This is a genomic window from Neptunicoccus sediminis (assembly GCF_001719615.1).
Lineage (GTDB): Bacteria > Pseudomonadota > Alphaproteobacteria > Rhodobacterales > Rhodobacteraceae > Amylibacter > Amylibacter sediminis.
Genome location: NZ_MDVX01000021.1, coordinates 1 through 43,197, shown reverse-complemented (window position 1 = coordinate 43,197; position 43,197 = coordinate 1). Strand labels below are relative to the sequence as shown.

The following is a 43,197-nucleotide window of genomic DNA, read 5'->3' as shown; positions in this document are numbered from 1 at the left end:
AAATCCCATGTCTATCACTCCATATCTCCCTGAACAAATTCGTCAGGGCAATGTGTTCACATGGGTCAATTCTCAGTGAAAATTTTGTAGGCTACCGGGTCACTTCTCAACGGAAATCAACAGTGCGAGCCAATGCTGACCTTTTGAAGCGCGATGCCGAGGCGTATTTTGACGATGTTGAGCGGTACTTCCGTTGCCTGGATCAGGAGCGACGGGAGGTTTTTGAGCAGGCCCGCGAGGTCAGTGAAGACCATGCGCGCGTTCTGGAGTTCCTGGATGACATGAGAAATTGATACCCGTCATCGCATAAAGAAAACGGCCTTTCGAAAAGGCTGTATCGAAGGTGGGAAAGTGGACAATTCTGCTGTTCTTTCTGGGTGGAACAAGTCCCCGACCGATCGCCAATTGTGAGGCCTCAAAGTGGCAGTAAGCCAGTGTCGCTTTTGGTTCGGCGCGGTCATCGGTCAAATGAGTACAGAGTAAAGCCGCTAGGACTGATAGTCGTATCGCCAAGCTGCTCCGAATTCAAAAGGGTGGGCGACCGCTAGCAGCGCTCAATCGTAGCACCTGGCAATCATCAGCCGTCGTCGTCTTTTCTGGAAACCCGCCCAAGTCTTGAGAGCATACGTGCCCACTCATCTACATCGGTGGAGAGCCGAGCTGCGGGTTCGGAACGTGGCTTGTGGGTTTTTCTGGCTGATTGCGAAACCGAATTGCCAGACAGGGTTCCAGATGAACGTGGGCGCTTCTTGGCGCGTGCATGTGGTTGCGGCTTCCGAGCCTTTTGAGGTTTGCTACCTGCGGTTCGTTTCTTTTGCCTAACCGGTTTTTCTTGGGAGACGCCGGATAGGGCAATCAGAAAAAAGGCAAGGCGAGGTGTCCAAAGCGAGCCATCAGCAGTCGTACGGCCGGTTTCATTCAAATAGTGAGAAACAAGTTTGGGCCCCACGATTCCCTTTTTGGCGAAATCTTCGAGGGTTGACCTCAATGTGCCTGAAGCCTTAGCAGTTATGCCGCTTCCCGACCCAAAGTGCCTTCTTTCGGATGGCATTAGCTCTGAAACCTCACCAGGAAGTTGGCTAGGATCGATATCCTTTTCCAGCGCTTCGAAGTTTACAAGCCGGTCACCGTTGACAACGGTAGTGTCTTCAAGTGACTGCGGGTGGAGAAATGAGAAAGTCTGCCTACGGCGACTGACGAGGTCACCTTCAACCAAAAGCGGCTGGTCACAGTAGATGAAAAAACGATGTTTCTGGTGATTTTGGCTTGAAAGGTCTTCAATCTGAACGTCCATGCCGAAGTTAGCGAAGTGGACTTCAACAACCACCGCAAGCTTCCAGGAATCTCTTCTCGCTTTCCGGCCTACAGGTAGTATTCTCTGTTCGATTTTTTGTTCGGCACCGAGAATTTCTTTGATTTCGGCAACTGGTCGACTGGAGGGGCGAGTACGCACAGAGCCAGAGGCAGTGCGCTCGTTGTCCGTGCAAGGGTGCTTCGCCCAAGGTTTCCCGAGTTCATCAAAGAATACACGGCCGCCGTGTTCATTGGCATAAAAATAGACGGGCTGACCGCAGACGGGGCAGAATGCATTGGGATTCACGAAGCAGCGAGAGTAGCTTGTTGCGCCGTAGCCTTTCAGCGTTTGCGTCGCTTGACGCTTTTCATAATCGGAATAGACCGGCTGAGGGGACTTTGTTGCTGGCGCGGCGGAGACGCCTCCACCGTTTCGGTTGCCTCCGCCGACGCACCATCCGCATGTGCACCATGGGTAATGATTGTGTCCTGTCAATTTAACACCAATATGGTTTTGGTAATTTCCGTAGACTGAACCAATATTGCGCCGTTAGGTAGCCCTTTTCCCATTTACTAAGAGCCTCAAGCCGCGGAACAAGGCGACGTTACTTTCCAACGAACGTAATGTTTGATTTGGGCGGCTAGACCGGCGCGTGCGCGTGAAGCATGGATCCGTTCTGGCGAGCGCACTTTGTACGGCATTCAGCCGCTAGCCGCGTTTTGCGCCAAGGTTCGGTTCAGTAGCCTGATTTTGGAAGCTTGGCGGCTTGCTTGAGCCGTCTACATAAAGCGCGGCCTGCGTCTCGCCGTTATCCCACTGATACAGCAGACCGATTTCTTCGCCTGTTTGGATGCATGAAATACGACCGATGGCTTCGGCCTTTGAGCGAAAACTCTCAAGTTTGGGCAAAACTAGCCCCTCTCGTTAAACAATTCCTTGGGATCGACCTCGAGAGCATCCGCGATACGCTCCAGAACATCGATTGACGCTGAATTTTTGGCGAGTTCAATCTCGCTGATATAGCTGCGATCTACATCCGCAGCCAACGCTAGCTGTTCTTGGCTCAATCCTCTGGAACTTCTTAGATTCCTGACATTTAACCCTACTCGTTCCCGTAATTTCATGGCCTCTATTCGGCCAGATCACAAGAACCGCTCTACGGAATATATTCCACAAAACGCGCGCGAACATCATAAACCCTATGCTCGCATATGGTGTGAAGCTCCGGGTTGGAGGTAGTGTATCAATAATGCAGTATCGTTATCATGAGGCATTTATTGATATGTGGTCCAGACTTATCAGAAATTGGAGCGCCGGAGCTGTCGTGGCTCTGCTTTCAACCGTGGCACCGCAGGCGGCAAAGGCCTATCAGGTCGATTGCGCCATTCTGCTTTGCCTGGCTGGTGGGTGGCCCGCGTCCGCAGAATGTGCCCATGCCCGGGCCGTTTTTATCCGCCGGATCACGCCCTGGCCGATTGAACCGCCGTTGCAAATCTGGCGTTGCCCGATGGGTGTTTCTGAACGTGCGCCCCTGCAAAGCATGGCCCCTAAAATCTGGGAGGCCAGCAACCAAAATGGTCAGACACTCGGCCAAGTCATTCTGGCTCAGGTGGTTGAAGGCGGTGCCGATATCGACATCAGCGGTCTGGAATTCGATTTCGTGCGCTCGATCCGTGTCTGGGATGTTCGGCACTACAGCCATCGCGAACGTGGTCGCGACGATGATTGTTCTGAGAGTTACAGCATGCGCCTCGGGACCTACGGCACCCAGGGCAAATTCGGCTGGCAACGCACGACACCAGCCGCCGCCCCGCAATGGGTTCTGCCGTCACGGCGCTGTTCATCATCAAATTGGCGAAGAGGAGTCGGTGTCGAATGGGAAGATCACGAGGGCAACCACGGATATGAGTGGGTGGCCTACTAAGGCCTAGTGCCCCTTTTTCCGTTCCCGTTTTGCCGTTTGGTGACTTGTGCTGTTGTTCGACAAAGAGGGAAGGAAGAGCACCCAAGGAAAGGTTCGTCGTTTTGCCCCAGTCGGAGAACCATGGTGCCTTGATTGCATGTTGGGCATTTCGCCCCTTCAGCTATGGGGTCTTTTAGTCGAATGGATTTCACCGATGAAGCACTGCTTCTACCAACCGAAAGTAGTCGCTTGGTATAATCACATTCTGGATGCGCGCTGCACCCTTCGAACGGCCCAAATCGCCCGTTCCTTTGACTTAGTGTGCCAGCCCCGCATTTTGGGCAGACTTTCAACGTAGTCTTTTCGCTTTTGATCTCGGTATGCCCGTCTTTGGCGAGCTCGACGACAAATCTCGAAGGCTTGTCTTGCAATGTGTAGATGCGCGTTTGTCGGCGGGCGCGTGTCAGGGCAACATAGAAAAGGCGGCGCTCCTCAGCCAGCGGGAAGTCATCGGGCTCTGGCATCGCGAGCTGCAATGCAGGGTCGTCAACGATTTGGCTTGGAAAACCCATCAGGCCTTCAGTGACGTTGAGAAGCATCACATAGTCAGCCTCGAGGCCTTTTGCTGCATGGGCAGTAGAGTAGCTGAGCTCAAGTTGATCGCCATAGGCGCGCTTCCAACTGTTCAAGCTGGCGGGCTTATCCTTGTGATAACGGCCCAAGAGCATGATGGTAAGCTTGTTGCCGTCGGGAACGTCAAGCTGGCCATTTTTGGCAGCACCATGCAGCTGCTTAAGATCTTTCTCGATGCGCTCAAGAGCACCACTCATCGTCTCAGCTGCAAATGTATGGAGTCCGGCTCTTTCATAAGTGTTGGTGGTTACAACGGTCTTTCTTATTTGGATGGGATTCTTCTGGATGAAGTCGCTGGACGCTTCGCACAAAACCTGAGGGCATCGGAACGTTTTGCTTAGTGTGAGCTGTGTGGCATTCGGGAATGTTCGCTCGAAACCGGTCATGACAGAAATATCGGCACCAGCGAAGCGGTTGATCCCTTGCCAGTCATCGCCAACAACGCACAAGCTCGAGGAGGTCCCCGCGCTTTCTATGAGGGCTTTGAGTAAACGTAACTTTGCTTGAGAAACATCCTGAAACTCGTCCGCAAGAACCATGTTGAAGGGGCTTTGATATGTCCCTTCTTTCAAGTGCTTGATCGCATCGAGCAACATGTCATCGAAATCGATGCAGTTTTCGACAGCAAGACGCCGTTGCCATTCCTCGGCGATTCTTTCGTAGAGTTTAACGAAGCGCGTAAGTCGGTCGCGGTGGCCACGCTCATGATCAGCAATCTTCTGGCGCAAGCCCCTCGGGCTCAATCCATTGCTTTTGACATGCTGCTGGAAAGCACGGATCGTCGAGGCTAGTTGCTTGGTTGGAATTGGCTCTTGGCCGGTGGATTTGCGGTTTTCGTCGAACTCTAGAACTTCGCCGTGTTTCTCCAGTTCGGCTTTCAGCCGATCCAAGTCGTTACCGTTTCGCAAGCCATGCGAGGTGGTTTCGAATAGCTGGGTTCCTTTTTCGTCGTGTAGCGCCCTTTTCCAGAGGACACCGGAGACATAGTCGCCGGAAAAATGGGCCGGTGCCTTGCCATGCGCGTCTAGCGCAAAATGCTCGTGGTAGAGGTGTAAGCGGGGGTAATAAAAGTCAGGATGGTATTGGGAGTGCGCTTCTGTGGCAGTGTCGTGTTCGTATGTTCGTTCGTACTCATATGGCACGCCGTGGTAGAAGAGAAAATCGCAGATCATGCGCTCTTCTTGGCTCTTCACCAGTTTTCCGTCTGCAGTTGGAATGCTGCCTTTACCTATGACGTCGGTTTGCGGTTGTTTGAGGTTGTCCCACTCATCAATGCCGCGACCGTAGACCGTTCTGAACAGATCCCAGTCAAGCCGGAAGCGGGGATCGCGTTGGCGAAGATCTTCTACAATTTCTGAGATGGCTTGAACGTCTTTACCTGGTTCAACCCAGTCAGCCAACCTTGGCTTTCGCCCGGTGCTCTTTCCGATTACCTCCAGGCCGAAAGCATTGAATGTCTTTACATTAATGCGTTGGACATTGGGAAAATCACCAAGGCGTTCTTTGATACGAGCTTCCAGTTCTTCCTTTACAGATCGGTTGAACGCAAGAATCAAAATCTCCTCAGGTGGGACCAAGCCTTCCTTTAGGGCATACCCGACACGTGCAACGATAGTTGATGTTTTACCGGATCCTGCGGCGGCAACGATTTGAAGCGCGTTGTCCATGCAGATACAGCAATCCATTTGTTCATCGGTGAGCGGGTTCCGCTCGATTGACGAAAAAAAATCGCTCAACCGTTCTTTCTGTTTTTTGCCAAAAGCGGCGTTGGCCGCATCAAACTCCTTTGCAAGTGCCTTCTGAAAATGCGGATACTGCGAAGTGGGTTCAGCTTCTTCGCGCCCGTTCTTAAATGGTGGAAAGCGTCGGACAATGTTCTCGGCTTCACCTTTGGGGATCCATCTGTTCGGTTCAATGGATGTTGACCAAGCGCTGCGCCAATCTGAATACTCTGAACTGGGCCCAATTGCTGGGACTCTCTTTGGAACGACCCTCCTTGAAGGGGGGGGGCGCTCCACTTCTTGGTCGCCAACGCCCCAGCCATTGATTTTGTTGAACCAGCTACCCAACGCCACTGTGATAGCAAGAACATGCGGCATAGCCGCGATCAAACAAATTGGATTGAGGCAAAAGCCGAAGAATAGAAGTTGATTGAGGACCATCACAACTATGAAGGTCCAAGTATAGGTTGAGGCAACGTGTTTCGTGCGCTGCCAAAGTGTTTTGGGCATTATTATCTCGGCAGATTCTATAGGTTAAACGTTCAATTCGCTAACCATTGCCGCCTTTCTGATTGCTCTGATGAATTGCCTCCATCCGAGCGGTAATGTCGCTCGCGATGCTCTCGTACAGCGCCGCTTGGCGCTCCCTCGCCGAGCCCGGTTTAGGCGTTCTGCGTCGTATTCTTTTGGCGAGCCAGAAGAGCAGCCGCGCCGCTGGATCCGACGTCGCATCCGGTTCTGCGGCCGGGTACTTCTCCTCAAGAGCGACGACGATTTCCTGCGACAGGCTGCGCCGGTTCAGTGTGGCATGCGTTTCCAGACGCTTCTTGAGCGCGGCAGGAAGCAAGAGTTTGAATTGGACCAAGGCTTCTTCTTTCATGATTGCATGATGGACAATATTTGTCCTCAATGATATGGACATTTTATGTCCTTTTGTTGAGGTGTAAATATGAAGACAACCCAGTTCAAACTTAACCTTCCAGCGGACGTGAAAGCCTGGCTCGAAGAGGAAGCTGTGCGGAACTTACGCTCACAGGGCGCTCAGGTGGTGTCTTGTTTGCGGGCAGCCATGTCGCGGCAAGAAGCCGTGGGTGAGAGGGCTGAAAAATGAGCCCAAGCCATATTCAGCTGATTCCAACCCCAGAGCTCGCGCTTCTCTTCGGCTACGACGAGCCGAGCGCGTCCTTCTATGACTTCTGCCGTAGGACGGGTATCGCTCCGGTGCCAGGGCGGCGCGGGTGGTATGACCCGAAACTCATTCGCGCGCGATTGGATGCTGTTCAGGGCATCAGCGCGGCAGAACGCGAAGCCACTTCGCAACCGAGCCTCGTTGCACAGCGGAGAGCACGCCGTGCCCAGAAGTAACCTTCCCAAGGGCGTCCACCGTGTCCGACGAAAGGTTGTGTCCGGTGTTCGCTACCATTTCTATGCTTGGCGGGGCGGCCCCAAATTTTGGGAAGGGACGGACCCAAACCCAAAAGAACCCGAATTCTTCCATGCGTTTTCGCAATGCGGTACGCCCGTGAGCTCGGCCGAATATCTGACGACTCACTTGGTCGACGATTTTCTGTCCAGCGCGTCCTTGCCCAAGGCTGAGCGTTCAAAGGCTGATATCCGCAAATGGCTGGAGTTGTTCCGCGAGGAGTTCGGTGCCGATCCTGTCGCGATGTTCGAAGAGCGTGCCTCAAGGGGCGAGGTTAACAATTGGCGCAAGAAGTGGCTTCATTCGCCCAAGCAGCACGATATGGCGGGCACCCATGCGACGCGCGTCCTCAATTGGGCGGTGGAAGAGGGGAAACTGAAAGAGCATCACTGCCACAAGCTCAAGAAGCTCTACCAATCGAACCGCACAGAAATCATCTGGACGAGCGGCGACATAGCCCAGTTCAATAAACATGCACCCAAGTGGGTCCAAAGGATCCTGACCGCCGGATGCGAAACCGGCTTGCGAGCGGCCGATTTGGTTCAGGTCAAAATGGACCAATTCGAAGACACGCCGCACGGCAAGCGCCTTCGTTTTAGGACCAGTAAGCGCGGCCAGATCGCATATATCCCGGCCACATCGGCACTTGAGAAATTGATCGCGGAGACGCCGGAAGGCCAAGAGGTGCTGCTGGTTTCAGAGCTTGGTAGGCCTTTGACGGCCCGTTGGGCGTCGAACCAGATCACCAAGTGGCGGCGCGAAGCTCAGATCCCCCCTTGGATCGACGGCAGGGAGAAGACTCTGTCTGACACACGCGGGACGGCGGCGACAAGATTGCTAAATGCCGATCTGTCTTTGCGCCAGATTGCGGTGCTGATGGGGTGGTCGGTTCGCTACGCGGCGCAAGTTATCGAGCATTATGCGCAGGTTAGCCCGGACGAAAGCGATGCGGTTTTGCGTAAGCTCAATCGAGCAAAATCACTGTCTCAAGACACAAAAATGTAAACGCCCCTGTAAACGCGGGGCCTCAAACACGGCAAGGAGTGATGTAAGTGATTGTTTTTAAATGGAGGCGAGTACCGGAATCGAACCGGTGTACACGGATTTGCAATCCGCTGCGTCACCACTCCGCCAACTCGCCTTTTTGAACGGGGTTGCGGGTGTGTGGTGTGGACACCCGCTTTGGTCTTCGTTCAGGGGCCTTATTGCGGTTTTTTCGGGGGTTGTCCAGTCCGGTTTTGTGAATGGAGCGCAGCTTTATGCCTTGGGATTGAAACCTGACCCTTCGGGCCGTGGCATTGGGTCGGACGGCTCTTTTCGGGGTGGGCGATTCTCATTCTCAGCGACGCGATTCCCGGCGCTGTCGGGACAAATGCGGCAGGAATGTGGGGGTGTCTCTGGATTGTGTCGCAATCAGGGAGAAGGGCGGTGTCCAATTCCTTTTTGTTGACGCTCCGTGAACAAACCTGTGCCAAATCTACAGGCAATACTTGGAAAAATCTGTTATAAATTCCACATGAGGGCTGTTCGTAGGGCCGCCGTTCTCCGGTTTGGCGGGCGGCGGATGTTTTGTTCTGACAGATCACAAAATGCGTCGGATGCGCTGCGGGCTTTGGTTCGGAGCGGTGAGAATAGGGTGAGGGATGGCGAAGTCCATTATGATCCAGGGGGCTGGATCGAACGTTGGTAAGTCCATGATCGTGGCCGGATTGTGCCGCGCTTTTGTGCGACGGGGATTGAAGGTATTGCCTTTCAAACCCCAAAACATGAGCAATAATGCCGCCGTCACGATGGACGGCGGAGAGATCGGCCGTGCGCAGGCGCTTCAGGCGCGAGCCTGCAACGTGAAGCCCCACACAGATATGAATCCGGTTCTTTTGAAACCGGAAACCGAAACCGGCGCACAGGTGGTGGTTCAGGGCAAACGTGTGACGACCCTCAAGGCCAGAGATTACGGAAAGATGAAGGCGCAATTAATGCCACGGGTGCTGGAGAGCTTTCACCGGCTCTGCGCCCATGCGGATATTGTGCTGGTGGAAGGGGCGGGCAGTCCTGCGGAGGTCAATCTGCGCAAGGGAGATATTGCCAATATGGGATTTGCGCGGGCTGCGGATGTGCCGGTGATCCTGACCGGCGACATTGATCGGGGCGGGGTTTTAGCACAGTTGGTGGGCACCCACGTACTGCTGGACGCCGATGACAACGCTTTGATCAAAGGTTTTATCATCAACAAGTTTCGCGGTGATCCGACCCTGTTTGACGAAGGGTTGCAGGTTGCAGTGGATCACACCGGATGGCACGGGCTGGGGGTTTTGCCTTGGTTCAAGGATGCCGGAAAACTGCCGGCCGAAGATGCCGCGGATATTCATAGTGGCGGGGAAGGGGCGTTCAAAATTGCCGTTCCGAAACTGTCGCGCATCGCAAATTTCGACGATCTTGACCCGTTAAAGCTGGAGCCAGGCGTGTCGGTGGTGATCGTCGAGCCGGGGCAGCGTTTGCCGTCGGATGCGGATCTTGTGCTGATTCCGGGAAGCAAATCCACCATCGGTGATCTTGCCTATATGCGCGAACAGGGCTGGGATGCCGACCTGATGAGCCACGTTGAGCGGGGCAAACAGGTGCTTGGCATTTGCGGCGGCTATCAGATGCTGGGACAGACGATCATGGACCCCGAAGGCATCGAAGGGCCGGCGGGGGAAGTGCAAGGCTTGGGGTTGCTGGATGTCTCTACCTTGATGACACCACACAAGCGGCTTGCCTCGGTGGTCGGGAGCGACATTGGCTCCGGCTCGGGCGTTTCGGGCTATGAAATTCACATCGGTGAGACATCGGGGCCGGATTGCGGGCGTCCGTGGCTTGAAATTGACGGGCGCGAAGAGGGGGCGACCTCGGCGGACGGTCTGGTGCGCGGGTGTTATGTGCACGGTCTGTTCATCGCGGATGAGTTCCGGCGCGGTTATCTCGCGACGATGGGGGTAACGCCGGGCAATCTGGTCTATGAGGATGTGGTGGATGAAACGCTGGACGCGTTGGCCGATCACATAGAGGCCCATCTGGATGTCGAGATGATCTGGATGCTGGCGGCGGATGTGGCTGAGCCGGAGTAGACCGGAAGGCGGGCAGGGGGCCAAGGCAAAGCGGCCCCCGTGCCAGAGATCAGGGTTTGCGTTTTATTCAAACTCGCGAGAGGCAAGGGCGCGGTGGATTTCGCGCCGGACCAGTTTGCGCACGTTGCGAGTGATCCGGTCGCCCAGTTCCCCCTGAAGTTCGGAGCGGACCATGTCAGAAACCATTTCCCGCAGCGCCTCTTCGTCAAGGAAACCGTCTTCCCCTTCGGTGTAATCGACAGGCTCGTCGAACAGGGCGCTGTCCGCGTGGGGCCGGCTTGGGGCTGGATCCTGCGGTTCCTTTTCTTCGCTAACGGGATCGGCGCGGTCGATGAAGGGCTCTGCCTTTGAAGGAGCCTCTTTCACCGTTTCCTGTGGCTCGAACGTGTCTTCGGATTGGTCAAAGTCGCGCGGCTGGGCAGCGGATTGCGTCGGGAAATGCGCGTCGTCCTCTGCGCTTCGCGCTGTGTGATCCGCCTCATCCCCGTCAAAACGGTCCAGTTCGTCGTCTTCACCGGCTTCGGCTTCGACAAAATCAAAGCTGACGATGCCTTCCATCACTTCACGGACGGGGGCATCCTGAGGCACGTCTTCGCCGGTTTCTTCCTGTCCGCAAAAGGCTTGCGGGGCCGGGTCCTGGGATTGCGCCTGATGGGGCGGCTCGGCGCGGTTGGCTGAAAGCGGCGGTTCGTTCCGGGTATAGTCCCGTCTTGGCAGGTCGAGCCGTTCCAGCGCACGTTCGGCAGCAGCCTCCTGCTCCGCTGTCGGGGTGCTCTCGGGAACGGATTGCGGAAAGGTTTGGGGGCGACGCGGCGCGGCGCCGACCAGCTCTGCCATTTGTGCGGCAGGGTCGTCGTAATCGCCGCCGGAGTTTTCCCCGTCTTCCTCTCTGCCCTGTACCTCTACAGCGCGGGCAATTTCCTCTTTAGAGGCTTCCACGGCTTCGGCCATAACAAGGGATTCGATGTCGGCAATGCGTTGTTCGATTTCTGCAGCGACCGGCGTTGGAGACAGCGCCTCGCTAACCCGCAGAGACGGCGTCAGGACCAGCTTGTCGGGACCCTTCGGTGTATCGGGTTGTCGCGTCTCTGCATCGGTTGATTTCTGGGATGCCGCAGGGGTTTTCGTGTCCGGAGCGCTGCGCGCCTCTTCTGATACGAGCCTGCGGATAGACGATAGGACGTCTTCGACATCCATCTTTCTGCCTGTTTCGGACATTTATCCACTCCTTTTGCCTCGGCTCGGAGTTTACTGGCGAACGCGGATTCGGGCAACTGCTGACTAACTGTCAGTTGCCGTTTCTTTTTTTCAGCTTTTCAAACAGTTTGATGCGTCTGTCACCCAGAATGCCAAGTTGCTTGCGATTGGAGGCAGCGGTGTTCACGTCCGGATTGTAGATCGGCACGCCAAGGCCAAGATGTTCCGCAGTGAGCAGCCCCATCTCTGCGAGCACCTGATATTGCGCCACATATTGATCGCGGATCGCGGTCACAAGCTGGGAACGCGCTGAGAGCAGTTCCTGCTCTGCATCAAGGGCGTCCAGCGTGGTCCGCGCGCCAAGCTTGGCCTCTTCACGCACACCGTCAAAAGCGACTTGGGCGGCGCGTACCTGCTCGCGGTTGGACTGGATAGAGGCACTGGCCACTTGCCAGTTTGTATAGGCGTCCCGCAGACCCTGACGGGTCAGGTAGCCGGATTGCTGCACGTTGGACAGCGCCTGCTGCAACAGGGCCACGTCGCGGCGGCGGTTGCTGTTCAAGCGGCCCCCTTGATACAGGGTCCATTGACCGACGATGCGGGCGTTCAGTTCTTCGGTGGTCAGATCACTGTTACCGGCCCGCCCTCCGAAATCATAACTAAGCTGGCCGCTTACGTTCGGATGGCGGTTTTTGGTTGTGGCTTCGGCAGTCAGTTCCGCAGCTTTCGCGTTGAACTGGGCCTGCATGATGCGGGGATGTTTGCGCAGGGCAACCGCTTCGGCCTTTTCGGGGGAACCGGGCAGGACCGGCGCGGGGGGCGGATTGCGCAGGTCGCGGGGCGGCGTGCCGACCACGGCGGTATAGGCGCTTGCAGAGCGGCGCAGGTTGCCACGGTTGGTTTCAAGCTGGGAACGCGCGGCGGCAAGGCGGGCCTCGGCCTGTGCCACATCGGTGCGGGTCACTTCACCCACTTCAAAGCGGTCTTTGGCGGCGCGGACCTGTTCGCCCAGAACGCGGACGTTGTTTTGGGCAAGGCGGACAAACTGCTGGTCGCGGCGCACGTTCATAAAGGCCTGAACCGTATCAAACAGCACGAGTTGCTCTACTTGCAGCAGGGCCTGCCGTCCGGCCAGAATAGCCATGCGGGCTGCCTCAACGCCAAGCCTGTCGGCCCCGCCGTCAAAAAGCTGGATGGTCAGTTGCGTGTTGTTGTTCCACACGGTTGTCGGATTGCGCACAGCGCTCGGGTCATTGAAATCGGACTGGCGCCCGATTGTCAGCGTGTTCGTCAGCGTCGGCAGCAGGTTGGCCCGCGCCGAGATGACGCCTTCATCTGTTGCCCGTAGTGCGGCCTGCTGTGCGAGGATCTGCGGGTTGGTCAAATAGGCCTGCACCAGCGCATCCGCGAGCGTTGTCGCGTGGGCGGGAAGGGATGAAAGAGTAATCGCAAAGGCGATTCCGGTAAGCTTAAGGCGTCCAAACATGGTCTATCCTGTCTCTCTTGCACCTTTTCTAACCGGATGCACTGCACCTAGCCGAAGGTGAATTCCTGCTCTTTGTTGAACCCCGGCAGGATCGGCGCAGTTGCGTCAAATGCGTTGCGCCAGTCAATACCGTGGTCGTGCTTGTACCCGATCTTGCAATGACCGGTGTTACCCGACTGACGGATCGCGATGATCCGGCCACCCGGTTTTAATTGGTCGGTGATTTCCGCAGGGATTTGCTCTGCGGCGCCTTGCAGCATGATGACACAATAGGGGCCGTGTTTGGGGGCGCCCTTGGTCAGTTCAGCCTGCTCCACCATGACGTTATCTACACCGCTGCCAGACAGCAGTTCGGCAGCTTCCTGTGCCATTTGTTCATCCGGTTCAACCGCGACGACAGCTTCTGCCATACGTGCGATGACCGCGCTGGAATAGCCAAAGCCACATCCCAGATCGAGCACCAGTTCTGTGGGCTGGATATTCGCAAGGTCCAGCATCTTGGCAAAGGTGCGCGGGTCCAGCAGCACACGACCGGGGGCAAGGTCAATGTGTTCGCCCATATAGGCGATGCCCCGTTTGGCTGTTGGCACGAATTCCTCACGCTCGACCGTCAGAAGCGCGTCGATGATCGGATATTTGGTCACATCGGACGGGCGGACCTGACAATCCACCATAGTGGTGCGGGCGGCTGAGAAATCAGTCATGGCAAAGCCTTCGTGCTGGAACTGCGTATAGTTGAATCGTGTAGTGCCACAATCGTCAAGGGGCTGCAACGCAGTCCTTGCGAAATTCGGGTTATCCGCCCGCAGCTGTTGCCGCTTCACTATAGCCGGACAGCGGGCGCGACGATCCGGTAGAGATATGCATCGCCTCTCCGGGCTTCTGCCCGAGCACGCGTGGCGCACGCAGCAGGAAGAACTTTCCAATGCCCGCATTGGCGCCCATCGCAGGGGCGTTGCGGTCGGTGGGAAAGCGGGATTTCCAGCCTTCGGGCAGGGTCAACCCGTGGTCTTCGGCCTTGTCACACATCCAGACCAGCGGGATGTTGGCCAGCGGTCGCGCGTGGGGATAGCGGTAGACATGGCCGCCCACATCGCCGTGGGCGCCGCGAAACCAGACCTGCTCCAGATGGCCGGACCAGCCCGGTTCGGTGTCCCACATCACGGGGGCATAGGCACGGCGGTCCTCGTCAAGCGCCAGCGCCTGATACCCTGCCTTGACCGAGCCGCCAATCGTGGTGCTGTGAAATTCGGTAGCCATCGGCGCAAGATAGGTGAGCAGGGGATACTGGATGCCAAGCGCCTTTACCGTATCCCAGACGCCGATCATCTCTATCGGGGTGTCAGGGTGGCAGTGAATGGACTTGAAGGCGGCGCGGGCCTGTGAGGTGGATTGGGATTCATACAGCCGGAAAGCAAAGCGCAGATTGGCTTTGGTCACATTGGTCTGCCGCACCAGCCCGACGCGCCCGATCATCCCCGCAATAGAGCGCACCGCATAGGCCCCACGGGAATAGCCGAACAGGAATATCCGGTCGCCCGGCTGGTATTGCGCGGCAAGCTGGGCGTAACCGTCAAAAATAAGCTGGTTAATCCCCCAGCCCGAGGCAATCGTTACCCAGTTGCGAAAACCGTGTCCCTGAATGCCCGGATGATACCAGATCGTTGCGTTTTGCGGGTCATGGGCTTGCAGCAGCAGTTTGTAGAGCAGGCCTGCGTTGGTTTCTTCCCCGTCCGCGAGACGGCTTTGGGTGCCGTCAATGATCAGGATATGGGACTTTGGCTCTCGCTCGGGGGGCGGCGGTAATTCGGTGCGGCGGGGGAAGCGCAGCTTGGACTTCAGCTGCGTGACCAGTTTGCCCCAAAAGCCCTCTGCGCCGTTGCTCTGCTTCATCCCTTGCCTGCCTCCTTCTGTCTCAAACCGCTTTCACCTCCAAGCTTTCATTTGCTGCCGGATCAATCCGCCTGTTGCAGCCATTCCCACATACGCAGCGGCGTGACGGGCATGTCAACCTGCCGGATACCCCGATCCCACAGTGCATCCTGCACCGCGTTCATCACGGCGGCCATCGCACCAACGGTTCCCGCCTCTCCGCAGCCCTTCATGCCGATCTCATTGGCGGTGGAGGGCACCAGTTCGGTATGAAACGCCATCGTGGGAATGTCACGGGCGCGGGGCATGCCGTAATCCATGAAACTGCCTGTCAGTAACTGTCCGGTTTCATCATAAATCGCATGTTCGGTTATGGCCTGACCAATGCCCTGTACCACGCCGCCGTGAACCTGACCTTCGGCCAGCATCGGATTGATCAGCAGGCCGAAGTCATCAACAATCGTATATTTCACGACCTGAGTGTGTCCGGTATGCGGGTCGATTTCCACCTCGCAGAAGTGGGCACCGTTGGGATAGCTGCGGGCGGGCAAGTCGTATTCAACGGAATGATCCAGCAGTTCGTTCTGTCCGGACTCTCGGGCTTTGCTCACCACATCGGGCAGGGTAATCCGCCGGTCCGTGCCGATAATTGCAAAGGCGCCCTTGTCAAAGATCACATCCTGCGGGTGGACTTCCAGTTCGTCACTGGCCAGCGGTTTCAGCCGTTCAATCATCAAATCAGAGGTTTTATAGATGGAATTGCCCTGCATCGTGACAGAGCGTGACCCACCCGTACCGCCTCCCGCGGGGATCGCGTCGCTGTCGCCCTGAATGATGCGCACTTTGGCCGGATCCCATCCGGTTTTCTCGCACAGCAGTTGCGTATAGGCGGTTTCGTGGCCCTGTCCGTTGCTTTGGGTGCCCACATAAAGGTTCAGCTGCCCGTCTTCGGCAAATTCGATCCGCGTGGTTTCCTGCGGCGCGCCGAGGATGCTTTCGATGTAAAAACACAGCCCTAACCCGCGCAATTTGCCTTTCGCAGCGCTGGCCTGCTGGCGGGCGGCAAAGCCTGCCACATCCGCTTCGGTTTCGGCCCGTGTCAGCACGCGGTCGAAATCGCCCACGTCATATAGCTCTCCGGCGGCTGTTTTATAAGGCATCTGCTCGGCACGGATGAAACTGCGGCGGCGCAGGTCGGAGGGGTCCAGCCCGAAGCGGCGTGCAGCATGGTCAAACAACCGCTCCAGCACGTAAATCGCCTCGGGCCGTCCGGCGCCGCGATAGGCATCAACCGGCGTGGTGTTGGTGTAAATGCCGCGCACCCCGAAATAGGCGTTCTGCACGTCATACACACCGGGAAAGACTTTCAGTGCCAGTTCGGACTGGATGTTCTGCCCGAAACCGGAACTATACGCGCCAAGATTGGACACGGCGTTCACCCGCAACGCCACCAGTTTGTAGTTTTCGTCAAAACCCGCTTCCGCATCGGAATAAAGATCGCGGCAGGCATTGTCCGTTAGCATCGATTCACTGCGATCCGGCGTCCAGCGTACCGGCTGACCAAGGGTTTTCGCCGCAAATGCAGCGAGCAGGTATTCAGGATAGGCGTGAACTTTCATCCCGAATCCGCCCCCCACATCGGGGTTGGTGACGCGGATGTTTGCAGGGGCCATCCTGAAAGATCCCGCCAGATGCCGCTTTACGCCCCAGACCCCTTGGCCCGAGAAACAGACATGCAGGCGCTCGCCTTCCATTTCCGCATAACAGGCGCGAGGCTCCATCGAATTGGCAATCACGCGGTTGGAATGGACCCGCAGTTTCACGCGATGGGTGGCAGAGCGGAATGCAGCTTCGGTGGCCTCTGCATCACCGTGCGCCCAGTCATAGGCAAGGTTTTCCGGCGCTTCGGGATGGATTTCGGGGCCGCCGAATTCGAGTTCGGTAGTGGCGGGCAAATCGTCATAGTCCACAAGGATCATTTCCGCTGCATCGCGGGCCTGTTGCAAGGTATCGGCCACAATCACGGCGACGGCTTCCCCGACAAAGCGCACGCGGTCTGTGGCAAGGGCAGGGCGGTGGGGCACTGCAGCCGTGCGCCCGTCGCGGTTTTTGACCGGAATGGCGTTCATGGCATTCTCCATCACGCCTTCCAGATCGCCCGCCACAAAGACCCCGTGAACGCCGGGGGCGGATTTTGCCTCTGTTGTGTCAATTCCGCTCAGGTTTGCGTGGGCCATCTGCGCGCGCAGCACATACATATGCAATGCGCCCTCAGGGGCGATGTCATCGGTGTAGCGGCCGTGTCCGGTCAGTAGGCGTATGTCTTCGACGCGCGTGGCAGATTGGGAAATTCCGAACTTGGAAAACGGGGTGTTCATAAAGCACTGGCCTTTGCAATAAAGTCGTTACTGTAAGGGTATCCCTTATCGCGGTCAGGTCTAGGGCAAAGGCGCAGAAACGTTGCGGTTTAGTCTGGTTCGCGGTCCACTTGGCTTGCGAGCCGTGCCGTTCACCCTACCGGATGCCGCGCCAGCACTGCGCCCGCCGCCTCCAGTGCGCCGCTGCCGTGGGGAATGCCCAGCGCCTTGAGGCCCGTGTCCATTGTGCCAAGCGCCCCCATCAGCATCACCGGATTGAGATGCCCCATATGGGCGATGCGCAGCACGCTGTTCCATCCGGGTTCTCCCTCTTCGGCAAAGCCAAGCCCGATGCCCAGCGTCAAACCGCCCTGATGTTCGCACCAGTGGCGCAGACGGCCACATTCATCCCCGTCAGAGCGCACGGTCGTCACCGCGTGGGACCGTTTTGCCGGAACTGCAATGTTCAGCCGCAGACTGCCCCAGCGTTCTACCGCCGCCCAGACCGCTTGGGCACAGGTCTGGTGCCGCGCCCAAGCCTGTTTGATACCTTCTTCTTTCACCAGAATGTTCAGGGCTTCGCGCAGGCCGAACAGGTGATGGGTCGGTGCGGTGCCGCCGAACTGCTGGTAGAACCGCGCAGGATTGGCACGGGGATGCCAGTCCCAGTAATTCGTTACAAGATCCGCCTTTGCCTGTGCTGCTGCCGCTTTGTCGTTGAAAAAGACAAACGACATGCCTGCGGGGGTCATCAGCCCCTTTTGACAGCCTGTCACCATGACATCCACGCCCCAAGCGTCCATTTCGTGACGGTCACAGCCAAGCGAGGCAATACAGTCCACAAACAACAGGGCGGGATGTCCGGCGGCGTCCATCGCCTTGCGGATCGCGGCTATGTCGTTTTGCACCGAGGAGGCTGTGTCGGTCTGGACTGTAAACACGCCGCGGATTTCATGGCCACGGTCCGCTTTCAGCCGGTCGCAAAGCTGCTCTGGGTCAACCGCGTCCTGCATTCCGAAATCCAGCGTTTCAACGTCAATGCCCGTGCGCGTTGCCACATCCGCCCAGCCCTGCGCGAACCGCCCCGTCACCAGCACCAAGATTTTATCCCCCCGCGAACAGGTGTTGGACAGGGCCGCCTCCCAAGCGCCGTGGCCGTTGGCGATATAAACGGCGGCGTGATGGCGCGTCTGCGCCACGGTTTTCAGATCAGGGTAAAGGGTTGCCGTCATGTCGATCAAATCGCCCTCATAGATATTGGGAGAGGCGCGGTGCATTGCGTTCAACACACGGTCGGGAATGACAGAAGGGCCGGGGATGGACAATTGTGCGCGACCGAAATTGAGCGACATGAATAAGGCTTTCTTAAGAGGTCTTCAGGCAAATGGGTACTCTTGCCTATTTGAAAGGTCAAAACCAATTTATGCGTCGTTGCGGCAGGGGCGGGGGCGGGCTGTGCAAGCTGGGCATGGACAGCAGGGGTGCAGATGGTACAAGGTCGGCCCGCAGGCCAGTGGCCGCAACATGCAAAGGTCTCTATGAGCGAAGCTGAAACACCGCAGTTGAATGCACGTGCCGCCTATGGCCGCCTCTGGCGGGACTGGTTGGCACCTCACTGGCCCAAAATGGTTCTGGCTACCCTGTTCATGCTGGTGGTTGCGCTGTCCACGGCCGGCTATGCGAAGTTTATGGAGTGGGTTATCTCCGCGCTTGAGCGTAAGGACTCCAGCGTTATCTGGTGGGGTCCGGCGGGGATTATCGGCCTGACCCTTAGCAAAGGGATCGCCCATTATCTGCAACAGGTGGTGCAGAACCGTGTGCTTAGCCGTGTGCAGGCGGATATGCAGAAATACATGTATGACAGGCTGGTTTACATGGATCTGGCCTATCTGCTGGCCGAGGCCCCGGCTGCTTTGGCGGCGCGGTTTTCGGCGGATATTGAACTGGTGCGGCAGGCATCAATCACGGTGTTCGGATCGGTCCGCGATATTTTAACCCTAATCGCTGCGATTGTGGTGATGCTGTCCATCGACTGGGCTATGGCCATCGGGCTGGTTCTGGTGTTTGCACTGGCCTTTGGGCCGATTGGCATTGCGGGTGCCCGCATACGGCGCATTTCCGCAAGCACCCAGAGCGAAATCGCCCATATGACGGAATCCGTGAACGAAGGTCTAACCGGAATTCGCATGGTGCGGACCTATCAGTTGGAAGAATCTCTGAAGAAAACCTCCAACCATGTGTTTGACCGGCTGGTCGGCTTGCGGATTTCACTGGTGAAATGGCAGGCGCTGATCACGCCGATGATCGAAGTGCTGGCCGGTGTCGCCATTGCCGTGCTGCTGTTTCTGGTGGCCTGGCGGATGCAGTCGGGCGCGATTGATCTGGCCGGCTTTATCGGGTTGATCACGGCGCTGGGCGTTGCGACCAATCCGGCCCGCAAACTGGGCGGGGCCTATGCGGTAGGCTTGCAAGGCATGGCCGCGCTGGAGCGGGTTTATGCGCTTTATGACACCAGAAACGACATTGCCGACGGTAGCTTTACCTACCCCGAGGGAAGCAAACCCGAAGGGCATATCGAGTTCCGCAATGTCGGCTTTACCTATCCGGACGGCTATACCGCGCTGCATGACATCAATCTGGATATTGCAGCGGGGAAAACCTATGCCTTTGTCGGGCGTTCGGGTGCGGGGAAATCGACGATTTTCAACCTCTTGCCCCGTTTGTTCGACGCCAGCGAAGGCCATATTCTGATCGACGGTCACGACCTGACAGACCATCAGATCACATCCCTGCGCAACCAGATTTCCGTGGTCAGTCAGGACAGCGTGCTGCTGTCCGGCACGGTTCTGGAGAACATCGGTTTCGGGCGCGAAGGCGCCACACGGGAAGCCTGTATCGAGGCCGCCAAAGCCGCCGCTGCGGACGAATTCATCAGCGCCTTGCCAAAGGGCTATGACACGCGGATTGATCCCTCCAAATCCAGCTTTTCCGGCGGAGAGCGCCAGCGCCTTTCCATTGCGCGGGCCATGTTGCGGGATGCACCGATCCTGCTGCTGGATGAACCGACCTCTGCGCTGGATGCGGAATCCGAAGCGGCGATCCGCAAGGGGCTTGATGCGCTGTCCAAAGGGCGCACCACGCTTGTGATTGCACATCGTCTGGCCACCATCCTTGATGCGGATCAGATCGTTGTGTTGGATCAGGGGCGTATCGTGGATCAGGGCACCCATGACGAATTGCTCAAACGGGGCGGGATTTATGCCGATCTGTTCAATCTGCAATTCGATATGAAAGCCGAAGGGGGGCGGCGCAAGCGACCACGGTCTTTTGCGACCCGCAAGCGCAAGCGGGGGTTGATGGAAATGGTCAGCCGCTTTGTCGGGATGGGGAATTCAAACAGCCCCTTGTAGCAGGTATTGGGGCGCTGCCCCTCTGCGCTGCGCGCATTCACCCCGGGATATTTCGGGCCAGAAGAAGACTCAGCCTTTTTTGTAACGCCGTGCGAGTTCTTCCGGCGAGCGCCCGAGAAAATAGAGCGACAGGGTCACGAGATTGCTGCCGCCCCGTTTCAGCCAGCCCTCCTCGCGGTATTTCACAGCACTCGTGGTTGCGGTGGCCCTGAGCGCGGTAAGCTGGCCCCGTAGCTTTCGGGCGAGCGCGACATCCTCCATCAGCGGGATTTCCGGAAAGCCGCCGGTTTTGGTGTAAAGCGCTGTGGGCAGCAACAAGCCCTGATCACCATAGGGCAGCCCGAAAATTCTCGCGCGGAGGTTGGCCCAAGCCGCGACCAGCGTTCCGGCAACGCCTCCGGTGTCAAAGCGGAGTTTGAAATAGGCGGCATCGGTGCGGGTTTCCACATGGGAGCGCACGACCGTTGTCCAGCCTTCGCCAAGCACTGTGTCGCTGTGCAGGAACATCAGCCACGGGGTTGTGGCGCTGCGTGCTGCGCCTGCCATCTGGGTGCCGCGTCCGGCGGAGAAGTGATGCAACTGCGCACCGGACTCTTCAGCGATGTGGTCGATCCCGTCGGTAGAGCCGCCATCCGCAAAGATCACCTGATGCACCAGCCCTGCGGTCATCCCTTCATAGACGCTCGCCAGTGTCGGGCCGAGGGTTTGGGCGGAGTTCAGGGTCGGGATGATAACGGTGATGGGTGCGGGCATGGGCTGTCGGAATGGTTCTGGTCACGGCGGTGTCTGGAGGCTACATAAACGGTTAACCGCCAAAGGGCGAATAAAATTGAAGGATGTGATGTCATGAGTGAGGAAACACGCCGCGTACTGCGTATTACAGGGACCGACCGGACGCGATTCCTGAATGATCTGGTGACAAATGACCTTAAGGGCCTTGAAAATGGTCTGGTCTATGCCGCCTTGCTGACGCCGCAGGGGAAATACCTGTTCGACTTTTTCCTGGCCGCGGACGGTGATAGCATTCTGCTGGATGTAGATGCGGGGCGCGCTGACGCATTGGTGCAGCGGCTGACCATGTACAAGTTGCGGGCGGATGTGGGGATCGCGGATGCGGGTCTGTTTGTGCATCGCGGCATCGGGGAAAGACCTGATGGTGCGATGGCTGATCCGCGCCATCCGGCGCTGGGCTGGCGGATGTTTGCACAGACGCCGCAGGAGACGGATGCCGTGGATTGGGATGCTGTGCGGGTGGCCCATTGCGTGCCGCAAACAGATGTGGAGCTGATTGCGGATGGATCGTTCATTCTGGAATGCGGCTTTGAGCGGCTGAACGGCGTGGACTTCCGCAAGGGGTGCTATGTGGGGCAGGAAGTGACCGCGCGGATGAAGCACAAGACCGAGCTGCGCAAAGGGCTGGCCACGGTGAATGTCGATGGCGCAGCGCCGGTCGGGACCGAGCTGCGCAGTGATGGCAAGGCGGCTGGCACGCTCTACACCCAAAGCGGCGGGCAGGGCATTGCCTATCTGCGGTTTGATCGGGTGAAGGGCGACATGCAGGCGGGTGACGCGACTGTCACCCTGCCGGAAGCGGGGTAAGCCCCGCTTCGGTGCTTATGTGTTGCGCACCAGTTTTGCGAAACGTTCAAACACCTGATCGTTGGAGGCAATGATAGAGCCATCGGTGATCGGGTTGCCATTGGGCGTGATGGTTTCCACGAATCCGCCGGCCTCTTTGATCAGCAGGATACCGGCGGCCACATCCCATGCATTCAGACGGCGTTCCCAGAAGCCGTCATAGCGGCCCGCTGCGACATACGCGAGATCGAGCGAGGCTGATCCCCAGCGCCGCACACCGGCGCAACCGGGCAGGATACGCGCGAGATCCTTCAGGGTGTCCGGCAGGTCCGGACGGCCCCCGAACGGCAGGCCGGTGGCAAAGATCATCTCGATCATTTCGCGGCGGCCCGATACCCGCAGGCGACGGTCGTTGAGCCATGCACCGGCCCCTTTTTCCGCCGCGAAGAGTTCCTCGCCCGCAGGGTTGAAGATCACCGCCGCGACGATTTCGCCTTTGTGTTCCAGTGCGATAGAGATCGCCCAATGGGGCAGGCCGTGCAGGAAGTTCGTTGTGCCGTCCAACGGATCAACGATCCAGCGGCGGGTCGGATCCTCACCGGCGATTTCCTTGCTCTCCTCGGCCATCCAGCCATAGTTCGGACGGGCCTCTGTCAGCTCTTCCTTGAGGATTTCTTCTGCCTTGAGATCGGCGCGGGACACGAAATCGCCGGGACCTTTGGCGCTGACCTGAAGATGTTCCACCTCACCGAAATCGCGCATCAGGGACCGGCCGGCCCGACGGGCGGCTTTGATCATAATGTTCATATTGGCAGACATTTGCGACATGGGGGTGCATCCTTGGTGGTGGAATTTTGCTGTTTAGGCGCTGACTGCCTTATTGCCAAGGGGATTCGGACGTTTTTCAGGCCACCTGCGGATTATCGGCATCGGCCTGCCTGTCCCGCGTGATCATCACGAAATCCCGCATATAGCCGTTGTCCACCTCGCTGCTGCGGATCGCCGCATAAAGCCTGCGGTTCAACCCGTGCTCTGTAATCGGGCGGGCGACAAAGTCATGACCATATTTTTCCTCTGCAATCACCCAGTCCGGCAGGACGCTTACTCCGCGACCCGAAGCGACCAGCAGCATGATCACCGCTGTCAGTTCCACCTGCCGGATGGAGCGGGGTTCAACCCGCGCCGGAGTCAGCAGTTGGGTAAAGGCGTCAAGGCGGGATTTGTCCACCGGATAGGTGATCAGAACCTCGTTGCGGAAATCCTCGGCCTCGACAAAGGGTTTGGTGGCGAGCGGATGGGACCGCGCACAGACAAAGGTGGGCGCATAGTCAAACAGGGGAATAAACTCCACACCGTCAATGGTTTCGGGATCGGCAGACACCACAAGGTCTACTTCTTCCCGTTGCAGGGCGGGCAGGGCGTCAAAGGCCAGACCGGGGCGGATGTCCACATCCACATTCGGCCAGCTTTGCCGAAAATCTTCCAGCACGGGGAACAGCCACTCAAAACAGGCGTGGCATTCGATGGCGATGTGCATCCGGCCCGATTTTCCGGTAATCAGTTCTGCGAAATCCTGCTCCAGCGCGTCGATCTGGGGCAGGACCTTATCCGCAAGCTGCAACAGCTTGTGCCCTGCTTTGGACAGTTTGAGCGGTTTGGAGCGACGCAGAAACAGTTCCATCCCCACCTGTTCTTCCAGTGCCTTGATCTGGTGGGACAGGGCGGATTGGGTCACGTTCAGCACTTCGGCAGCACGGGCCAGCCCGCCTTGTTGGTGGATGGCGCGGATAGAACGGAGATGGCGAAATTCGAGATACATGGCAGCCTGTATGAATGATCCGCGTTATTATTATTAGAAATATGAATTTGCTTCAAGTTGCAAACTGCTATCTTTAGGGAACAACACAACTGAAAGCACCCGAGATGACCAAAGACTTCGATCTGTCCTTTGAATTTTTCCCGCCCAAATCGCTGGCGGCCAGTTTCCGGCTGTGGTCTGCGGTGGAAACCCTGCAAGTTTTCGATCCGGATTTCGTGTCCATCACCTATGGCGCCGGAGGATCGACGCGGGATCTGACCTGTTCGGCGGCTGGCGTGATTGCGCAAAACTACGGCATGCCGGTGGCGGGTCATCTGACCTGTGTGGATGCCACCCGCGAAGAAACCTTGTCTGTGGCCCGTGGTTATGCAGCCAAAGGCGTGCGCCGCGTGGTTGCGCTGCGTGGTGATGCCTCTGATCCGCAGGCCGGTTTCCAGCCGGTGAAAGACGGGTTCGCCGGTTCTGTAGAACTGGTCAAGGCGCTGGCCGAACTGGGCGGATTTGACATTGCGGTCGGGGCTTATCCGAACCGCCACCCCGATGCCACCAGCGACACATCCGATGTGGATCACCTGAAGGCAAAATTCGATGCAGGTGCAGACCGCGCCATCACCCAGTTCTTCTTCGAGGTTGAAGATTTCCTGCGGTTCCGTGACCGTTGCGCTGCTGCTGGCATCACCCAGCCGATCATTCCGGGGGTTCTGCCCATCGAAAACTGGGCGAAAACCAAGAAATTCGCGGCGCCGTGTGCGATCCCGATCCCTTACTGGATGGAAGAAGGCTTTCGCCATGCCGCCGCCGCAGACACAGAGCGTCTGTTTGCAACGGCGATCTGCACGGAAGCCTGCGATACCCTGCTGCGCGAGGGCGTGGACGGTCTGCATTTTTACACGCTGAACGACCCGACCCTGACAGCAGATGTCTGCCGTGCCATCGGAAGAACGCCACGTCATTTGGAACTGCAAGCCTCTGCCTGAGCGGTTGAACGCTTGAAGCACTGGCAATCAAGGCTCTACGGTTTGATCACAATCAACCGGAGAGCCTTTTGCCATGCGCGACCTGAACTATGCTAAAACCCCTGACGATTTGCCCGGACCGGAGCAAAAGGACTGGACCGGACTGGAGTATCTGCAAAAGACCCTAACCGGCGAGGTCGCGGCCCCGCCCATCGCAGGGCTGATGAATTTCCGTCTGGAAGCTGTGGAATTCGGCCGCGCCGTGTTTCGGGGCATCCCGCAATACGCGGCGTTTAATCCCGGCGGGACCACGCATGGTGGCTGGTACGGGGCAATCCTCGACAGTGCGATGGCCTGTGCGATCATGTCGAAAGCCGGCAAGGGCGCACATTACACCACGCTTGAATACAAGGTGAACATCATCCGCCCCGTGCCTGAAGGCATGGAAGTGGAAGCCGTCAGCGTGGCAAGCCATGTGGGGCGCACCACTGGGGTCGCAGATGCGGAATTGCGCGGGGTGGAGGACGGCAAGATCTATGCCACCGGATCAACAACCTGCATGCGGGTCGGGGTTTAACGCCGCCGGCTTTCAAACCGCATGGGCGCCCAGTTCCTGCAATGTGTCTGACAGGATGTTCTGCAGCGCAGGTTCGATCTTGGGGCTGCACACATAGGGCAATCCTTTGCGGGCCTGCGTCCAGCCGATCACATGCACCTGTTTCGCCGCCGGTTCGCACTCCTGCAACATCGCCCATGTGCGACAATCGATTGCGGCAATATCAGCCTTGCCCTCTGCCACCATCTGCACGGAATGACGGTGGCTGCCGGAATGTTCCCCGTGGCTGTAAAACGCCTTACGCTGCTTGGTGGCGGCGGTCATGTCGGCGGTGATGGACAGATAGCCCGAAAGGGACGCGCGGTCGTTAAAGGCCAGCCGTTTACCGCGCAGGGCGTCAACGGGCAGGACGGCTTTCCGGTCGTCCGGCGGCGATTGGTTGATGCCTTTTCCGGTCGCAATCACTGCGGAACGATACAGCGGCCCCTGACCGCCTGGAACGTCGGAAAAATCCGGCTGGGCAAGAATGTGCAATTCCGGTGCGACACCGCATGAAATCGGACCCCAACAGGTCTGGGACAATAACAAACGGGGATGGGCGAGCAGTTCATCCGCGGCGTGATCGGTTTCAGGGCGGTAGAAATCCACCAAAAGATCAGCGCCCCGTTTGTGCAATCCGGCCAGAACGTTTTGCCACAACCTGTCCGTCTCTGCCTTGTACTCTGGCAGGTCATACATTGGTAGGGCTGCGCGGTATCGGGTCACTCTGAGCCTCCTTGCTCCGGTGCCAGGCGGGATGAACGACAGGTTCTTTGGCTATCAGAGCATAGGTGCGGATTAATTTCCAGTAATTTGGAAAAACGTAATGTTGGTTCATGCGCCGCCAGTGGTCTTTGTCCTGCGCATAGAGGGCAGGCAGTGTGTACCACGGGGCAGCGGGGTTCTTATGGTGAACCAGATGCAAGTTATTGTTCAGGAACAGAAAACTGAAAGGCGATTTCTCAACGATGATGGTGCGGCCTTCCGGTGTTTCATGCCATTGGTGTTCAGCAAAGGTACGCAGGGAAATCAGCGCCGCCCCGCCCCAACAGGCCGTCCCAAGGTAGAGCCACAGTGGAATTTCGAACAGAACGAACAGGCAGAACAGGACCGGGATCAGGCCAAGCCCGTGAAGTAACCATGCTTTTGCCACATCCCGCTCACCGTGGCGCAAGGCCGAGATGTCACCGCAGATCAGGGCAATGCAAGACAATGGCGGGCCGAGCACCAGCCGCCCAAGCAAGGTGTTTGACCAACCAAGCACCCGCTGGACCCACAGGGGCAGCGCCGCGTAATAGCCTTGCGCCCTGTAATAGCTTTCGGGATCGTCGAAAGGGTCGGTCAGCGTCTCATCCGCATGGTGTCGCAAATGCAGGGTGCGATAGCGACGATAGGGCCAGATCAATCCGGGGTTGGCCGTAACCAGCAGCTCGTTCAGATGGCGCTTGCGGGTGGGATGACCATGCAGCGCTTCATGCACCAGCGAGGAATGCAGCGCGTTCAACAGGGCGAGCAGGCACAGGGCCGTGACCGGAAAATGCGGGTAGACCTGCCAGCCGATAAACACCCACAGGCCATAGGTTGAAAAAATCAGGCTCAGGGTTTGCCATTCAATTCGGGCGGTCCGTGAGAAACCTTTGCGCTGCATCTTAAACCTCCTGTTTTCAAACGATTTTACGGCAGAGATTTCGGCGCCAACAACGGGAGAACTGTCACAAAGCAAGAGTTTTGTTGTTTTTAGTAAACAAATCTGTTGAAAGTAATCATGGACCGGCGGGAAACATCAGACATTTTTCGCGCTCGACTGGGCGAGCTTCAGCGCAATAGCGGCTTGCGCCAATCCGCCTTTGCCGCTGAACTGGGGATCGACCGTTCCGCGCTCTCGCAACTGTTGGGCGGGGCAGGGGCGCGGCTGCCCCGTGCAGATACACTCGTGGCACTGGCCCGTACCCATCAGGTCTCGGTGGACTGGCTTTTAGGGCTTTCGGAAGATCGCGGCGTCACCTTGGAAACCCGCGATATGCTGGAAATCGCAGGCGGTGCCGACAGCCTTGACCGCTCGCCTCTGGTGCAATGGCACGAAGAGGCGCGAGGCACAAAAATCCGCTATGTTCCCGCCGGTCTGCCCGATCTTTTGCGCGACGGTCCGATTGCACAATACGAACATCGCACCAAAACCACGCCCGACGACAGCCAGCGCCTGCAAGACGGGTACAGGCGCGACTATGCCCGCCTGCCCGAAACCGATATGGAAGTGGCAATGCCGCTGCAGACCCTGCAGAGCTTTGCTGCGGGTCACGGCATTTGGTCGGGATTGTCACAGGTGCAAAGACAGCGGCAACTTGCCCATATGGAACAATTGCTGCGGGAACTCTATCCGGGTTTCCGGCTTTATCTGTTTGATGGCAGCGCCCGGTTTTCCATGCCCTACACCATCTTCGGCTACCAGCGCGTGGCGATCTATGCCGGCGAAATCTACCTGTTGTTGAATGCCACTTATACGATCACAACGATGGTCGGGCATTTCGACAATCTGGTCCGCGCCGCAGAGGTTCACGCCCATGAAGTCGCGGATTTTGTCGCCGGACTGGCGCGTCAAAACCAAAGCGGCGAACCGTGATCAGCTCGGGACTCGCCGCTTCAATGTTCCATAAATACTCATAAAGACCCCCGCCCGGTCGGTGTCGTGCGTTGCGGGCGGGGGGTTACGGCGTAAACGCCGTTCCAAAACCGCCAATGACCGGATCAAGCATATAGGTCAAAAGGGTCTGCTCTCCGGTGGAGACCAAAACCTGTGCGGGCATTCCGGGAACAATATCCACATTTTCCATCGTCTTCAGCTTCTCGTCCGGCACATTGACGGTGATTTTATAGTAGGACGAACCATCAGTTTCGCTAACAAAGCTGTCCGCAGAAACATTCGTCACCGTGCCTTCCACAACCGGCGTGGTGCGGAAGCTGTAGGCGGTCAGGCGCACGCGGGCCTCCCCCCCTGTGACCACTTCGTCAATATCACTGGGGCGCACCCGCGCTTCGATGAAAAAGCTGCTGTCGGCGGGCACAATATCCAGAAGTTTCTGACCGCTTTCGATCACCTCGCCAATGGTGTTGATGTCCAGGCCCACAACCCGACCCGAAATCGGTGCCCGGATAGACAGCCGTTCGCGCACGTCATCCATTGCTGCGATACGTTGCCGGATGTCATAGACCCGATCCTGTATCGCCTGACGCTCGGCGGTGACGATCCGCATCCGCTCGCGGCGCACATGGATGACCCTTTCGCGGATCTCTGATTTCTGTTGCAGCAGGCTTTGGACCTGCGATTCCGCGGTGCCGAGGTCGCCAAAAATCTGGGACTCTGCCTGCAGCCGGTTCACATAGCGCCCTTTGGTCACGAGACCCTTTTCAAACAGTGCGGTCAGGTCTTTGGTTTCGCTGGAAACCAGTTCCATCTGTTCTTCCAGCGAACGCACGCGGCGCATGGTGCCTTCGATCTGTTCGTCAAGCTGATTGAGCCGGTCCTGAAGAATAGCCTCCTGACCCGCATCGGTGCGTTTGTTGGAGGCAAATATATTCTTTTGCGTGTTAAAAACTTCGATCAGATCAGGGTCTTCCTCCAGCAAACGGCTGAACTCATCACTCAGCTGCAATTCTTCCTGTTGGGAAAACTCTGCGGCGCTGCGGATTTCCTGTGCCAGCGCACTTGCCAGTTGACCGCGCAGGATTCCCAGTTGGGCCTTCACCCGTGTATCCTGCAAAGTGGCGAGCAGGTCGCCTTCTTTAACCACGCCGCCTTCCTGCACAAAGATACCTGAAACAATGCCCCCTTCCAGATGTTGCACGATCTGGCGGTCGCCCAGAACTTTGAATTCACCTGATGCAACAATCGCGGTGCGCAGCGGGGCAATTGCGGCCCATGACCCCAGACCGCCAAACAACCCGAGGCTGAGAAACCCCAGAGTAAGGACCAGTCCGCGCACACGGGTGGGCGGAACGATTGTGACCTTGTTGCTGGGCATACGATCCGCCAGCGCTACCGGCGTCTTTTTAGCTGCTGTTAAGGAAGAACGTGTCATTTGGCGCCTCCGGTTTTGGCAGTCCGTTTGATGATCTTACGGGGTTTAAGCACCGCGACTTTCGGGTCGTCGGTTGTCCGGTTCGACACGGGTGTGACCGTGCTGTCCAAGACGGCTTTGGATGCACCGAAGCGCACCATACGGCCGTCCTGCATGATACCGGCGTGGCTGACGCCGCGCAGGATGCTCATGCGGTGCGTGACCAGAATGACGATGCAGCCGCGCTCCGTTGCGTCTTGGACTGCTTGGGACAGAGCCTCTTCGCCCGCCGGGTCGAGGTTGGCGTTTGGCTCGTCCATCACGATGATACGCCGGTCTCCGAAGAAGGCACGGGCCAGACCGATCCGTTGCCGCTGACCCGCAGAGAGCAACTCTCCGCGCAGTCCCACCTGCGTATTATAGCCAGCCGGAAGCGAGAGGATCAGTTCGTGAATACCGGCCCGTTTTGCCGCTTCGACGATTGCAGAAGGAGAGGCCTCCTCATCCATCATGGCGATGTTTTCCGCCACCGTGCCCTGAAACAATTCCACCCGCTGGGGCAGAAAGCCGATATATTGTCCGATCTGGTCCACAGGCCAGTCCGTCAGCGCCGCGTCATCCACCCGGATGTAACCCCGCGACAGCGGTTGCAATCCCACCAGCGCCCGCGCCAGAGAGGTTTTGCCAGCACCGCTTGGCCCGATAATCCCGAGCGCATCGCCCGGACGCAGCTCAAAAGATACATCCAGCAGCAACGGTGCCTGTTTGTTTGCCACAACCACAGTTGCGTTCTCAACGGACAGACGGGCGTTCGGTTCTGGCAGATCCATTGTTCTCGCGGCCTCTTTCTGAGAGGCGAAAAGCGCGTTCAGGCGACGCATCGCCATACGCGCTTGGGAAAACTGGCGCCAGCCTGCGATGGATTGCTCCACAGGGGCCGCAGCCCGTCCCAAAAGGATTGAACTTGCGATCATCATTCCGGGCGACAATTGCCCCTGAATGACCAGTAAAACCCCGCCGCCCAACAAGGCGATCTGAAGCGCCATGCGGGTCATTTTGGCAAAAGAGGTCAGTAATGCGATGCGATCCGTGGCGATTGCGCCAAAGACCATTGCGACAAATGTTTCTTTCTTCCAGCGCTCGATCAGCGCGGGGGCTTTGCCCATAGAGCGGACCACTTCGGCGTTGCGCAGCATTTCCTCAATGGTGCCCGTTGCCTTTTGTTCCGCGTCACTGGCAGATTCCGTCGGTTCCCGGCTGACCAGTTCGCTGATGATCCCAAGGCCGAACAGAAACAAAAGCCCGATAGTGGCGATAACGCCCAAGATGGGATGGAATAGAAAAATAACGCCGACAAACAGCAGGGACCAAGGCGCGTCCAGCAGCGCGATAAACGCCGAACTGTTCACGAATGCGCGGATTTCCTGAAGGTCGCGGACGGGACGGGCGCCCTGTGTATCATTCGGGTTGGTCCCTGTGACCAGTCCGTGCAGAACACTCGGGCCGTGATTGCCTTCCAGCCGCGTGGCCAGACGGGCCGCAAGGCGCTGGCGGATGGTATCAAACGCCAGAAAAAAGATCAGAGCGATTGCCGCTCCGATCGTTAGCATAATCATTGTGCTGACATTTCCCGAAGACATAACACGGGAGAACAACTGAAGCATGTAAAGCGGTGCTGTCAGAACCAGTAGATTGATAAAAACACTGGCCAGAAAGATCGCTGCAATTAAGCCGCGCTGCCCTGAAAATACCTTTTTTGACCCCATAATTCTGCCTCTATTAAATACAACACTAAATTACAGAAACTTTGACCCAAGAGTGTTCGAAGTCTGCCGAGGGATGGCCCGCTTTGAAACTCCTGGGCCAAAATCGGGGGTGGCAAGATGTCTGCTATCTTGCCACCCCCATCTCGTTGTCGGTTATACGATCACAATATCGACGGCCTCATACAGGTAGTTCCCCTGCGAGTAGCCATTGATACCGACCCCGACGAAGCCATCCGCATCGTTGCCAAGGTGGTCAAACACAGTGAATGGAGTGACAACGCCTGTGGAGACACCCAGCAGATCCACTGTGGAACCGCCAACCGAAACCTTGGTGTTGGTGCCATTGTCCACAACCGATGTTGCCGCTTCCAGCGCATCAAACAGATCGGTGTCTGATGCCGTGCCGGTCAGGTCGGTGATACGGTAGGTCAGAACATCATTATCACCGTCCATGGTAAAGTCGGTCACAGTGTCATGGCCATCGGTAGAGCTGAAGGTTTTGCCGTCCCAGGTCAGGTCTATGACAAAGATGTCCTTGTCAGCCCCGCCGGTGAGCAAATCGTCACCTTCGCCACCAATGATGATGTCCTCATCAAAGCCACCGTCCAGTGCGTCATCACCGGCACCGCCTTCAAGCAGGTCATCATCTGCCCCGCCGTGGAGGTAATCCGATCCCTCGTTGCCTTCCAGATCGTCGTTGCCGTCACCACCAAAGAGTTGGTCGTCACCGTCGTCACCACCCATCCAGTCGTTGCCATTGTCGCCATACATGACATCGTTGTCATCGTTGCCGTTCATATGGTCGTCGCCTTCACCACCGTGCATTTCGTCTTCGCCGGTGCCACCGGACATGGTGTCATGGCCATTGTCACCGAACATGGTGTCAGCGCCGTCGTCACCGTCCATGGTGTCATTGTCGTTGCCACCAGACATCCAGTCGTTACCATCGCCACCAGACATTGTGTCATGACCGTCGTCACCATACATGATGTCGTTACCAAGCTGGCCGGACATCTTGTCGTTGCCAATGCCGCCTGACATCCAGTCGTCGCCTTCGTTACCTTTCATGATGTCGTCGCCGTGACCGCCGAACATTTGGTCGTTCCCGTCATCGCCGCACATGGTGTCGTTGTCCGCGTCACCGTGCATCACATCATCGCCGGTACCGCCGTACATTTTGTCGCGACCGTTACCACCGTAAAGGCTGTCGTGATTGCCTTCGCCGTAGATTTTGTCATGACCGGAACCGCCGTGGATCAGATCGCAACCTTCTTCTCCGTCGTCAATTTCCTTCGGAGTATCGATGCAGTCGTCGCCTTCGCATATCGGGTCTTTTCCGCCAGCGTGGTCACCGTAGATGGTGTCGCCTTTGGAGCCGCCGCGCATATAGTCGTCGCCCGAGCCACCTTTCATCCAGTCACGGGCACCGTCACCCTGCATGGAGTCATCAGCCGCACCACCGGACATGTGATCCGCACCACGGCCACCAAACATAAGGTCTTCGTCAGCGCCACCGAACATAACGTCGGCTTTGGCACCACCATCCATGATGTCTTCGCCGTTACCGCCGTACATGCAGTCACTGCCACCGCGGAAGTCGACTTTTTTGCCACCCCAAGTGTCAGAACCAGTGTCCAGATCGGTAACATTGCCTTGACGGATGTCGCCGTACATTTCGTCGTTGCCGTCATCACCTGTCATGAAATCGTCGCCAAGACCACCTGTCATACGGTCGTCATCGTCGCCGCCGGACATGCCGTCATTGCCTTCGTTGCCGTACATGACATCTTCGCCAGTGCCGCCGAACATGCAATCGTCGCCGCCTTCACCGGCCATGCAATCATCGCCAGCGCCGCCGTACATATCGTCGTTGCCATCATCCAGAGACAGATCGTCGCCGTCATCACCGATCATCACGTCGTTGCCGTCGCCGCCGTAAATCTCGTCGTGGCCTTCGCCGCCTTTGATCTGATCTTCGCCGTTTTCGCCGTAAATCAGGTCATCACCGGTTTCGCCGTCGATGTAATCGTTGTCAGCAAAACCAGGGATCGGCGGATAAGGGCCGCCCCAGACCGTCGCGCCATTGCCACCGACGAGAACGTCATTGTGGCCACCGCCGAGGATCTTGTCGTCGCCGCCGTTACCCAGAATGGTGTCGCAGCCGTCTTCACCGTCAATAACGTTGTTTTTTGAGTTACCGACCGCGCTGTCGTCACCGGAGCCCAAGTCATAATTGTCCGGAGACCCGTTGAGATTCAGGTCTACAAACTCGTCGCCATGTGTGCCGGTGCCTGTGACTTGATTGTTAAATGGCTTGTCCAGATTAATAATGCATTCCGGCTCGCACTCGGGCCATACTCTTGGATCAGTTGACATAATTAAACCTCCTAATGGATAAGGTTAATGCAAGATTAAAATAATTGACGTCCCGCAATAACCGTTTGATTGCGCTGAAAATAACCAGCTCGTAAAACGCTACAAATTCGCGTCCTAGGATCAGTTCAACAGAAATAAAGAAGCCAAACTGCCCCCATTCCGGGACAAAACTAAAAATTATTAACGATAAAACCCTGAATAATTGCCGTCACATTTTGGGCTTCGGACAGGATGGTGTCCGACAGGAAAACGCCCGCCGCCAGACCGACCGCGATCAAAGAGATCCGGCCCAGCATTGACCTCGATTTTTTGGTGGTTGCTTTCGTGTGGTGCTGAAGTTTCTCTTCGACAATCTGGCCGAGCAGGGGGGCAAGTTCGATGCGCAAAGCCCCCTCCATGCTGTTCACCGCGCCGTCGATCCGATCAAAACGGGAGTCCAGATGGGTGCGCTCTGTTTTGGTCCGCGCGTCATTCTTTTCTGTCAGGCTTTCATTCAGTGCACGCAGCAATGTGACCATGCGATTGTACAGTTCGATCACATCTTCACGTTTGGCAATCGGCTTTTCCCCGGAGACCAGAAACCCTTGCAAAATCTTTGCTTCGGTTTCCGAATAGGCCCGCGAGGTCGCGTTAAGGTTCGGTCTTGGTTTCGGTTTGGGCCCCTGGAACGGTGTTTTTTCCGGTTCGACCGCCGTGGCGTTGGTCGTGGCTCTTTGGTTAATATGGTTCATTGCTCTCTCCTCAACCTGCCTGCCACGTCAGACGCTGCGCCATTTCTGCGCGACAATTGACATTCAACTTGCTCAAAACCCGCTTTGAGTAGGTGCTACAGGTTTGTTCAGTTAACTTGGCTTTCACAGCCATTTCCCGATTGGACAGACCCATCTGCATGAGCGAAGCAATACGTGCTTCTGCTTTGGTCAGCCCCATTTCACGGGCGAGCATCATGATCCTTTTGGAATCCGGCGGGGCGGGGAGCATGGCAATCACCATCGTGGCCGCCGGACCGCATTCAAATTTGCGCAAGGACAAAAGAGACAGGCTTTGGGTGGCCTTATTCTCAAGCATCAGTATTTTTTCCAGACCATTGGGCGCGGAACTGTCGGCGCATTCTCTGACGGTTTTGCGAAACTGGGCCGTCTCACCGCTGTTGGCGCAACTGATGCCGTCCCCCTGAGAGCGCAGGATGTCCTGAGATTTCAAAAGTTCGTAACCGGCTGTATTTGCGCGAACCAGCCTGCAGTGCTGATCCAGAACCAGTACCGCCGAGGCAATTTTATCTGTAATGATCCACAACAAAGCATCGTCAACAAATTTTCCTGCGTCCGTTAACAATTCCGAAAGACAATCCTCTCTTAATAGAGGCCAGATGTACTGAAGGTGTTTTTCGGAGTGGGCAGGGCAACTGTCGCCTGATTGGAGGAGCTCTATGTGATCAATGGAACCGTCTGCAAAGCAGGACTCATAGCTGTGCCACTTTGCGTCTGTGCTGCTTTGAACGGTTTTTGAGAGGTAGGATTTAATGGCAGAACTGTGCGAACCCGCTGACCGCGTCGATGAAAACCGGATTTGGCGCCCCGGACATGGAATTTCGCCGGCTAGGTTGAATGGTTCGGCATGATCATCTGTTTCAAAGATGTGTGTGGAAAGAATGATTTTATCTTCACCGTGACGGACATGTGCAATTGCCGCGTCTGAGAACTCTAACATTGTCCGGCTGAACTTGTCGGACCGCTTAACGACCCCTCCCGCATGGGTGGGGTTACAAAAAACATTCATTTCAACCTCCCTCTGGTCATATAAATGTCAAAATTTGATCTATCAATTTGTCGACTATACCACAGGGAATGACGGAATCTTTTGTGCACACGACCTAGACCCTTCGTGTGATTCGCAGCGGGCGGCTTACGACTTACTCTGCTTGTGGTTGTGAAATCCGGCAAACGGATTAATCCGTTCAGATTAGACCCTATCAGACGGCTGAGATAAAAATATCGTCAAAGTTGTGTGAAAGGCATCCCGATTCGTTGCACAAAAAACCTACTAAACGGTTAATAAGCTGCATTTTTCTGACCTTTTCTGAAAAAGCCCTGGCCGGAATCACGAACCCACGAACGGCGACGCGAACCGTTAGAACCTTGAATTTCCAAAAGATTTAGTGCACGCTGGTTTTAATAAATAGACATTACTTTGTTTCGAATTTCATTTTGTAAAACGGTGTATGTGGGATGTCGATTTTTGTTGTTTCCAAAAATCACTTGATCCGCGACATGATAGCCTCAATTCTGGAGTCGCGTAGTCAACAAGTGAAAACAGTCTGTGAAAGTGCAAGCGCGATTGGCGCGACCGGCGATGGAGACATTGTTATCTTGCACGATCCGACCTCCGTGGCGGAGGCCAGAGCGGATATTGAGACGCTGCATCGGGCCACGTCCAATCTTAAGATAATTTTGGTTCCAACCAGCGAACAGTTGGAAGTCTATTTCGCTGAATTTAACAATACGGTCGCCGCGATTATCCCTGACGGCAGCTCTGCCGAAGCTTTCCTGAGCGCCGTCATTATGGTTAGCGAAGGCTTCACCATTTCGGCGTCCATCAGTCGCGACGCCATTCACAAGGTCAAACCGTCAGAGCTGGTAGACACCGGTGTGGCAGAGGGTGAACCGGACAACCGCGTTGTCGCCAGCCTTTCGGACCGTGAAAAGAAAGTCCTGCAACTCCTCGCGCTCGGCGCGTCGAATAAGGCGATTGCGCTCGAACTCGGGATTGCAGAGGCCACGGTGAAATCACATCTTCGATCCTCATTCCTGAAAATCGGCTGCAAGAACCGCGCACTTGCAGCGGTTTGGGCCTCGATCAATCTGTAATCGCGGCCTGAGTAATAATGGCAGGGAAGGGGCATCCCTGCCAAATTCGCAAATCCGTGCTCCGTAACCTTATTTGGTGCCGAACATCCGGTCGCCCGCGTCTCCGAGCCCCGGAACAATGTAGCCTTTTTCGTCCAGTCGTTCGTCCAGCGAAGCAGTAACGATTTGCACGTCGGGATGGGCCTCTTTCATCCGCGCAACACCTTCGGGTGCTGCCAGCAGGCAGAGGAATTTTATGTTGGTCGCACCGGACTGTTTCAGCAGGTCAATCGCAGCAACCGAGGAATTGCCCGTTGCGAGCATCGGGTCCACGGCGATAACCATCCGCTCGTCCATGCCCTCTGGCACTTTGAAATAATACTGCACCGGCTCCAGTGTTTCTTCATCGCGGTACAGCCCGACAAACCCCACACGGGCCGAAGGGATCAGTTCCAGCACACCATCGAGCAAACCGTTGCCCGCCCGCAGAATCGACACCAGCGCCAGCTTTTTGCCGTCCAGCATCGGCGCATCCATCGCACAGACCGGCGTGTCGATGCGTTCCGTGGTCATCGGCAGGTCGCGCGTCACCTCATAAGCCAGCAAGTGGCTGATTTCGCGCAGCAACTGGCGGAACTGGTTGGACGGCGTAGAGGTCCGGCGCATCACCGACAGTTTGTGTTGCACAAGGGGGTGATCGACTATGGTGAGGTGGTTCATGACGGCTGCCTTTCGCGATTTGCCCCCTTTTCCCATCCCGCGCAAAGTTTCACAAACAAAAACCGCATCCATCGGAAAATCTGAAACTGCGGGGGAACGTTGACGCGGACAGGGCGCTGCGGCCTATCTACGGGAAATCGCAGATTAAAGAGGCCATTATGAAATCTACCACCCGCGTTGTTGTGATTGGCGGCGGCATTGCTGGCTGCTCGACACTCTATCATCTGACACAAGAAGGCTGGAGCGATGTCGTTCTGGTGGAACGGGACGAACTGACCTCGGGCACCACATGGCATTCGGCGGCGCAAGTGACGAATTTTGGCATGAACCAGACCATGATCGGTCTGAAAAGCCATTCCATCGCGCTCTATCAGGATCTGGCCAATGATCCGGATTATCCGATCAACTACCATCACGGGGATGGCGGTATCCGGCTTGCCAACACACAGGCGCAGATGGACGGTTACGCCCATTTCCGCAGTGTTGCCAAGGGCATGGACGTAGAGTTTGAGATCATCGACGCAGAAGAGTGCGCCCGCCGCCATCCGCTGATTTCCACTGATAATCTGCTCGGCGGACTGTGGGATCCGATGGACGGGGATATTGATCCGGCACAGCTCTGTCAGGCGCTGGCGCGACGGGCGCGCAAGGCCGGTGCCGAAATCTACCGCAATACGCCTGTGACCGGCTTGACCCAGCACAAGGATCACAGCTGGACCGTGCACACCGAAAAAGGCGATATTGATTGCGAGATCGTGGTGAATGCCTGTGGCTACCGCGTGAACGAAGTGGCGTCGATGATGGGCGTCCAGCATCCCGTGACCTCGATGGAGCATCAGTATTTCCTGACCGAAGAAATCCCAGCGATCAAAGAGGCAGGCCACAGGATGCCGCTGCTGCGCTGTCCGATCAGCGATTACTACTGCCGTCAGGAAAAAAACGGACTGCTGGTCGGCTTTTACGAACAGGACTGCAAGACATGGGGAATGGACGGGATCGACCCGAAATTCGTCAATGCGCTCTGTCCGGACGATCTGGACCGTGTGACCGATGTGCTGGAAGGCGCCTTTGCGCGGATGCCCGCCCTGATGGAAACCGGCATCCATACGGTTGTAAACGGGCCGATCACCTATACGATTGACGGTGCGCCGCTGGTGGGGCCAATTCCGAACAAACGCAACGCCTTTTGCATTATCGGCCTGCGGGCCGGAATTGGCGAGGGCGGTGGCCACGGCTGGCTGCTGGCCCAGCAGATCGTGCATGGCACGGCCTGTTATGACACATGGTGCATCGACCCGCGCCGCTTTACCGGCCATGCCAATGTGGAACTGACCGCGCTAAAGGCGATTGAGGATTACCAGAACGAATTCCGCTTCCATTTCCCCCATGAACACCGCCCCGCCGGTCGTCCGGCGAAAACGACACCGCTGACCCCGATCCTTGCCAGCGAAGGCGCGGAATTTACCGTGGTGAACGGCTGGGAGCGGATGGACTACATCAAACCGGCACCGGATTTCAAAGAGACCCACGGCTATTCCTTTAACGAAACATTCGATGTGGTTGCCGCCGAAGTCAAAGCCGTACAAACCGGCGTTGGCCTGACGGAAGTCAACGGTTTCAACAGGTTCGAACTGTCCGGCGCAGATTTGCGCCTCTTTCTTGATCGCATGTTCTGCGGCAAGATCACCGCCAAGGCGGGCCGCGTCGGGCTTGGTTATCTGCTCAACCATCAGGGCAATGTGAAGGGCGAGGCGACAATTGCAAACCTGCCGGACGGACGGGTCTGGTACGGTTCCGCCGCCGCGTCCGAATACCATGATATGGACTGGCTGACCCAGAACATTGCCGAGGACGAAGACGTCCAGATCCGCAGCCTAACCAACGCGCATACGATCCTGGTTCTTGCAGGTCCAAAGGCCCGCGCCGTCCTGAGCGAGGTTTCCCGCGCCGACTGGTCCGCCGAAGCCTTCCCGTGGTTGTCCGTGCGCAATGCCTTCATCGGTTTTGCCCCCGCGGTGGTCATGTCGGTCAGCTTTTCCGGTGAACTGGCTTATGAGATTCACGTCCCGAACGCCCAGCTTTACGCCGCCTATCTGGCGCTGCGCAAAGCCGGTGAACGCCACGGGCTGACCCTGTTCGGCGCCCGCGCGGTGGACAGTATGCGCATGGAAAAAGGCTACCGCCACTGGAAAGCCGACCTGATCACAGAGTTCGACCCGATTGAATCCGGATTGGACCGGTTCGTGCACTTCGACAAAGGGGAATTTATCGGCAGACAAGCTGTGAAAGCCCGTGTCAAAACCGGTCCGCGCCGCAAGTTCGTGACCCTGACGCTCGACTGCACCCATGCCCCCGCCCAGCCCGGCGACAGCGTCTTGCAGGGCGGCAGGGTCGTGGGCACCGTCACATCCGCGGACTGGGGCCATCGCACAGCAAAAAGCATCGCAATGGCCTTTGTAACGCCCGATCTAAGTGGCAACGTCGAGGTAGAGGTCATTGGCAAACCCGTCAGCGCAACCCTGACCGAGCCTTGCCTCTACGATCCACAAAACGTGCGACCACGGTCCTAACGGCTCCATTTTCAGTAAAATATCCCCGCCGGAGGCACCCAAGCGTCAACCAAATCGAAAGCCCCGCAATCAAACTGCGGGGCCTTTTTATATCTCCAAATCCCAAAAATCGGTCGCAAAGCTGAAGGGATTATTTATTCTTCGCTTTATATTCATCCAGCAGCGCCGCAATTTCGGCGGGGCTTTCGCGCACGTCGTAGGTAATCCCGCCGCCCAGAACGATCAGCGCTCCGGAGCCGGTCGCCCCTGTGATGGCCGCTTGCAGGCTCGTTACGCCGACCATAATGGTTTTGCCGTTTTCCAGCGTCAAATTGATCATTTTCTCTGTCCCGTCCGTTTTCTGTCATAGAGCGTAAAGCGGGTGCAGCGGTCAACCCCGACAGCGGAGTAGCACCGTCTCAGACCAGTCATTTGCCACGGAAATGCAGCGCGTCTGTCACACTGATGCAACGTGGGGCTTGTACACGTCAAGTTGGGTAGGGCGGCGGTGACACCCTCTGCCGCTTTTTGACAGCGCAGGATTTGTGCAAGTTTAAACGACTGAGGAGGGGGAGAGATGGACGGCAGTGTGACGGTTTCAGCAACAGGCGATTACTTGAGGCTGCGTTTCGCGGACGGGATGCAGCACCGGTTTCACGCCGTTTGGTTGCGTGACAATATTGCGGAAACATCTCTCTTGGGTAAGGTTTCCGAAATTCCGGTGGATGTCCGGATACGCTCGGCTAAGCTGTTGCAAGGAATGGTTGAAATTTCCTTTGCACCTGACGGCGTCTCAACACATCTTTCTGTAGAGTGGCTGCAGCGTTACGCCTATGACGCGGATCAGATCGCCGGATTTCACCTGCCCGAAGCTGTAGAGACTTGGGACCACATCTTCGCAACAGAACTCTGCAATTGGCGTTCCGATGATACAGGTCGGGAGGCCCGCCTGAAACGCTTTGGTGTCGTGTTTATGCAAGGCATCGATCACCGGACTGTCGCAATCGCGCCATCCGAGCAGCTTGGAACAGCGCCCTATACCGCGCAACCCTATCTCGCCATTCCGCCTTGTCACAGTTTAATCCGGCTCTGCAAATGCGCACCCGAAACTGTGACCCTCCGGTTGCTGGACGGTTTCCGTTTGGCGGAACAGTTGCGGGACAAATCGCTGTCAGGGTTCAATCTGCTGTCCGGATATGCCCTGCGGTATCGGCGGGCACTGGACAGTTGCACCACTGATACCGCCGCAGCTCCGGTGTTCCGGATCGCTCCGGACGGCGCGCTTCATTCAGTCCGCTATGACAGTCGTTTTGTTACGCCAGTGACAGAGGTGCCTTACGCAAAGTTGCCGCCATTTTACGCGGCCTACCGGCAGTTCATCCAACTGGCAAAACATCCGGATCTGACCGTCGATCTGCTGCTGCAACCCGGTGAAGCCGTGCTATTGGACAACCACAGATTGATGCGCGCCCTGCCGCCGGACCAAATGCGCAACCGCCGGTATCTCACTGAAACCCGGCTTGAACACTGCGGATCGCAAGTCCAAAACCTGCGCCCCCTCACCACCCGCACTGCTGTCGGGTAGCACCGCTGCCCCGCCTATTTCATTTTCCCCAAATATCCCCGCCGGAGGGGTATATCCTTCGTATCAAGCGCTGTCACAAACGCTCTGAGATTTAAATCGTGCTTTAATAAGAGTGCGGTAGCGTCTCAGCGCGGTCCGGAAGTTCCCGGGCAGTGCCATTTGCGTTTGTAGATATTTCGGAGGTACACATATGGCAAAATCCAATTTCTTTACAGTCGCACAGTTAAAGTCCCTGCCGCCCGGCAAACATTGCGACGGACAGGGGTTATGGTTGTTTAAAAGGAAAGACGGCGGGGCACAATGGACCTTCCGGTTTTCACTGTTCGGTCGTCAACGCGAGATGGGGCTCGGCTCCTATCCCCTGCTTTCTCTCGCAGAGGCCCGGAAAGCGGCCCATGATGTGCGGCGGATTGTGGCGAATGGCGATGATCCAATCAAGATCAAGCAACGGCAAAGAAACCATGCAAGCGCACAGGAAGGTCGGTTCCATGTTCTGGCTTATGCTGCATTCGAAGCCCATCGCTCTACGCTGAAGCATGAGGGGTCGGACGGGATGTGGTTCAGCCCGATCAAGAACCATCTTCTGCCCCATCTGGGAATGATGCCCGTCGTCAAGATCGACCAGCATGACATCAAGCAGGCCCTTTCCCGTGGCTGGGAGACCTCTCCCGTCACAGCAAAGAAGGCTCTTTCTCGACTAAAGGTGATCCTGAGCTACGCCATCGCGGAAGGCTTTGATGTGAACCTCGGCATCATTGACCAAGCACGCATCCTGCTTGGAGCACCAAGACACACGGTTACCCATATCGCCGCGCTCGACTGGGCTGAGGCGCCTGCCTTTTACCAATCCCTTGGAGAACTCGCCCCCGTAGAACTTGCGCTTCGCATGCTGATGTTGACAGGTGTCCGCTCGGATGCGGTCAACAATATGCGGCTTGAGCAGATCACTGGGGACATCTGGACGGTGCCTGTAGAGCATATCAAAGGCCGCAAGGGCTTTACCAAACCTTTCCGGGTACCTCTGTCCGGTGAAGCCCTGCGGGTGGTCGATCTCGCCCGAGCGATTGAGCAAAACGGCTATCTCTTTCCCAACAGCCGTGGCGGCCCGCTCAATAAGATGTCAATGCGCAACTACATGGTCGAGCGAGGCCTAGAAGCCCGACCACACGGTTTCCGCTCTACATTGCGCACATGGCTGTCCGAACGCACAGAATGCGCCCGGGAGGTGGCTGAAGCCTGCCTTGGCCACTTTGCCGTCAACGATGTGGAGGATGCGTACAACCGTGCAGATTATCTCGAACGTCGAAAGCCATACTTGGGGGCATGGGCGAAGTATTTGATTGGTGGCGACTGATATTAGAGTTGGATCGCGGGAAATCTACCTGTGTCAAAGTTAAAATCGGTCACGTTAGGTGTGGGGGCACACCGGACGCCCAATCAAATCAAGCTTCAATAAAATACCTTCCTTATACCCTCTAATAACTTTGAGACCGGTCCGTTCATTACTAGCAACAAATGTAGTTCGCAATCAACTATTACCGGCTCCCTGAATTTTCAGCTAAGCATCTCTAAATAAACGATTCTTTCTTCCGCCAAAAACTCTCTAACAACTGACCAATATCCTCTAGTTCAAATGGTTTTAGTATAACACCAGCGGCACCAAGACTGAAGAGATGGTCAATAATACTGCGTGCAGTTTTCGCCGTCATAAAGACTGCTGGGACATCTGATAAGCCTTCAATCGAGCACAACCCCTTCCAAGTTTCTTCCCCATTCATTTCAGGCATCATAAAATCAAGTAAAAAAAGTTGCGGATTGAAATCGGGCGCTTACTTGATAGCTTCGGAGCCTCTAGCGCAAGATAAGACCTCATAACCGTTATTTACCTCAAGTGTCACTTGAACGATAAAACGGATATCTTCCTCATCGTCTACGTGAAGAATTCTCTC

General features: G+C 56.8%; 35 protein-coding genes, 1 tRNA gene and 2 pseudogenes. 13 read left to right on the top strand and 25 right to left on the bottom strand.

The window, feature by feature from the left end; translation table 11 throughout:
• A pseudogene (locus BFV97_RS18960) lies at positions 1-293 on the top strand (hypothetical protein); the annotation flags it as partial.
• A 284-nt stretch (positions 294-577) separates the two neighbouring features.
• On the opposite strand, the gene BFV97_RS18830 reads toward BFV97_RS18960, so the two are convergent.
• From BFV97_RS18830 to BFV97_RS19185, 3 genes are all read right to left on the bottom strand, one after another.
• Positions 578-1,789: a hypothetical protein gene (locus BFV97_RS18830; RefSeq protein WP_157888360.1), complete on the bottom strand. Its 1,212-nt coding sequence runs from the start codon at positions 1,787-1,789 to the stop codon at positions 578-580.
• A 213-nt stretch (positions 1,790-2,002) separates the two neighbouring features.
• Entirely contained in the window at positions 2,003-2,203 is a 201-nt protein-coding gene (locus BFV97_RS16975; protein ID WP_069301589.1) for a hypothetical protein, read from the bottom strand.
• Between the two features lie 2 nt (positions 2,204-2,205).
• Positions 2,206-2,418 carry a helix-turn-helix domain-containing protein gene (locus BFV97_RS19185; RefSeq protein ID WP_055190692.1) on the bottom strand — a complete coding sequence of 71 codons (213 nt, stop codon included), beginning with the start codon at positions 2,416-2,418 and terminating at the stop codon, positions 2,206-2,208.
• 158 nt (positions 2,419-2,576) lie between these two features.
• Here BFV97_RS19185 and BFV97_RS16965 point away from each other — a divergent pair, with 158 nt between their 5' ends.
• Entirely contained in the window at positions 2,577-3,218 is a 642-nt protein-coding gene (locus BFV97_RS16965; protein WP_069301594.1) for a hypothetical protein, read from the top strand.
• On the opposite strand, the gene BFV97_RS16960 is transcribed toward BFV97_RS16965, so the two are convergent.
• Together BFV97_RS16960 and BFV97_RS16955 are read right to left on the bottom strand one after the other, a co-directional pair.
• Positions 3,215-6,061 (bottom strand): UvrD-helicase domain-containing protein, encoded by a 2,847-nt coding sequence (locus tag BFV97_RS16960; RefSeq protein ID WP_069301588.1) that lies wholly within the window; start codon positions 6,059-6,061, stop codon positions 3,215-3,217. The genes BFV97_RS16965 and BFV97_RS16960 overlap by 4 nt on opposite strands.
• A gap of 40 nt (positions 6,062-6,101) precedes the next feature.
• On the bottom strand, positions 6,102-6,473 hold the full coding sequence (locus BFV97_RS16955; RefSeq protein ID WP_069301587.1) for a hypothetical protein: 372 nt from the start codon (positions 6,471-6,473) through the stop codon (positions 6,102-6,104).
• Between the two features lie 480 nt (positions 6,474-6,953).
• Between BFV97_RS16955 and BFV97_RS16945 the strand changes: the two genes are divergently transcribed.
• Positions 6,954-7,979 carry a tyrosine-type recombinase/integrase gene (locus tag BFV97_RS16945; RefSeq protein ID WP_245667790.1) on the top strand — a complete coding sequence of 342 codons (1,026 nt, stop codon included), beginning with the start codon at positions 6,954-6,956 and terminating at the stop codon, positions 7,977-7,979.
• A gap of 62 nt (positions 7,980-8,041) precedes the next feature.
• Here the strand turns inward: BFV97_RS16945 and BFV97_RS16940 are convergent.
• A tRNA-Cys gene (locus BFV97_RS16940) sits at positions 8,042-8,115 on the bottom strand.
• A gap of 502 nt (positions 8,116-8,617) precedes the next feature.
• Between BFV97_RS16940 and BFV97_RS16935 the strand changes: the two genes are divergently transcribed.
• Positions 8,618-10,081 (top strand): cobyric acid synthase, encoded by a 1,464-nt coding sequence (locus BFV97_RS16935; protein ID WP_069301585.1) that lies wholly within the window; start codon positions 8,618-8,620, stop codon positions 10,079-10,081.
• Positions 10,082-10,144: 63 nt separating this feature from the next.
• Here the strand turns inward: BFV97_RS16935 and BFV97_RS16930 are convergent, their stop codons facing one another.
• The 6 genes from BFV97_RS16930 to BFV97_RS16905 all read right to left on the bottom strand — a co-directional run bounded on the left by BFV97_RS16930 (position 10,145) and on the right by BFV97_RS16905 (position 18,345).
• Positions 10,145-11,299, bottom strand: a complete 1,155-nt coding sequence (locus tag BFV97_RS16930; protein WP_069301584.1) for a hypothetical protein — start codon at positions 11,297-11,299, stop codon at positions 10,145-10,147.
• Between the two features lie 70 nt (positions 11,300-11,369).
• On the bottom strand, positions 11,370-12,764 hold the full coding sequence (locus tag BFV97_RS16925; protein ID WP_069301583.1) for a TolC family outer membrane protein: 1,395 nt from the start codon (positions 12,762-12,764) through the stop codon (positions 11,370-11,372).
• A 47-nt stretch (positions 12,765-12,811) separates the two neighbouring features.
• Positions 12,812-13,468, bottom strand: coding sequence for a protein-L-isoaspartate O-methyltransferase family protein (locus tag BFV97_RS16920; protein WP_069301582.1), 657 nt, complete (start codon positions 13,466-13,468; stop codon positions 12,812-12,814).
• A gap of 91 nt (positions 13,469-13,559) precedes the next feature.
• On the bottom strand, positions 13,560-14,657 hold the full coding sequence (locus tag BFV97_RS16915; protein ID WP_069301581.1) for a DUF2235 domain-containing protein: 1,098 nt from the start codon (positions 14,655-14,657) through the stop codon (positions 13,560-13,562).
• A 62-nt stretch (positions 14,658-14,719) separates the two neighbouring features.
• Entirely contained in the window at positions 14,720-17,014 is a 2,295-nt protein-coding gene (locus tag BFV97_RS16910) for a xanthine dehydrogenase family protein molybdopterin-binding subunit (RefSeq protein WP_069301580.1), read from the bottom strand.
• 131 nt (positions 17,015-17,145) lie between these two features.
• The gene (locus BFV97_RS16905; RefSeq protein ID WP_069301579.1) at positions 17,146-18,345 is read right to left on the bottom strand and encodes a pyridoxal-phosphate-dependent aminotransferase family protein; all 1,200 of its coding nucleotides are present in this window, start codon (positions 18,343-18,345) and stop codon (positions 17,146-17,148) included.
• Positions 18,346-18,480: 135 nt separating this feature from the next.
• On the opposite strand from BFV97_RS16905, the gene BFV97_RS16900 reads away from it, so the two are divergent.
• Positions 18,481-20,403, top strand: coding sequence for an ABC transporter ATP-binding protein (locus tag BFV97_RS16900; protein ID WP_245667789.1), 1,923 nt, complete (start codon positions 18,481-18,483; stop codon positions 20,401-20,403).
• A 69-nt stretch (positions 20,404-20,472) separates the two neighbouring features.
• Here the strand turns inward: BFV97_RS16900 and BFV97_RS16895 are convergent, their stop codons facing one another.
• Positions 20,473-21,156 (bottom strand): TIGR04283 family arsenosugar biosynthesis glycosyltransferase, encoded by a 684-nt coding sequence (locus tag BFV97_RS16895; RefSeq protein ID WP_069301577.1) that lies wholly within the window; start codon positions 21,154-21,156, stop codon positions 20,473-20,475.
• Between the two features lie 93 nt (positions 21,157-21,249).
• On the opposite strand from BFV97_RS16895, the gene ygfZ reads away from it, so the two are divergent.
• Entirely contained in the window at positions 21,250-22,002 is a 753-nt protein-coding gene (gene ygfZ / locus BFV97_RS16890) for a CAF17-like 4Fe-4S cluster assembly/insertion protein YgfZ (protein ID WP_069301576.1), read from the top strand.
• Between the two features lie 15 nt (positions 22,003-22,017).
• On the opposite strand, the gene BFV97_RS16885 is transcribed toward ygfZ, so the two are convergent.
• Together BFV97_RS16885 and BFV97_RS16880 are read right to left on the bottom strand one after the other, a co-directional pair.
• Positions 22,018-22,809, bottom strand: a complete 792-nt coding sequence (locus BFV97_RS16885) for an inositol monophosphatase family protein (RefSeq protein WP_245667788.1) — start codon at positions 22,807-22,809, stop codon at positions 22,018-22,020.
• A gap of 76 nt (positions 22,810-22,885) precedes the next feature.
• Complete coding sequence (locus tag BFV97_RS16880; protein WP_069301575.1) at positions 22,886-23,800, bottom strand: LysR family transcriptional regulator; 915 nt, start codon at positions 23,798-23,800, stop codon at positions 22,886-22,888.
• Positions 23,801-23,904: 104 nt separating this feature from the next.
• On the opposite strand from BFV97_RS16880, the gene metF reads away from it, so the two are divergent.
• Together metF and BFV97_RS16870 are read left to right on the top strand one after the other, a co-directional pair.
• Complete coding sequence (metF, locus tag BFV97_RS16875; protein ID WP_069301574.1) at positions 23,905-24,777, top strand: methylenetetrahydrofolate reductase [NAD(P)H]; 873 nt, start codon at positions 23,905-23,907, stop codon at positions 24,775-24,777.
• Between the two features lie 73 nt (positions 24,778-24,850).
• A complete protein-coding gene (locus BFV97_RS16870) occupies positions 24,851-25,333 on the top strand; it encodes a hotdog fold thioesterase (protein ID WP_172827926.1) in 483 nt (160 codons plus the stop codon).
• A gap of 12 nt (positions 25,334-25,345) precedes the next feature.
• On the opposite strand, the gene BFV97_RS16865 is transcribed toward BFV97_RS16870, so the two are convergent.
• Together BFV97_RS16865 and BFV97_RS16860 are read right to left on the bottom strand one after the other, a co-directional pair.
• Positions 25,346-26,077, bottom strand: a complete 732-nt coding sequence (locus tag BFV97_RS16865; RefSeq protein ID WP_157888359.1) for a phosphate/phosphite/phosphonate ABC transporter substrate-binding protein — start codon at positions 26,075-26,077, stop codon at positions 25,346-25,348.
• Positions 26,043-26,999 carry a fatty acid desaturase gene (locus BFV97_RS16860; protein WP_069301572.1) on the bottom strand — a complete coding sequence of 319 codons (957 nt, stop codon included), beginning with the start codon at positions 26,997-26,999 and terminating at the stop codon, positions 26,043-26,045. Before BFV97_RS16860 ends, BFV97_RS16865 begins: the two co-directional genes overlap by 35 nt.
• A 105-nt stretch (positions 27,000-27,104) precedes the next feature.
• Here BFV97_RS16860 and BFV97_RS16855 point away from each other — a divergent pair, with 105 nt between their 5' ends.
• Positions 27,105-27,971, top strand: a complete 867-nt coding sequence (locus BFV97_RS16855; RefSeq protein WP_216635975.1) for a helix-turn-helix domain-containing protein — start codon at positions 27,105-27,107, stop codon at positions 27,969-27,971.
• Positions 27,972-28,056: 85 nt separating this feature from the next.
• Here the strand turns inward: BFV97_RS16855 and BFV97_RS16850 are convergent, their stop codons facing one another.
• The 5 genes from BFV97_RS16850 to BFV97_RS18825 all read right to left on the bottom strand — a co-directional run bounded on the left by BFV97_RS16850 (position 28,057) and on the right by BFV97_RS18825 (position 34,883).
• On the bottom strand, positions 28,057-29,427 hold the full coding sequence (locus tag BFV97_RS16850; protein WP_069301570.1) for an HlyD family type I secretion periplasmic adaptor subunit: 1,371 nt from the start codon (positions 29,425-29,427) through the stop codon (positions 28,057-28,059).
• Entirely contained in the window at positions 29,424-31,172 is a 1,749-nt protein-coding gene (locus tag BFV97_RS16845; protein ID WP_069301569.1) for a type I secretion system permease/ATPase, read from the bottom strand. Before BFV97_RS16845 ends, BFV97_RS16850 begins: the two co-directional genes overlap by 4 nt.
• Before the next feature lie 153 nt (positions 31,173-31,325).
• Entirely contained in the window at positions 31,326-33,548 is a 2,223-nt protein-coding gene (locus BFV97_RS16840; RefSeq protein WP_069301568.1) for a calcium-binding protein, read from the bottom strand.
• A gap of 170 nt (positions 33,549-33,718) precedes the next feature.
• Entirely contained in the window at positions 33,719-34,279 is a 561-nt protein-coding gene (locus tag BFV97_RS16835) for a hypothetical protein (RefSeq protein WP_069301567.1), read from the bottom strand.
• 10 nt (positions 34,280-34,289) lie between these two features.
• On the bottom strand, positions 34,290-34,883 hold the full coding sequence (locus BFV97_RS18825) for a helix-turn-helix domain-containing protein (protein ID WP_157888358.1): 594 nt from the start codon (positions 34,881-34,883) through the stop codon (positions 34,290-34,292).
• A 971-nt stretch (positions 34,884-35,854) separates the two neighbouring features.
• On the opposite strand from BFV97_RS18825, the gene BFV97_RS16825 reads away from it, so the two are divergent.
• Positions 35,855-36,415 (top strand): helix-turn-helix transcriptional regulator, encoded by a 561-nt coding sequence (locus BFV97_RS16825; protein WP_216635974.1) that lies wholly within the window; start codon positions 35,855-35,857, stop codon positions 36,413-36,415.
• Between the two features lie 69 nt (positions 36,416-36,484).
• Here the strand turns inward: BFV97_RS16825 and upp are convergent, their stop codons facing one another.
• Positions 36,485-37,114 carry a uracil phosphoribosyltransferase gene (upp, locus tag BFV97_RS16820; protein WP_069301591.1) on the bottom strand — a complete coding sequence of 210 codons (630 nt, stop codon included), beginning with the start codon at positions 37,112-37,114 and terminating at the stop codon, positions 36,485-36,487.
• A 158-nt stretch (positions 37,115-37,272) separates the two neighbouring features.
• Between upp and BFV97_RS16815 the strand changes: the two genes are divergently transcribed.
• A complete protein-coding gene (locus tag BFV97_RS16815; RefSeq protein ID WP_069301564.1) occupies positions 37,273-39,684 on the top strand; it encodes a GcvT family protein in 2,412 nt (803 codons plus the stop codon).
• 130 nt (positions 39,685-39,814) lie between these two features.
• Here BFV97_RS16815 and BFV97_RS16810 read toward each other — a convergent pair whose 3' ends face one another.
• On the bottom strand, positions 39,815-40,003 hold the full coding sequence (locus BFV97_RS16810) for a hypothetical protein (RefSeq protein WP_069301563.1): 189 nt from the start codon (positions 40,001-40,003) through the stop codon (positions 39,815-39,817).
• 237 nt (positions 40,004-40,240) lie between these two features.
• On the opposite strand from BFV97_RS16810, the gene BFV97_RS16805 reads away from it, so the two are divergent.
• Together BFV97_RS16805 and BFV97_RS16800 are read left to right on the top strand one after the other, a co-directional pair.
• Complete coding sequence (locus tag BFV97_RS16805; RefSeq protein ID WP_069301562.1) at positions 40,241-41,248, top strand: TauD/TfdA family dioxygenase; 1,008 nt, start codon at positions 40,241-40,243, stop codon at positions 41,246-41,248.
• Between the two features lie 190 nt (positions 41,249-41,438).
• Positions 41,439-42,602, top strand: a complete 1,164-nt coding sequence (locus BFV97_RS16800; protein ID WP_069301561.1) for a tyrosine-type recombinase/integrase — start codon at positions 41,439-41,441, stop codon at positions 42,600-42,602.
• 214 nt (positions 42,603-42,816) lie between these two features.
• Here BFV97_RS16800 and BFV97_RS18540 read toward each other — a convergent pair.
• Positions 42,817-43,053: pseudogene (locus BFV97_RS18540) on the bottom strand (response regulator); the annotation flags it as partial.
• Between the last annotated feature and the right edge of the window lie 144 nt (positions 43,054-43,197).

Coding starts and splice junctions, on each gene's coding strand:
- BFV97_RS19185 (WP_055190692.1), bottom strand. CDS start 2,418: ATGAAATTACGGGAACGAGTAGGGTTAAATGTCAGGAATCTAAGAAGT.
- BFV97_RS16965 (WP_069301594.1), top strand. CDS start 2,577: ATGTGGTCCAGACTTATCAGAAATTGGAGCGCCGGAGCTGTCGTGGCT.
- BFV97_RS16960 (WP_069301588.1), bottom strand. CDS start 6,061: ATGCCCAAAACACTTTGGCAGCGCACGAAACACGTTGCCTCAACCTAT.
- BFV97_RS16955 (WP_069301587.1), bottom strand. CDS start 6,473: ATGTCCATATCATTGAGGACAAATATTGTCCATCATGCAATCATGAAA.
- BFV97_RS16935 (WP_069301585.1), top strand. CDS start 8,618: ATGGCGAAGTCCATTATGATCCAGGGGGCTGGATCGAACGTTGGTAAG.
- BFV97_RS16930 (WP_069301584.1), bottom strand. CDS start 11,299: ATGTCCGAAACAGGCAGAAAGATGGATGTCGAAGACGTCCTATCGTCT.
- BFV97_RS16925 (WP_069301583.1), bottom strand. CDS start 12,764: ATGTTTGGACGCCTTAAGCTTACCGGAATCGCCTTTGCGATTACTCTT.
- BFV97_RS16920 (WP_069301582.1), bottom strand. CDS start 13,468: ATGACTGATTTCTCAGCCGCCCGCACCACTATGGTGGATTGTCAGGTC.
- BFV97_RS16915 (WP_069301581.1), bottom strand. CDS start 14,657: ATGAAGCAGAGCAACGGCGCAGAGGGCTTTTGGGGCAAACTGGTCACG.
- BFV97_RS16910 (WP_069301580.1), bottom strand. CDS start 17,014: ATGAACACCCCGTTTTCCAAGTTCGGAATTTCCCAATCTGCCACGCGC.
- BFV97_RS16905 (WP_069301579.1), bottom strand. CDS start 18,345: ATGTCGCTCAATTTCGGTCGCGCACAATTGTCCATCCCCGGCCCTTCT.
- BFV97_RS16900 (WP_245667789.1), top strand. CDS start 18,481: ATGGTACAAGGTCGGCCCGCAGGCCAGTGGCCGCAACATGCAAAGGTC.
- BFV97_RS16895 (WP_069301577.1), bottom strand. CDS start 21,156: ATGCCCGCACCCATCACCGTTATCATCCCGACCCTGAACTCCGCCCAA.
- ygfZ (WP_069301576.1), top strand. CDS start 21,250: ATGAGTGAGGAAACACGCCGCGTACTGCGTATTACAGGGACCGACCGG.
- BFV97_RS16885 (WP_245667788.1), bottom strand. CDS start 22,809: ATGTCGCAAATGTCTGCCAATATGAACATTATGATCAAAGCCGCCCGT.
- BFV97_RS16880 (WP_069301575.1), bottom strand. CDS start 23,800: ATGTATCTCGAATTTCGCCATCTCCGTTCTATCCGCGCCATCCACCAA.
- metF (WP_069301574.1), top strand. CDS start 23,905: ATGACCAAAGACTTCGATCTGTCCTTTGAATTTTTCCCGCCCAAATCG.
- BFV97_RS16870 (WP_172827926.1), top strand. CDS start 24,851: ATGCGCGACCTGAACTATGCTAAAACCCCTGACGATTTGCCCGGACCG.
- BFV97_RS16860 (WP_069301572.1), bottom strand. CDS start 26,999: ATGCAGCGCAAAGGTTTCTCACGGACCGCCCGAATTGAATGGCAAACC.
- BFV97_RS16850 (WP_069301570.1), bottom strand. CDS start 29,427: ATGACACGTTCTTCCTTAACAGCAGCTAAAAAGACGCCGGTAGCGCTG.
- BFV97_RS16845 (WP_069301569.1), bottom strand. CDS start 31,172: ATGGGGTCAAAAAAGGTATTTTCAGGGCAGCGCGGCTTAATTGCAGCG.
- BFV97_RS16840 (WP_069301568.1), bottom strand. CDS start 33,548: ATGTCAACTGATCCAAGAGTATGGCCCGAGTGCGAGCCGGAATGCATT.
- BFV97_RS16835 (WP_069301567.1), bottom strand. CDS start 34,279: ATGAACCATATTAACCAAAGAGCCACGACCAACGCCACGGCGGTCGAA.
- upp (WP_069301591.1), bottom strand. CDS start 37,114: ATGAACCACCTCACCATAGTCGATCACCCCCTTGTGCAACACAAACTG.
- BFV97_RS16815 (WP_069301564.1), top strand. CDS start 37,273: ATGAAATCTACCACCCGCGTTGTTGTGATTGGCGGCGGCATTGCTGGC.
- BFV97_RS16810 (WP_069301563.1), bottom strand. CDS start 40,003: ATGATCAATTTGACGCTGGAAAACGGCAAAACCATTATGGTCGGCGTA.
- BFV97_RS16805 (WP_069301562.1), top strand. CDS start 40,241: ATGGACGGCAGTGTGACGGTTTCAGCAACAGGCGATTACTTGAGGCTG.
- BFV97_RS16800 (WP_069301561.1), top strand. CDS start 41,439: ATGGCAAAATCCAATTTCTTTACAGTCGCACAGTTAAAGTCCCTGCCG.